We start from the raw sequence: 57,671 nt of genomic DNA, 5'->3' as shown, positions 1-57,671 counted from the left end.
CCAGCTTTTTTATTGACCTTGCTCTGACAACTCTTCAGCAAAAGGCCGGGACAAGCCCGGCCCTTTGCCACTTTGCGGATCACTTAACCGCGTCGGAACACGGCAAGGCTTCGGCCTTCCAGTTCGTAGTCTTCGTCCTGATCGATCTCTTGCCCTCGGATTGAAGGATCCGCCGTCGTCAGTTCGAGGATCCAGCGCCCCTTGTTCAGCGGCGGGATCTTGAAGGGTACTGTTCCTTCAAAGGGATTGAACAGCATCAGCACATCCGACCAGATGCCTGACTGTCCCTCCAGATCGCGACGGCCAAGATGCAGGCCAAGCGTTGTGCCCTCCAGCCATTGCTCCGGCTGCTGGTAGCCCCCGCCAGCGTTGAACCAGTTCACCTCCATTCCATCGCGCCAGCTTTCGCGGCGGAAGATCGGCTGCTTGTGACGAAGCGCAATGATCTGCTTCGTGAACTTGCGAAGGGCCTCGTTCGTGTCCGGCAGGCCTTCCCACTGCAGCCAGGAGATCTCGCTGTCCTGGCAATAGCCGTTGTTATTGCCCATCTGGCTTCGGCCGAATTCGTCACCCGCCAACAGCATCGGCGTGCCGTGCGAAAGCAGGAGCGTGGCGAGGAAGTTGCGCTTCTGACGCTCACGGACAGCGTTGATGCCCTCATCTTCCGTCGGGCCTTCCGCACCGTAGTTGTAGCTGCGGTTGTCATTGTGGCCGTCGTTGTTGTCCTCCCCGTTCGCGTCGTTGTGCTTCTCGTTGTAGGAAACAAGATCGTTGAGCGTGAAACCGTCATGCGCTGCAAGGAAGTTGACGCTCGACCACGGACGGCGGCCCCTGAGGTCGTAGATATCGCCGGAACCAAGCAGACGAGCGGCGAAATCAGGTGCCGTATTCTGGTCACCCTTCCAGTATTCGCGGGTCGTATCGCGATACTTGTCGTTCCATTCTGCCCAGCCGGGTGGGAAGCCACCAACCTGATAGCCGCCCGGACCGATATCCCACGGCTCGCCGATCAACTTGACCTTGGAGAGGATGGGGCACTGGGTGATGGCATCGAAAAACCCACCGCGCTCATCGAACCCTTCGGGCTCACGCCCGAGAATGGTCCCGAGATCGAAGCGGAACCCGTCGACATGCATGTGCTCGACCCAGTAGCGCAGCGAATCCATGATCATCTGCAATACGCGCGGGTGGGAGGTGTTCACCGTGTTTCCGGTGCCGGTATCATTGATATAGTAGCGATGATTGTCCGGCAGGGTGCGGTAATAGGAGAAGTTATCGATGCCCTTGAAGGAGAGCGTCGGACCAAGCTCATTGCCTTCCGCCGTGTGGTTGTAGACCACATCCAGAATGACCTCGATGCCGGCATCGTGGAAGCTTCGCACCATGTCGCGGAAGCCCTGTATGCCTTTCGGGCCGTAGTAACGGGAGGCAGGCGCAAAGAAGCCGATCGAATTGTAGCCCCAGAAGTTCTTCAGGCCCTTGTCGAGAAGGTGCTGATCGTCAGGAAATTCATGGACTGGCAAGAGCTCGACGGAGGTGATGCCAAGGCTCTTGATGTAGTCCACCGTAGCCTTGTGTCCCATGCCCTCATAGGTGCCGCGCAGATCCTGCGGGATGGCCGGGTTGAGCTGCGTAAAGCCCTTCACATGCGTTTCATAAATGATCGCGGACGGCCAGGGGACATTTGGACGGTTGTCGCCTTCCCAGTCGATGGCGTAGGGATCGATCACCCGGCACTTCGGCGTGAACGGCGCACTGTCGCGCTCGTCGAAGGTAAGATCCTTGTCGTCGTGATAGATATCGTAGGCGAAATGGGCGTCCTTCCACTCGTACGTGCCGAAGAGCTCCTTTGCATAGGGGTCGAGCAGAAGCTTGTTCGGGTTGAACCGGTGGCCATTTTCCGGGTCGTAGGGGCCGTGCACACGGTAGCCATAAAGCTGGCCCGGCTTGAGGCCAGGCACATAGCCATGCCAGATCTCATGTGTGTTCTCGGGCAGGGTCAACCGTGCGATTTCGGTTTTGCCGGTGGGATCGAACAGGCAGAGCTCCACGCGCTCCGCATGCGCTGAAAACAGCGCAAAGTTCGTTCCCTGACCGTCAAACGTGGCACCCCGTTCCAGCCAAGTGCCAGATTCGATCGTAAAATTATGTGACTTCGTGTCCATACCGCACCCTGCTGTTGCTTTGCACAATCAAAAGCGCGAGATGGTTTTTCGTTCCCGTTTGCCCTGCGAAATCTGGGCGGCATTATGGCTTCGGTGTCGTCGTCATGCCTTGGTTATTGCTTTGGGAGTCTCCGCCCGTGCCCGATTGAGGGGTAGGATCCCGCTCGGCAGGTGCGGTCCCCTGCCCTTTTGTTGTTACGGGATCCGTATCGCTGCGCGTGTTTTGCTGATCAGAATCGCATCCGGCCAGCAAAGCAAGAAGCGCTATGGCACCAATCGTCCGTTTCATTGTGCTCGCTCCTCTTGATGACGGCCTTGCGTCTTCGTTCGGTCCATGGAGACGATCTTGTCGACCGCTGCGATATCCGCCTCAGCGGCACCGGGGATAGGATCGGCAGCGATTGCTTCCAGGACCTCAGGCGAAATCGCGCCTTTTCGGATGACATATTCAAGAGCTTCACGCGTATCGCGCTCCGCCTTGAGTTGAGCGTAAAGCGCAAGGATGAGACGGTCCCGAATGTCCTTGCCCGGGGAAATTCCACCCAGTGCGGCATGTCCTGCCATTGTGCGTCCTCCAGAGAGTGTGTTGCAGAGTAACTCAGCTGTTTACGGCATTGTTCCCAAATCCCTGCAGGGCACTATCTCGCTCCGATGCAGTCACTTCTCAATCGAAGGAGCCACGAATGACCGCTTTGACACCGGAAGAACTCGAAGGACGCGTGAATGCACATCGAGAGCTGATGATAGACCTCGTTGCAGCGCTCATGGGCGGAGACCGCGCCATTGACCGCTTCATCGCCAGTATCCGCGATGACGCGAGCTATAAAAATCACGAGGAAGATCCGGGCGTCATCCCGACCGAAGGCCTGGTGCTCGAGGCAGGAATGGCACGCGAGATCCGGTCCATTGTAGAGGCAGCACGGGCCCGCCATATGGCTGCAAATTCTTAAGAGACTGTCATTTTTCAGACAGAGTTTCGGCCCATTCTTCACACCTGTGGCAATTCTGTGGAACCTGAAAACGGAAGGAGCGTTTTGAGGACACACAGTCAGGGAGAAGTCGTCATGTCACGCGAATGGGTTGAAGCCGCCAGTTTCGTTTTCGCAGTCGCAGCTTGCTACATGTTCATCGTGCCGGTTTGAGCGGCCTGAACGTCCTGTGCTGCGTCGGATCATTCTTGTTTCGACGCGAAATAGGCGCTGACATTCTCGATGTCTGCGTCGGTCAGATTGTTCGCCACTGGAAGCATGAGGTGCCCAAAAACAGTTCCTCCACGGTGCTCCTGACGGAACAGGCGTAGCTGATTGGTCAGATAAGGCACACTCTGGCCTGAAAGCTTGGGGTAACTCGGGTTACCATCCGCCCGCTCGTGGCAGGTGAGACACGCCGGAATGCGATCTGCCGCTCGCCCCTTTTCAGCAAGTTCGCGGCCCTTATCGATATCAGCTCCTCGAGGATTGGCGTCATGGTTTGCGACGCTACCACGCTGCATGCTGGCATAGTCTCTGGCGAGAGACGCCAATTGTTCTTTCGACAAACCGGCAATCGCCGTTTGCATCACGCCGCTCAGACGTCGACCATCCGCATAGGCAAACAGGCTTTCCCGCAAATAGGTTTCCGATTGACCAGCGAGGCTTGGAATCAGGCTTTTACCGTTCAGTCGCTCTGGCGCGTGGCAGGACTGGCAGTCCAGCACGGCATTGCTGCCGCCAGTCACATCCAGCCCGGCCAACTGGCGATAATCCTCCGCCGACATCTGCGGAACCTGCTCGAGAAACGCCACCATCGACCACACCTCGTCTTCCCGATGCGGGGCTGGCCACGCAGGCATGCCGGTGAAACGCACGCCGTCTTGAACGATGTGAAACAGCTCAGCTTTCGTCCACTCAGGTACCTTTTCTTTCAGGTCGGGAGGTTCGGGCAGCATGTTGCGGGACACAGCGGAGCGCTCCTCAGCCGGAGACCCATGGCAGAAGGCGCAGCCCTGCTCATAATGTCCGGCGGCCAGTTTCAGCATTTCGGGATTATCGAAAGGCGGCGGCTCGGTTTGCAGGGCGGCTGTTCGGACCGAGTTGCGCATCACCCAGTGGAGAAACCAGTCCGTGACCGCCCAATGCCCGCTGCGTGCTCCAACGCCCATCAGCCCTGACCAGGCAAACCCGAAGCCCAGGATAACCGCGGCCAGAAAAGCAAGAAGGACGTGTTTCCAGCGAACGACCATTAGCGATCTCCCAGGGGGTTTGGTTCAGGTTCACGCAGCGTGCGCCCAAGCAGCGCAACACCACCGGCAAGATAGACGGCCGCTCCAACCATCAGCATGATGACCGCGCCGATCTGCTGGTCCTGACCGGCCGACAGCACGATCCCGAAACAGGTGACTTCACCGGCCCCGTAAAGCGGACGCGGCGACAACGCCAGAAGCGCCCCCAGGAGTGTCATGTGCATGGAGGTGAAAAGCAGGCCCAGAACGCCGCCCAACCGCTTGCTGTCACGTTCGGGGTCGGTGCCGCCAAGACATGCAAGCCACAGGATCAATCCGGCGCTGAGGAAGCATGTCTGTTCGAGAACTCGAGCCAGCATTGATGTTTCGGCCCATTCACGCGCGGCAGGCAAATGCCACCCCCAGACGGTGACCAGTTCCAGCATGGAGGCCGTGACGGGCGTGAGTACGCGACTACGCGATACGAAATCGAGACTGCCTCCCGCCATTCCATAGGCCATGAATGGTGCGGCAGCGGCGACCACCGCCATGTGCACGATCATATGGATGGAAAAGGATGTCTTGTCGCCGAGTGCAAGCAAAAGCCAGGCAAGCGCCACGATCAGCAATCCGGCGACAAGGCACGATCGCTTGACGGTCATGATTGACACTCCGCCAGAAAGATCAGCGGAATTGCGGTATAGATCACGGCCACGAAACTCAAGCCGCAGAGAAGCAGCGTGGCAAACCCCTGAAACAGCTTGCGGTCATCGCGGGTCGGCTCGTCATGGGGCGGATCGCCAGAGCCGAACCCCCATTGTCGCCAGGCGAGATAGCCTGCCAGCACGATGAAGGCGAGCGCGACAAATGTCAGGCCGCCAAGCAACCATCGAAGGTCCAGAAAACCAAGCCCGAGAAATCCGGGTTTGGCGCAGTAGATGGCGGCGGCAACATAACAGACAAGAAAGTGGAGCGCCCACACGGCAGGGGCCGTGAACAACGTCCACAATGTTTCGACTTCGCGCGGAATGAAGCTCTTCATCGCTTCACCTCAGTTCCGGGAAGAGGCCGATGGTGAGATAGGTCACCACGGCGGTAAACACCATGAAGTGCCAATAGAGCACCACATTGCAGAGATCCTGATCGTAGTCTGCCGTCAGGTAGCCGGCATAGCTGCGTGCCAGACAATAGAGTTGCATGATGAGAGCCACCGCGCCGTGCGTCGAGGTCCAGATTGCGAGGATCCAGACGGTGGCGGGGTACACATGCAATGTCGGCTCCATGGCATGCTGGTAAGGCCCCATCAGACCGGCTGCGACACCGGCGATCGTCAGCAGGAAGGAGACAGCAATCGATAGCCGCATCGTGGAGGCGAGATTGCGCGTGTTGGCAAAGCGCGCCAGAAGCATGCAGCCCCAGGCAATCACGAACAGCGCCGCTGCCGCCAGCGGCCATTGCCAGCCTGGACCGACCTGCCCTCCCGTGAAATCATCATGGATCGTCCAATAGAAGAAATAGCCGAAGATCAGGCTCGCAAATGCGGTGCCATCACCCACCATGGTGATGAACATTGCCCACCAGCCGACGGATGCGGGGCCGGATACATAGAGCGGAAAGCGTTCCCCAAGTCCTGCATCGCGCATCTCTGCTTCCGGGATCTGCGCCGTCCCCGTCCACAGCCAGTAGAGAATGGCAATCAATGTGCCGATGGCGCAGATGATCGTGGTCCACCACCATTCGTAGGTGAGTGCAATGAAGACACCGCCTAGCAGGAACGCGGCGATCATCGTGACATAGGATGACCCTCCGACGCGCAAAACCTGCTGTGGCGCACCATCCAGCACTGATGTCACCAGCGTTTCGCGATGGCCCGTCTCTGCGTCTGGCAGATAGTAGCGGCCATCCTCGATGTTCTTTCGCAGATCAGGCTGATCCCACAGCGGATACCTGCTTTTAATGATGGGAATTGAGCGAATGCCCCAGCTTTCCTCATGCTGGTTCAACCACTCCATCGTGCCCGCATTCCATGGATTGGGCTTGGCTGGCGCCTGTCTGGTCTTTGGCCGTACAACATCGGCCACCACGATCAGGAAGCCGGCCGCAAAGACGAAGGCGCCGACGGTGGAGATGAGGTTGAACCAGTCCCATCCCATCTCGGCGGGATAGGTGAACACTCGCCGGGGCATGCCGCGCAAGCCGGCGAAATGCATGGGGAAGAAGGCGACGTTGAAGCCCACGAACATCAGCCAGAAGGCGATCTTGCCCCAGGCATCCGAGAGCTTCTTGCCGTTGAAGAAGGGGTAGAAATAATAGATGCCCGCCGTGACCGGAAACAGCATGCCACCGATGAGCACATAGTGCAGGTGAGCAACGATGAAATAGGTATCGTGTGCCTGCCAGTCGAAAGGCACCAGCGCCACCATGACGCCGGTCAGGCCGCCGATGATAAAGATGGCAAGGCCCCCTGCCCCGAACAGCATTGGTACCGAAAAGATGACCCGGCCCGCCAGCATGGTGGCAATGAACACGAAGATCTGCACGCCGGTGGGGATGACAACCGCTTCCGATGCGGCTGAAAAGAAGGCCAGCGAAATTTGCGGGAGGCCGGTGGTGAACATGTGGTGGACCCAGAGCCCGAAGCTCAGGAAGCCGGTGCCCACCGCCGCCAGAACGATCCAGGAATAGCCGACGATGGGTCGCTGCGAGAAGGTCGGCACGATCATCGCCATCAGCGCGATGGCTGGCAGGAAGATGATGTAGACTTCCGGGTGGCCGAAAATCCAGAAAAGGTGCTGCCACAAGAGCGGATCACCACCGCGCTCCGCATCGAAGAAGGGCCAGTCGAACATGCGCTGCATCTCGAACAGCAGGTCGCCCGCAATCAGTGGCGGAAAGGCAAACAGGATCATGCCTGCCACGATAAGCAGGTACCAGGCAAAGAGCGGCATCATGTTGACGCGCATGCCGGGAGCGCGGCACTTCATGATGCCGACGATGAGTTCCACGGCAGCAGCGATTGATGCCACTTCGATGAAGGATAACCCAAGTAGCCAGATATCGGCACCAATGCCCGTCTGCTCCTTGTCGGTTGCAAGCGGCGGATACATGAACCAGCCGCTATTGGGTGCAGCACCGAAGAAGATCGAGCCACAAACGAAAACACCACCGATCGCAAAGCTCCAGAAGCCGAAGGCGGATAGCCGAGGAAACGGAAGCTCGCGCGCGCCAAGCATCGACGGCAAAAGAAAGATCGCGACGGCTTCGAAAATCGGCACCGCAAACAGGAACATCATCACCGTGCCATGCAGGGTGAAGGCCTGATTGAAAAAATTGGCGCTGAGAAAGGTATTATCTGGAACGGCAAGCTGAAGCCGGATCAAGAGCGCGAGAACGCCTGCAAACAGCATGAATATGAAGGCCGTACAGCCGTACCACAGGCCGATTTCGCTATTGTTGACCGATGTCCAGTAGCGCCAGCCCGAGGGGGTTTTCCACACGTCGCGCAGGCGCTTATCCTGCGCCTCGCGTTGATCCTGCGGAAGGAGGGGGCCAAGCTTGCCGGTCATTTCAGTCCTTTCAGGTAAAGGCTGATCGCCTCGACTTCCGCCTGTGGCAGCATGTTGTAAGAGGGCATATTGACGCCCGGCTTGATGAGATCAGGGGTCTTGATGAAGCGGATCAGGTGACCGGTCGTATTGGGTAAGGTTCCGGCGGCAAGCGTTGGCCGTGTCCCGAAACCGGTCAGATTGGGTCCGATAGCACCTTGCGCTTGCGTGCCATCAATCGCATGGCAGGCCCCGCACCCGTTCTTGAGGAACGCGTCAAGCCCCCCGGCATCGGGTGTTTGGGCCGCTGAAACCGGCGTTGGGCTCGCCTTGGGCTGCAGCCAGTCCTCGAACGCTTGCTTTTCCAGAACCTCGACGGTGAAGGCCATCAGCGCATGAGCCGTGCCACAGAACTCAGCACAGACGCCACGATAGCTGCCGGTCTTCGTGGCTTCGAGCTGAAGATTGTTCATTCGTCCCGGAATGGCATCCATCTTTCCGCCAAGCGAGGGAATCCAGAAGGAATGGATGACGTCCTTTGCCTTGAGGACGAACAGCACGCGCTCATCGACCGGCATGAACACTTCATTGGCGCTCTCGCGCAGCACCTGCCCTTTGTCATCGAGGTAACGGACTCGCCACCAATATTGCTCGGCGGTGATTTCAATGCGGCGCAAACCTTCGCCCTCGCCCGCAAACCAGGGCCGCATGGCAGGCATCAACCAGACTGCATAGGCAATCAGGCCCGCCAGCACCACAACGGGAAAGGCAACGCCACCAAAGACGATGATGCCGCCTGCGCGGCGTTCGGTCAGCGGTTGCGTCTTGAAGCGACCGGCAAACAGAAAGGCACCCATGACGCAGAGCCAGATGAGGCCACCGCCTGCAACCATGACCCAGAACAGGGTCGCGACCGCTTCCGCTTCCCGACCAGCAGGATCGAGCGCCGATTGAACGCCGCTGCACGAACTCAGGGCAAGAAGACAAATTGCAAGAGAAACAAGACGGAGGTGATGGATCACCTCTCGTGATCGGTTGGCCGCCCCTGCCAATCGCTCAACATTCATACTGCCCCGGCTCAATCAGAGAAAGTTTGATCATCCCTGATGACCGCACCAATGCCCGTAAACGTTGGCCTGCCAACTTTGTTCCCGACATCGGATCCGTTTTTTAACAGGAACCTAAATTACACTTTGCGGGTTTGATCACCGCAAGAAGGCAGAAAGATCTTCGCCACCACAGATGGTCATGGGAGAACGACGATGGAAAATCTGGTGAAACGCTTGAGAAAGTTCTGGAGCAAAAGCGGCAAGGTGGACAGGCCAACAGGTGCTGATCGCCCGCACTTGCATGTTGTCTCACCGGAAAGCGTGAGCCTGCCTTTCCCACGCAGGCCGCGCGATCAAATCAGCGTACCGGCTTCCATCAATGGTCGTGACCTTTCGACCGGACGTCCTTGACACAAGTTCAATCACTGACAAAGGATTATATAAATATGACTGACATTGGTTCCGCACGTATTCTTATTCTCGCAACCGACGGCTATGAGCGCTCTGAACTGCGCGTGCCTCTGGAAGAGCTGCGCAGGCATGGTGCAGATGTAAAGATCGCCTCGCTGAAGCCCGGCGAAATCAAGAGCTGGGACGAGAAGGATTGGGGCGACACCGTACCGGTTGATATCACGGTCGATCAGGTCAAGCACGATGACTATGACGCGCTGGTCATCCCGGGCGGGCAGATCAACCCGGATATCCTCCGCACGGAAGAAAAGGCGGTCGACATCGTCCGCAACTTCATCAAGACCGGCAAGGTGGTTGCGGCTATCTGCCATGGCCCATGGCTGCTGGTAGAGGCCGATGCTCTGCGCGGCCGCAAGGCGACCTCTTACCATTCGATCAAGACCGACGTGAAAAACGCGGGCGCGTCCTGGGAAGACAAGGAAGTCGTGACCGATAACGGCATCATCACATCCCGTTCCCCGAAAGATCTTCAGGCCTTCGTGGCAAAGATCGTAGAAGAGGTCCAGGAAGGTCGCCACAAGCGTCAGGCTGCCTGAGCATCTCAACGTCTAGCAAAAAGGCCGCTTCCGTAGCGGCCTTTTTCGTATCAATCATCAAGCTCAGTCGATCATCCGGCGTTCGACAGCTTCAGGAAAGCGCGCAGCCACTGTTCCTCGGCGCGCAGGCCGCGCACTTTTGCGTCGGCGGCCAGAGGTTTCTCCATAAGGCGCTGGAGCGGCGAAATGTCTTCCGCGAGCGCAAGAACCGTCGGGTGGATATAGCTGTTTCGGCATACGGCAGGCGTGTTCTGCAGCCTTTCGGAAGCGGCATGAGTCAGCATCTTGATGCGAACCTTCTCACCCTGTTTTACGGCGCGGGTTGCTGCGGTGAAGGCTGCGAGAGAGCCGCCCCACGTCCGAAAGGTCTTGGCTGAAACGGTCAGGCCCGCGCAGGACGCCAGATAGGAATTCAGGCGACCGGAATCCACAGGGTGGGCCACGCCCTCTTCATCCAGCCAGGAAAAAAGCTGCCGGCCCGGCAAATCGGCGATCTGCTCGAACAGGCGCTGCAGCTTCGGATGACGGATGGTATGGCGCACGCGCTTGCCACCCTTGGCGGTAAACTTCAGCAGTACTCCATCTTCGCTGAAGCTCATATGCCGCTTCAGAAGCGTCGTCGCCCCGTAGGTCTTGTTCTGCTTGGCGTAGGCCCGGTTGCCGATGCGAAGGTGCGTGACATCCAGAAGCGAGACCAGAGCCGCGAGCACAGCCTCTTGCCGATCAAGTCCATTCAGGAGATCGCGCTCGATCCGGCGCCGGATCCGCGGCAGTGCATCGGCGAAGGAACCGAGCTGGTCGTATTTCAGCTCACTGCGAAAGGTCTGCCACGCAGAGTGATAACGGTATTGCTTCCGCCCGCGCGCATCCAGCCCGGTTGCCTGAAGATGGCCGTTCGGGTCCAGGCAGATCCAGACATTTTCATAGGCTGGCGGAAGACCGAGCGCCGAGATACGCTGTTTTTCGGGTCCTTCGCAGAGAAGCGATCCGTCGGGCATCCGGTAGCAGAAGCCCTTGCCCCTGCGCAGGCGCCGTATCCCCGGCTCCGCATCGCTGACATAGACGAGGCCGATCGTATCCAGAAGTGGTTTTGCGGGTTCAAGCGTGCTTGTGACATCCATGTGCGCCAAACGCCGGATGTATTGCTTCGTTCCTCTACAGGAAATGTGTAATTTTGAAATTCCGGTTAGGGATGACGACAGTGCCCGAAATCAGGCGTCTTCCTTTTGCGCCTCTGTCGGGCAACGCTCGAAAACACGGCGCGGACCGGAGAGTGTCCAGCGGAATCCGTGTTCCGAATAATCAACTTCCACATGCCCGCTGAATGCCGCCGCCGCATGCCGTTTGATGATCGTCGTTCCGAAACCGGTCGTTGCGGGCTCCTGCACAGGCGGACCATTTTGCTCCACCCAGTCGATGATGATGCGTGGCTCCCCCTCCTCGGCCTCGTCAACCCTCCAGCTCAGCGAAACCCGCCCTTCCGGCGCTGACAAGGCACCGTACTTGACCGAGTTGGTCGCCAGTTCGTGAAGGATCAGACCGAGGTTCTGCACGGCTTCGGCGCGCAGAACAAAATCCGGACCGGCAACATCCACCCTGCTTTGAGCTTCGGCGAAGGATTCAAGATGCTGTGCTACGACGCGCATCAGTGGGACGCCTGCCCATTGCTCCTGCGCCAGCATCTCGATGGATCGGCCAAGACCCTGCAACCGTTCGCCAATGGCGCTTTGAAATGCGTTGATATTCGTTTCCTTGCGCGCCAACTGGCGCATCATGGCCTGGATTAGGGTCATGATGTTCTTCGTCCGGTGCACCAGCTCTCGCATGACCAGATGCGCGCGATCTTCAGCCTCGCTACGATCGAACGAGGCATTGGACAGTGCAATGGCAACCTGGTTGGCCTCAGCTATGCGCGTCTCTACCGGAGATACGATTTCACCCCGGCCAATCCGCTCTGCCATTTCCGCGATTTGCCGGATGGGCGTCCGCAACTGGCGCCCGAGCAGATAGGCGATCAGTAAACCAACGGTCAGGAAGGTGGCGCTGCCGATGACGAAGTAGCGCCATGTCGAAACGATGGTCGCCTGAGCCGTGCTGATCGGACCCCAGACAACGATCTTCCAGTCCCAGGGCGAAAGCTTGGCATAGCCGTACATCAGTCGGTCGCTGCCGTTCACATCCTCTATGGTTCCGCTATTGCCGGTCATCAGGGCTTGCGTGGCAAAGGATATCGGCGGCGGATCTCCGGCGGCTGCATTTGTGGCAGTCACCACATGGCCCCGCCTGTCCAGAACGCCGACAGACCACCCCTTCGGCAAACCCTCGGTAGACATCAACCGCTGCAGGTCCTCCGCATTCTGGGTGAGGATGAGCGCTGCGGCCCCTGAGACACGCGCAGGCCCGTCGAGCGGCAGAATGACGTTGAAGACCCAGCGCTTGCTGGTATTGCCAAAAAAGATGTTTGACACCTGGATACGGTCCGTCTGCCTTGCAAGCGTAAAGGTCTCCTGGTCGGATAACAGGGGCAAAGGTGTTCCATAGTCGACGCGGGTATTGAGAAGCTGCAGGCCTTTCTCATCGGCAACCAGAACGTAGCGGGAGCTTCCCCGAAGACTCATCTGCGTTCTGTTATGAAAGCCGCCAAGGTCGTTCGTATCGAGTTCCGGGGATGTGGAGATCAGCTTGAGAGTCGTGATTGCATCCCGCAACTCCTGATCGATGGCGCGCGCAATGGTGCGGGCATCGTCCTGCGTATCAGCGTTGAGAATGGCGCGTTGCTGCGCTTCCAGCCGCAGAATGAGGAAGATCACGAAGGCAATCAACGGCAGGGCAATGACAGCCGCCAATGCAACCAGATAGGCTCCAATCGGAGCAGTTGGCAGAAGTCCCGAAAACCTCTTCATGTGGAGAGGTTACGTCCTGAAGCCTTGGCTGAACATCACCATCATGGCGATCATCGTCTCTATCCCCCCGCAGTGGTGCTTCCGGCGACCTATTCGATACTTCTATCCGAGATCGCTCACGGAACCAAGAGAGGTTCACCGTACAGGATACAATGTGACAACGTATTGGTTCAAATACGTCACAACTCTCACCTGTAAAACGAAAACGCCGCCGCTCTGGTAAAAGAGCGGCGGCGGTTTGTTTGACTGTCCGGCAGACTATTCTTCGTCCTGGAACACTTCCTCGCGCTTCTTGCGCACACTCGGCAGCAGCACGACGACCAGAACACCCAGGGCTATCACCAGCAGTGTCGCGCTGATTGGTCGCGTCAGGAAGGTGGTCGGATCACCGCGCGACAGGATCATGGCGCGACGCAGGTTTTCCTCCAGAAGCGGCCCCAGCACGAAGCCGAGCAGAAGAGGCGCCGGTTCGCACCGCAACTTGACGAGGACGTAGCCGATGAAGCCGAAGAAGGCGACTGCATAGAGATCGAACACGTTCGAGTTGACGCTGTAGACCCCGATGGAGCAGAAGGCCATGATGATGGGGAAGAGCACGTAGTACGGGATCGTCAGAAGCTTCACCCAAAGCCCGATGAGCGGCAGGTTGAGCACGACCAGCATCAGATTGCCGATCCACATGGAAGCAATGATACCCCAGAACAGGGCCGGTTGCTCGGTCGCGACGTTCGGACCGGGAACGATGCCCTGGATGATCATCGCACCGACCATCAGCGCCATGACCGGGTTTGCCGGAATGCCAAGCGTCAGAAGCGGAATGAACGAAGTCTGGGCACCGGCATTGTTGGCCGATTCCGGACCCGCGACGCCCGCGATCGCGCCATGGCCGAATTCCTCCGGCTTCTTCGAAACACGCTTTTCAACCGTATAGGATGCAAAGGCGGCCAGGATCGCACCGCCACCGGGCAGAATACCCAGAGCAGAACCGATGGCCGTTCCGCGCAGCACCGGCGCAAACATTTCCTTGAAGTCCGCCTTCGTCGGCAGAAGGCCGCTGACCTTCGACATCAGGACGGTTCTGTTCTTCTCGCCTTCAAGATTGCGCAGGATTTCCGCGATCCCGAAGACGCCGACAGCGACAGCGACGAAGTTGAGACCGTCCGAGTATTCGCGAATGCCTAGCGTGAAGCGCGGCGTGCCGGAGTAGATATCGGTGCCCACAAGCCCGAGCAGCAGGCCGAGAACCACCATGGCGAGCGCCTTGATGATGGAGCCGGATGCAAGCGCGATGGACGAGACGAGACCGACCACCATCAGCGAGAAATATTCCGCAGCACCAAACTGCAGGGCGATTTTCGTCAGCGGCGGAGCGAAGATGGCAACCAGGAAAGTGGAGACCGTACCGGCGAAGAAGGAGCCGAGCGCGGCGATGGCCAGGGCCGCCCCTGCCCGCCCCTTGCGCGCCATCTGGTAACCGTCGATGGCGGTCACGGCGGAAGAGCTTTCGCCCGGCATGTTGATGAGGATGGCCGTAGTCGAGCCACCATATTGCGCACCGTAGTAAATGCCGGCGAGCATGATGAGCGAGGAAACCGGCTCCAGCTGGAACGTGATGGGCAGCAGCATGGCGATGGTCGCGGTCGCACCAATCCCCGGCAGGACGCCGATCAGGGTTCCGAGAAGAACACCGATCAGGCAGAAGAACAGGTTTGCCAGCGACGTTGCGGTGGAGAAACCAAGTGCAAGATTACTGAAAAGATCCATCGGCTATCTCCTAGAAGCCAAGCCAGGGGCCGAATGTGCGGAATGGAAGGCCGAGGCCGTATTCGAACACCAGGACCGAAAACACTGTCAAACCGGCCGAGAGCAGGATCGCCAGAATGGGCGTCATTCTGGATGAGGCGAAACTTGCAATGAAGGCCGTGAGGAACAGCGACGGCACGAAACCGAGCCCGCGAATGGTCAGGCCGAAGAAGATCGCGGACGGCAGGATGAAGAAAAGCCCTCGCCATGCAATCGGGCCGATGCCCTCATGTTCGACGCGGAACGCCTGAAACAGAATAATGCCACCCAGCAGCACGAGCGCGCAGGCCAGCAGGAACGGAAAATAACCCGGCCCCATGCGAAACGCCGTGCCCAGTTCCAGATCCAGCGACTCGAAGCCGAAAAACAGCCCTATGGCGACAAACAGCGCGCCACAGGCGGCGTTTGTCTTGTCAAATTCAACAGATTTCATGATGCCTCCCCAGAACGCCGGGCATCCTTCCGGACACATTGACGACGCTCTAACCCTTTGAAGCTCCCCGCATTGTGCTCGCCGGGATATCGATCCCTTATTCGGAGACAGATGCGTCAGACGTGGCAGGCGACAGGCAAGCGTCATGATCCGCATGACACACAGTTCGAGCCAGCCGCGAGAAGAGAAGTGCCGCACACCTGTTCCCAGAGCGTGCGGCAATCAAGTCGATGTCAGTCCGCGTACTGGCCTGCAGCCTTGATCACCGGCTGCCAGCGAGTGATTTCACCCTCGAGCTTGGCTTTCAGGGCAGCGGGCGTGGCATCCGCTTCAGGGGACGGCACGGTTCCAAGTTCAGCGAAGCGGGCAACGACATTCGGATCCTTCAGCGCCACCTTCAGCGCCTTGGACAGACGCTCGTTGACAGCGGCAGGCGTTCCCTTCGGCGTGTAGACACCATGCCAGATGCCGACTTCAAAGCCAGCCAATCCTGCTTCGACGGCCGTCGGTACATCCTTCAGGACGTCAAGACGCTTGGGCGACGTCACGGCATAGGCCTTGATCGTACCGCCCTGGATCTGCTTCGTCGTATTGGTCGTCTGGTCGCACATGATGTCGACCTGACCGCCCAGAAGGTCGGTCATCGCAGGGCCCGTACCCTTGTAAGGCACAGTGACCAGAGGGGTCTGGATCGCGCTCATGAACATCATGCCGCACAGGTGGGATGCGGCACCGATACCGGCATTGGCTACTGTCACCTTGTCCTTGTTGGCCTTGGCGAACTCGATGAGACCCTTGAGATCCTTTGCTGCCATGTCCTTGCGGGTCACGATGGTCATCGGAACGTCAGTGACGAGACCAACATATTCGAAGTCCTTCAGCGTATCATAGGGCAGCTTGCGATAGAGGGTCGCGCTGGTTGCCATACCTATGTGGTGAAGGAGCAGCGTGTAACCATCTGCATCCGCCTTCGCCACGCGGCCGGCACCGAGTGTTCCGCCAGCGCCGCCGACGTTTTCGATGATGATCTGCTGACCGAGATCCTTCGACATGGATTCTGCAACGAGGCGTGCAACCGTATCGGTCGGGCCACCTGCAGAGAACGGCACGATCATGGTAATCGACCGCTCAGGGTAACCGGCAGCCTGTGCAACGGACGAGAAAGCAACGGCGGCAAATGCAGTTGCGCAAGCGAGAGCCTTAAAAAGCTTCATGGTCATCCTCCTCATGACAATCGACGGTGTCGCGGCTCCTCCCGCAACGACCGGATGGCGACTATGTGGCTGAGGATCGTGGGCGCGAGCAACCGCTTCCTGCCACCGAATGGTCACAAGTGTGACTGTCCCTGCGTGATCATGGGTGGATTCCGCCCCAAGCCCATCACCCCATGTGTGGATTTCCACCCATCACGCCGTCAATTGGTCCGTCAGATCTCTTCGCCCAGTTCCGCAAGCCCGTCCGGAGACAGAAGTTTCTTGTCGAGACCATACTTCTGCATTTTCTCGTAAAGCGTCTTTCGGCTGATTCCCAGCTGCTCGTAGACGGGTTTGAGGGCGCCGCCATTGGCCGAGATTGCTGCGGCAATGATGTTCCGTTCGAACGCCGCAACACGGTCGGCCAGGCGACCGCTCTCCGGCTTGACCAGCGCGCCGCCATCGCCGGGTCGCATGTCCAGGCCAAGAACGAGACGATCGGCTGCATTGCGCAATTCACGGACATTTCCCGGCCAGTCCCGTTGCGCAACGGACATGACCACTTCCTGCGGCACATCCATGTCTTCCCGGCCATAGCGAGCCGCCGCCTCGCGAACGAGCTGCAGAAACAGAAGCGGGATGTCCGCCCGGCGTTGTGCCAGAGAGGGGACCCGCAGGGTCACCACGTTCAAACGATAAAGGAGATCGGCGCGGAAGCGGCCCGCGGCAACCTCTGCCTCCAGATCCACCTTGCTCGTTGCAATGAAACGCACATCGAGTCCTACCGGCTCATTGGAGCCCAGCCGGGTGATGACCCTTTCCTGCAGGACGCGCAGGAACTTCGCCTGGAGATCGATGGGCATGGACCCGATTTCATCGAGCAGGATCGTGCCGCCCCGCCCGTGCTCGAACTTGCCGTAGCGAGGTCTGAGCGCGCCGGGAAACGCGCCTGCCTCATGCCCGAAAAGTTCGCTCTCGATCAAGGTTTCCGGCAGCGACGCGCAATTGATGGCAATGAAGGGACGGTTGGCGCGGGCGCTGACATCGTGCAAGGCGCGCGCCACCACCTCTTTGCCGACCCCTGTCTCGCCAATGATCAGCGTATCGGCATCCGCGGCACCGATGGCGCGGATCTGGTAGCGAAGATCGACCATGACCTGCGTACGCCCCGGCAGCCGAGTCTCGATATCGTCGCGCTTGCCCGCGACCGCGCGAAGCCGCCGATTTTCCAGCACCAGGTTGCGGCGGTCCTGAGCACGGCGCAACACGCCAGCCAGATGCGACGTAGTGAACGGCTTCTCGATGAAATCATAGGCGCCCTCGCGCATGGCCTTGACGGCCAATTGCACATCGCCATGACCGGTGACCAGAATGACGGGGATTTCGGCATCCAGTTCACGGACACGCTGCATCAGGGTCATGCCGTCCATGCCGGGCATGCGAATGTCGCTGACGATCACGCCCTCGAAGGAGTAGCCGATGAGTTCCAGAACCTGTTCGGCACTCGCAAGGGTCTGGACCTGAAAGCCGGAAAGCTCCAGCGCCTGGGCTGTGGAACGGCGAAGCTCCTCCTCGTCATCCGCCAGTAATACACGCTGCATGCTCACTCCGCCGCTAGGCCCACCTGCCCGGTTGCCGCCATGAGCGAGATCGTGAAGACCGCCCCGCCATCCGGGTGGTTCGCGACGCTCAGGCTGCCACCGAAATCCTTGATGATGTTATAGGATATGGACAGGCCGAGTCCCAAGCCCTTGCCAACACCTTTGGTGGTGAAAAACGGATCGAAAATGCGCTCGCTGATCGCCGCCGCGACACCCGCGCCATGGTCGCGTACGCGAATATGCACCATCTCATCCACATCGACCGTCAGTTCGATACGCCTGTCGTCGAGACCTTCGACCGCATCCGCTGCATTGGTGATGATATTGACCAGAACCTGCTGCAGGCGAATGGACCCGGCGAGTACGGGCGGGATATCGCGGGGAAGCGACATATCGATCTCCGCCTGCGCGCTCTTCAGGCGGGTCGAGACGATCTCCAGCGTATCGCGGATGACGTCATCCAGCGCCACGCCGCTCAGTTTCTCGTTCGGTTTGCGCGCAAAATTGCGCAGGTGACGCGAGATGGAGGCCATTCGGTCGATGAGCGCCGAAATACGCCGGATATTGTCGCGCGCTTCTTCGAGCCTGCCACGCTCGATCAGGACATCCGCACTGTCGGAATAGGTCTTGGCTGCCGCGAGCGGCTGGTTGAATTCGTGGGAAAGTGCGGCCGACATCTGGCCAAGACCCGCAAGCTTTCCGGCCTGGATCAGGTCTGCCTGTGTCTGGCGCAATTGAAGTTCCGTTGCGCGGCGTTCGGCGATCTCTTCCTCGATGCGGGTGTTGACCCGCGCGAGATCCGCTGTGCGCTCCTCGACCCGGCGCTCCAGTTCCACTTGGGCGGCCTCCTGCAGATGCAGCCGCTCGTCCAGCCGTGCGCGGCGCTGCATCAGGATTGCAACACCGAGGCCCACCAGACACAGGACCAGCAGAACGGCAATCACGACGGTCTGCGCCTGCGCCCGCGCCGAGGCCGTGTCCGTAAGCACATTCACGGTCCAGTCCGCATCCGGCATGCTTTGAGACAGCACCAGGTAATCGCGCGTTCCACCTGCTTCGGCAACGCTCATGATCCGGTGGCCATCCTCGACGCGTTCGGTGAAGGGAAGCGGTTTGAGCACGGCATCGGAGTAGCGACGCGAGGCGGAGGTCCGGTCAATTCTCTCTTGCGTCAGCGGCAGGATCGAATGATAGAGCCAGTGCGGGCTGCCCGTCATGAAAATGATGCCTTCGGGATCGGACACGAAGATGCGTGCATCCCCTCCTTCCCATGAGGCTTCCAGCACATCGATATCGACCTTGAAGACGATCACGCCCCGAACGATGCCGCCAATCTCGATGGGCGAAGAAAAATAATAGCCGCGTTTGGCCGATGTGGTGCCCAGCGCATAGAAGCGGGCCTGCTTGCCCTTGGCCGCCTCCTGGAAATAGGGACGGTAGCTGAAATTCTGGCCAATAAAGCTGGTGGGCAGGTCGAAGTTACTGGCGGCGATCGTCTCGCCGTCCATTGTCAGCATATAGATGTCGGAGGATTTCAGAAGCGCATTGATGTTGGCGAGATAGAGATTGGTGGAATGACGGCGGATCAGGTTGTCCGGCTGGAGAATCAGGGCCTCGATGTCAGGCTGATCTGCAATCAGCGCCGGTAGTGCCTCATAACGCTTGAGGTGCCCCTCGAGCGCCGACACGGCCAGCCTCAAGGTGGTACCGCCCTGCGTCGCTGCTTCGGCGAGATAGCGCGCCTTGATGATGTCGCCGCCGTGGATGGCGAAAACGACACCGATCAGGATAAAGCCGACCAATGCCGACAGATATCGCTTCCCCAACCCTTATCCTCCTGGTCCTCACCCTAAAGGGTGGCTGAAATCTCGGGCAGATACAAGTTGCTTCGGAAACGGGATCAATGGGCGCAGCAGGCGGTTTGGTGAGCGTAAGCCTGAAACGCAGGAGATAAGAATGGCCAATGCAAGTTCGAAACATATCGGCGCAAGTTCACACGGAAAGCAATCTGGCGCCGGCGCCATGACCGATCTCGACAAGGATAAGGTCAACGACAACATGATCCTCTCGAACCGCGACAAGGCTCAGCATTCCCGCGAACGTGGGCTCGACAGCAAGGCGATCCAGACCGAGCAATATCAGGATCACGATTCCAACAAGCTTTCCTGAGTAACAGGAAAAAGGCCGCACCTTCACGAACACTTCGGATTTCGTGAAGATGCGTCCGGTTGCATTCCTCGTTGATAAGCGTACACTCATATTACCGTCGATTGATTGAACGGGCATCGGCGGCTGGAAGACCGTGGCCCATGCGCCCGGTGACTTTCGCCCTCCTCATGGAGGCGAGATATGAATTTTGACAAATCCACACTCGAACCACGCGACCTGGAGTTTCTCCAGTCGATCTTTGATGGCATCAGACAAACAAAAGGCATAGAAATCCGGTCAAGCGATGCAAGCCACATCGCAGCACAGATCATCGAACTGTACCAGGCCGGTGTGCGTGATCCGGATGAGTTGACCCAGCGTTTCAAGGCGCGATGAAGTCATCGCTTCGCGATGAGGTCGCGTTCCTCACGCATGAGATAGAGGCGGGTCACGCCGTCCAGATAGCTCTCTATCCAGTCAGCCATGGCTTTCTCCTGTTCGATAATCTTACCCAATACATCGACAGCCTTGCCGTCGCCGATCTCGTCGGCGGCTGCATAGAGTACGCGATACGTGGCGATTTCCGTATGCTCGAAGCTGTAGATGCTGGTGCAGATACGCACGATCTCGTCACTGGCAAGCAGGCCGGTGAGACCTTGCGCGGTCGCCGACAGTTTGCTGGCGACATCCTTCAGCACTGACTGCGGACCGGGTGCACGCTCCATCAACTCCCGCAAAGATTGGGCCTGGTCTTCGGTTTCACCAAGATGCTCCTGCAACCGCTCGCGCAGGTCCGGATAGTTCTCGATGCGGCCGATCTGGCTGCGCAGCATGGTCGCGCCCTGAACTTCCATGGCATGCGCATCACGAAGCCAGACGGCGAAATGATCTCGAGCATGGGTCATTTCATTCTCCTTTTTCCCGAACCCGCCAACCAGCATTCGGCCGGAACCATTTCCACTGATGTGGGTTGGTGTCAGCAGAAACCAAGAGGAAAAGTGGATGTCTGATCCCCGCGATCCCAGCGAGCAGCCTCCGATGCCGGCGCCCACATGGGTGCCCGAACCACCCATCGAGGAGCCGGAACCCGACCGTCTACCGGACGAGGAGCCGGTTCCGAACCCGGATGAGACGCGCGATCCCCCCATGCAGGTTCGCTAAAGAAAAGCCCTTCGCCATCCACCATCGGCCGCCACGGAACCCGCGCGCGGCCGATGCGTTGTTGCGGCACGGATAGCGAAGGGGTGAAGACCGTGGACTACAGATCATCGGCAGAAACGGATACATCGGCAACAGGCAGCATCGTTCAGCCTGGCCGCAATGCCTGGCGCAGTTCAAGATGCGACAAGGCGGCATTCCTGATCGACGGTGCGGAATACTATCGCAGGCTCGAGCAGGTTCTCTACAAGGCTCGTCATTCGATCTTCATCGTCGGTTGGGACTTCAACCCCCATATCCGCCTTCAGCCCGAGGTTCCTGGCAGTCCGACGCTTGGCCAGATCCTTCGCCAGCGTGTGGATTCCCAGCCGGATCTCATCGTCCGCATTCTGGTCTGGGGCATGGGACCGGTCTATTCCGGCAAGAGCCTGAAGATATTCCGCAAGACGGGCTGGAACGACCATCCCCGCATCATTATGGAATTCGACTTCCGCCACCCAATCCGCGCCAGCCACCATCAGAAGATGGTCTGCGTCGACGATACGGTTGCCTTCCTCGGCGGCATAGACCTGACCGCCCGCCGCTGGGACGATCGCAATCATTCCATTCCGAACAAGCTGCGCTGCTCGCCGGATGGAACCTGCTACGGCCCTGTTCACGATGCGCAGTCGATCGTATCCGGCGATGCCGCAAGGCTGGTGGGCGATGCATGCCGCAAGCGCTGGAAATGGGCGACGAAGCAGGAACTGGCGCCTGGCCAGCCAAGTTCTGACGATCTCTGGCCGACGGACCTGGCACCGGTCTTGACCGATTGCCCCGTCGCCCTTGCTCTCACCGAACCGCTGAAGTGGAACGGTCGCCGCGGACGTCGCGAAGCCATCCAGTTGACGCATGATGCCCTGCGCGCCGCGCGGAGCCACATCTACCTGGAATCGCAATATCTCGCCTCCTTTGCCGTTGCGCGCACGATCATGGATCGGCTTGCGGAGGCGGATGGACCGGAAATCATCATTCTCGTGACCCAGGAATCGCACGGCTTTCTGGAAAAGCTTATGATGGGTCATAATCGGACCCGTCTCATCCGGCGCATGAAACGTCATGACCGCTATAATCGCCTGCGCGTCTATTACTCGGTGACACAGGATGAAGAAGGCAAGGAGACGGAAATTATCGTCCATGCCAAGCTCGTCATCATCGATGACCGTTTCATCCGCATTGGATCATCCAACCTCAATAACCGATCCGAAGGTCTGGATACGGAATCCGATCTGGCGTTCGAACCCGAGAAGGCAGAAGATCGAAAGGCTGTACTCGATCTTCGTCATGATCTCCTCGCTGAACATCTCGGCTCGACGCCGGAAGCCGTTGCCAGCCTTGTCGAGGAAACTGGCTCGTTGATCCGCACGATCGAACGGCTGAACAATCAGCGTCGGGGCTTGCGTCATTTCAACGTCGATGTGCTGCACGGAGAGACGGATTCGCTGATCGGCACCTCGCTGATCGATCCGCGCCGACCCTTCTGGCCATTCCGCCAGTTGAAGGTCGGCACGCGCTGGGCATTGTCACGCCTGATGCGCAGCTTCACCTGACGGCTCGGAACGACCCGGACCTTCCCGGCGCGCCAGAATCTCTGTCAACAGAAACAGCGGCGCGCCGATGAGAAGCGGCACGAAGTAGTAGAGAACGCGGAAAGCAACCAGAGACCCGATGGATGCGCCGGCAGGCAGCACCATCAGCATGGTCGCCTCCAGAACCCCCAACCCTCCCGGGACATGGCTGAGCATGGCGGCAATCGTTGCTGTTACATAGGCACTTGCCACTTGCAGATAGCCCGCATCGGTGAAGGCGGTCAGCAGTTGATGCAGAGCAGCAGCCACGAAGCCGAAATTGACCGTTCCCACAGCAATTTGCGCGATACACATGGACGTGGTCGGCATTTCCATGCGGAAGGAGCGGAATTTCAGGGGTGGGCGACCCCAGATCGAGCAAATGACATAGGCAACCGGATAGGCAAGAAATGCCAGCCCCAGCAGTTTTCGCGGACCGGGATCAAGCTGCAGGATCGTCTCTCCGGTCGGGGGCATCAAGATCAGCGCAATGGCCGCCAACATGCTGAGGCCCAGCAGAACGGTCGCACCGCAGAACAGAATGACTTTCGCAACCTCATCCCCGCTCAGTCCCCAACGCGTGTAGAACCGATACCGGACGGCGCCGCTTGAAAGAGCGGCTCCCCCTACATTGTGGCCAATGGACAGGGCACAGAAAGATGCGAGCGCCGCCCTTGGATAGGCCTGCCCCTTTCCGACATAGCGCAAGCCAAGATAATCGAAGAGCGAGAGGCAGATGTAGGATGCAATGACGCAGAGGAAGCCGGTTATGATCCGGTAGGACGGAATTTGCGATAGTGAGGATGTAATGTCCTCCAGACTGTAGCGACTGAGACTGCGATACACCAGAACGAGCGCCACACAGATGATCAGCAGAATGAGTATACGAAGAAGATGCCGTCTCACGATGTCTCCTCGTCCTTCCGTTTCGTCGCAAAGGACCGCAGTTGCAGGGTTTGAGGGAACGAAACGCAGCCTCAAGGGGTTCCCCGCGTCATGATCGAACCTGACATCAATACGGCGCCTCGGAGCAGCCGGACCATTCGAATTCTCTCATATAACGTTCACAGCTGCGTGGGCACCGACCGAAAGCTCGATCCAGGTCGCGTCGCGGACGTGATCGCGTCGTTGAAGCCGGATATCATCGGCCTGCAGGAACTGGATGTTCGCCGGCGTCGAAGCGGCGGCATCGACCAGGCGGAAGTCATCGCCAATCGGCTGAAGATGGATTTTCATTTTCACCCGGCTCTCAGCGTCGAGGAGGAGCTCTACGGAGATGCGCTTCTGACCGCGCTGCCGGTGCGGCTGGTCCGGGCGGGCGGCCTGCAATCCTATGGAGAACCCCGCGGAGCAATATGGTCTGAGGTCGAGGTGGGCGCAGTGAAGGTCAACGTCTTCAACACCCATCTTGGCCTGTTGCGACGCGATCGCCTGCGGCAGACGGAAGAACTGACAGGCTCGGACTGGATCGGTCACCCCGACTGCGTGGATAAACCCCTCATCGTGATGGGCGACTTCAACTCCATTCCGTCATCCGCAGCCTATCGCAATTTGCTGAAACCTCTGCAGGATCCCAAGCAGCAGACGGGACGACGCCCCGATCCGACATTTCCCTCGCGCTTTCCGCTGTTGAGACTGGACCATATCTTTACCGCAAATGGTCCGCGCATCCTGTCCGCTGAAGCCGTCAGGAACGAGGCCACCCGGATCGCATCCGACCATCTGCCCTTGCTGGCAGTTGTGGAAGTTTCTGCTCAATCTTTGATTAATCTTGCAGGATACGGAACAATGATGCCGCCGAGCCGTTTTTAAGCTGTCGCACAGGCGAGAGCCAGAGCGGCAGCGTCATAGAACCTCCCCCCTTGGGCGTCCCCTCGTTTTTCGAGGAGGCGCCCTTTCTTTGACATAGCGCAATACGTGCGACCATTCGCGCCTGCGACCAAACTTCCTATTGCTAAACGTCAAGCGACAGCCACATAGCTCTCATTAACAGGATTTCGGGGGACGAGGTCCACAATGAGGGCGAGACAATGTTCGAGCACTTTGACGCAACGCTTCTGGCGCGAATCCAGTTTGCGTTTACCGTATCCTTCCACATCATCTTTCCAGCCTTCTCCATCGGGCTTGCGAGCTATCTGGCCGTTCTGGAAGGGCTGTATCTGTGGACGAAGAAGCCGGTCTATCTGGAACTTTTCGATTTCTGGAAAACGATTTTCGCGCTGGCCTTCGGTATGGGCGTGGTATCCGGCATTGTCATGTCCTACCAGTTCGGCACAAACTGGAGCGTCTTTTCGGATAAGGCAGGGCCGGTGATCGGGCCGCTGATGGGTTATGAAGTGCTTTCCGCCTTCTTCCTGGAGGCGGGTTTCCTCGGTGTCATGCTGTTCGGGCGAAAGCGTGTCGGTCCCGGCCTGCATTTTTTCGCAACCCTGATGGTGGCCTTCGGGACGCTAATGTCAGCAACCTGGATCCTGTCGGTGAACTCGTGGATGCAGACCCCCGCTGGCTTTGCCATGAATGACAAGGGGCAGTTCGTGCCGACCGACTGGTGGGCGATTATCTTCAACCCGTCCTTCCCCTACCGCTTCACGCATATGGTTCTGGCTGCCTATCTCACCACGGCCCTGGTCGTTGGTGCCGTCGGTGCCTGGCATCTGCTGCGTCGCACCGCTCCCTTGCGCGCGGGCACCATGTTCTCCATGGCCATGGGTATGATTGCCGTCGTCGCGCCAATCCAGATCTTCGCCGGGGACATGCACGGCCTGAACACGCTGGAACATCAGCCCACCAAGGTCATGGCCATGGAAGGCCATTTCGAGAGCCATCCGGATGGAGCGCCGCTCATTTTGTTCGGCATCCCCGATCAGGAAAACCAACGGATCGATTATGCCGTGCAGATCCCCAAGCTTTCGAGCCTGATCCTGAAGCATGATCTGAATGCCCCGCTGAACGGTCTGGACACCGTTGCGCGTGACAAGCAGCCGCCGGTCGCAGTCGTGTTCTGGTCATTCCGGGTCATGATTGCGCTGGGCTTTGCCATGCTGGGTCTCGGTCTCTTCAGCCTCTATTGCCGTTTCCGCGGCACGCTGTACCAGAACGCATGGCTGCATCGTTTTGCGCTCGTCATGGGTCCGGCGGGTTTCGTTGCTGTTCTCGCTGGATGGATTACCACCGAAGTCGGTCGCCAGCCCTACACAGTTTACGGCCATCTGCTGACGGCGGATTCGATCTCGCCGATCTCCGCACCTGCTGTCGGCGCCTCGCTCGTCGCCTTCGTCATCGTCTATTTCCTCGTCTTCGGTGCCGGCACCTTCTACATCCTGCGCCTCATGGGCCGCCTGCCGCGTGACCCGGAACCGCATCTGGGCCAGGGCCCGATCCGCAGCGCGGGCATTACGCCTGCCCCGGCACTTGCCGAAAACCATGCCAAACACGGAGGTGCCCATCATGGAGCTTGATCTTCCCTTCATCTGGGCAGCCATCATTGCCTTTGCCGTTCTCGCCTATGTGGTGCTGGATGGTTTCGATCTCGGTGTCGGCATCCTGTTTCCATTCTTTCCGGAAAAGCATGACCGAGATGTCATGATGAATTCCGTCGCGCCCGTGTGGGACGGTAATGAGACATGGCTTGTTCTGGGCGGCGGCGGACTTCTCGCAGTCTTCCCGCTTGCCTATGCCACAATTCTACCAGCCCTTTACGCGCCGCTGATCGCCATGCTTCTGGCCCTGATCTTCCGCGGTGTGGCCTTCGAATATCGCTGGCGCACAAAACGGGCCGAATGGCTGTGGAACTGGGCCTTTGCTGGTGGTTCCACTGTCGCAGCCTTCACGCAAGGCGTGGCGCTTGGCGCTCTGGTACAGGGCATTCCGGTTGCCAATCGCGCCTATTCCGGCGGCTGGTGGGACTGGTTGACGCCCTTCTCCATCATGACGGGCTTTGCGCTCCTGATCGGTTACGCACTGCTTGGAGCAACATGGCTGGTGATGCGAACGACGGGAGAACTTGCAGAACGGGCGCGCTGGTTTTCATTCGTCACGGCCTTCGGCACCGTGGCCGCCATGGGCATTGTCAGCCTGTGGACGCCATTTCTGAAACCTGAATATCTCGACCGGTGGTTTCTCTATCCCGGCGCCCTGTTCACGGTCATCGTTCCGCTTCTGGTCGGCGCTGGATTATACGGCATTGTCACGGGCCTGCAGCACAAGAAGGACACCCGCCCGTTCCTTTGCGCGCTGGGCCTCTTCGTGCTGGCCTATATTGGTATCGGCATCAGCTTCTACCCCTATATCGTGCCGACCTCCGTCACCATCTGGGATGCGGCAGCCCCGGACGAAAGCCTGAAATTCCTGCTGGTAGGAGCCGCCGTGCTCGTCCCGGCCATCCTGATCTACACGTCCTATGCCTATTGGGTCTTCCGCGGGAAGATCGATCCGGAGGAAGGCTACCACTGATGGCAGGGACGAAAGTCAGGCAAATTCTCTGGTTCGTCGGTCTGTGGATGGCAGGCGTTCTGGCCGTCGGCATCGTCGGCCTCATCATCAAGCTCTGGCTCGGCGCATAAGGTTTAAAGCCGCCGGGTCAGCGCAATCACATAGCGCGCTTCTACCTTGCCCGGATTGAAGAACACGCACGGCTGCGGCGATCCCAGTTCCAGGCAATCCCCCTGGCGAAGGTGATGGACCACCTCACCCTCGGCGAATTCCAGTTCACCGCCGGTTACCCAGATCTGCTGCCGTTGAAAGGCGAAGGCGGAGGCCGGATAGGGAATGCGAACGCCTGCCGGAAGAGTAACCTCCAGCAATTCCAGACCGTTGCCGGTTGCCGGAGAGATAGCGCGACGCGTATAGCCGGTTTCCGGATCTTTCCAGATGGCCTGTCCGTCGGCACGTATCAGTCTTTCGCTTGCCTGCTCGGCCAGCGCCAGAAGTCGCGACAGAGGCAGGCCGAAAGCGCCAGATAGCCGCCCGAGAACCGTGGCCGTGGGGCTTGCTTCGCAACGCTCGATCTTGCTGATCATGGCTTTCGACACCCCGGAACGCTCCGCCAGCTCGCTCAGCGACCAGCCACGGTCCTCCCGCTCCAGCCGGATACGTTCTGCAATCGCCGCCGCTGTCTGCTGTTCATGCAGATCCATCTTGCAATCCTCAAATTTCGTCTCCTATAGTAGACGAAATGAAATCTATAAGAAACACTCGGCCGACCGTAAACGGCACCAGAGGGAACCATGGCAGATCGAACGAAACAGGAAATTCGCTTCAACGCGTTCGATATGAACTGTGTCGGGCATATCCAGCAAGGTCTTTGGGCGCATCCGCGCGATCAGTCGCATCGCTTCAACGAGATCTCCTACTGGATGGACTATGCCCGACGGCTGGAGGAAGGGCTGTTCGACGGGATCTTCCTGGCCGATGTGGTGGGCGTCAACGATGTCTACGGTGGCAATGCCGATGCTGCCCTCAAAGGGGCCGCGCAGGTGCCGGTCAACGATCCGCTTCTCTTGGTGCCTGCCATGGCTGCGGTGACGAAGCATCTGGCCTTCGGGGTGACTGCAAACCTCACCTATGACGCGCCCTTCCTGTTTGCCCGCCGCATGTCCACGCTCGATCACCTCACGGGCGGGCGGATCGGCTGGAACATCGTGACCGGCTATCTCGATAGCGCCGCGAAAGCCATCGGGCTGGACCAGCAGGCCGCCCATGACGACCGTTACGATCTGGCGGATGAATATATGCAGGTGGTCTATCGCCTGTGGGAAGAAAGCTGGGCGGATAATGCCGTGCGCTTCGACCGTGAGAACCACCTATACGCCGATCCGGCAAAGGTTCGTGCCATCCGGCATGAGGGGAAGCAGTACCGTCTTAACGCCATGCATCTTTCCAGCCCCTCGCCGCAGCGCACGCCGGTGCTCTATCAGGCGGGCTCTTCCACGCGCGGACGACAGTTCGCCGCGACCCATGCGGAATGCGTGTTCGTCAACGGCCAGAAGATGGAAGGCGTTCGCGCCATCGTCGATGACATCAGGGCAAAAGCCGTTGAACTCGGCCGCTCCGCCGGAGACATCAAGGTCTTCATGGGGGCCACCATCGTCACCGGCAGAACAGCGAAGGAAGCGCAAGAGAAATTCGAGGAGTATCGTCGCTATGTGAGTTCGGAAGCGGCTCTCGTTCATGCCAGCGCCTCGCTAGGCATCGATTTCTCCAAATACGATCTCGACGAGCCCATCGAAACGGGCAAGAGCAACGCCATTGTCTCGAACGTTGAAGCGGTCAGCCGCAGCGCCGGACCGCAATGGACCAAGCGCAAGCTGCTGGAGCAGATGGTGCTGGGAAGCCGCCAACCGCCCATGGTCGGCTCTGCGGAAGAGATTGCCGATCAGCTGATGGCGTGGAGCCAACAGGCAGGCATTGATGGCTTCAACCTGTCGCGCACCGTGGTGCCGGAGTGCTTCGACGACATCATAGCCTATGTCATCCCGATCCTGCAGGAGCGTGGTGTCTACAAGACCGGATATCGCGAAGGCACGCTGCGCGAAAAGCTGTTCGGAAACGCTCGGCTACCCGAAAGCCACACGGCAGCCTCCTTCCGTCAAAGAGATTGAAACGCAGATGGCGCAGGAAAATCGCTGGCGCTTCCTTGGATGGGTATGTCTTGCGGTCGTCCTGTCCCTGTCGAGCTGGTTTTCGGCAACGGCCATTGCACCGGAGATGAGCGCAGCTCTCGCCTTCCCGCAAGGCTCCTCGGCGTGGCTGACCAATGGCGTACAGATCGGCTTCGTGACTGGCGCGCTTCTGTCCAGCCTCGTCAATTTGCCGGATATCGTGCGGATGAACCGTCTGGCCGCCGCATCCGCCGCACTGGCGGGGCTGGCTAATGCCGCATTGCTGCTGGAACCGGGCTTTGCTGGCGCGATAGTCTGCCGGTTCCTCACCGGATTTGCGCTTGCTGGGGTCTATCCGCCCGCCATGAAACTGGCTGCAACATGGTTTCAGCAGGGCCGAGGTCTTGCATTAGGGTTCGTGATCGCAGCGCTAACAGCAGGCTCCTCCCTGCCGCATCTGTTTCGTGGCCTCACATCGGGGTTGAACTGGCAGCTGGTGGTCCTTTTCTCCTCGCTGTCGGCCTGCGTGGCCACCGCGATCTTCCTTTTCAGGATAGAAGAAGGCCCATACCCCTTTGCCCGGGCCATCTTTGACCCGCGCCAGATTGGCCAGATCATCCGCAATCGCGACTTGATGCTCGTGAACGCCGGTTATCTCGGCCATATGTGGGAGCTTTATGCCCTGTGGGCCTGGCTACTGGCTTTTCTCAAGGCGGCACCGGCAGGTTTTTCCACTGGTCCGGCGGGTGCCGGATCACTGGCAACCTTTGCAGCTCTGTCTGTAGGCGTCATCGGCTGCATTGCAGGCGGGCTTCTATCCGACAGGTTCGGGCGTGCCAGAACGACGGCCGGCTTTATGCTGGCTTCTGGCGCTTGTGCGCTTCTGGTCGGCTTCCTGTTCAACGGCCCCTTCTGGCTGCTGATGATCGTCGTGCTGATCTGGGGGATAACAGTCATCGGCGACAGTGCCCAGTTTTCGGCAGCGGCCACGGAAGTATCCGAGCGGCACCTTGTCGGCACCGCCCTGTCCTTCCAGATGGGTATCGGCTTTGCCCTGACCGTAGTCAGTATCTGGCTGATGCCAAAGCTCGCTTCGCTCCTTGGAAGCTGGCAATGGTGTTTTGCCTTCCTTGCGCCAGGCCCCTTCCTCGGAGCCTGGGCGATGTTGAAGATCAAACCCCGCGGTTAGGGATTCGCTTCTCCAGCTGCCGGAATGAGAAAACAAGAATGCCGGTCAGGATGAGATAGATGGCGGCCAGCAGCAAAAGCGGCTCGTAGGTCAGGAACGTATCCTGCCGCACCTTGGAAATCACGGCGTAGACATCCACCACCGTCACGGTTGCCACCAGCGGCGTCGACTTCAGCTGGATCACGGTTTCGCCCGTCAGCGTCGGCAGCGTCCGCTGGATCGCGCGCGGGAGCCAGATGCGGCGGAACATGGTGAAACGCCCCATGCCATAGGCCTTGGCAGCTTCCAGCTCCCCTTTCGGCACGCCTGCAAAGGCGCCACGCATGACCTCGCCTTCATAGGCCGCAAAGGAGATGGTCAAGGCGGCGAAACCGTAGGGCCATGCCTGTCGCAGATAAGGCCAGAGGAAGGACTGACGAATTTCCGGATACTGCGCAAACAGCGAACCGAGGCCGTAATACAATAGCCAGAGCTGAAGCAGAAGCGGCGTACCACGGATCAGCGTACAGAACCCTCGCGCAAGCCAGGCCAGCGGCTTTGGTCCCGTTACTTGCACGAGCCCCAGAGGCACGGCGAGGATGAACCCGGCAATCGCTGTCGAAAACAGCATGACGATGGTTTCCCAGATGCCCCAGAGCAGACGCGTCTGGTATTTGGGAATCCAGTCCCAGCGCATGAACCAGGCCATGGAAAGCAGGATGATCGCAAAAAGGACCATCAGGAAGATGCGATGCGGCTCGAAAAGGCTGCGCGCCTTGGGAGCCTGATAAGCGGGGATAGCGGTTACCTCGCTCATGCGGCACCTTCCGGTCTCGCGAAACCGCGACGCGCCCGCTTTTCAATGATCCCGATGATGAGGTTGGAAACCAGGGTTACCATGAGATAGAGCGCACCCGCCGCAAGGAAGAAGGTGAGGAAGGCCTTGGTCGTGCCAGCCGCCTGCCGCGTCACGAGCGTCAATTCGGCAAAACCGACGACCGCCAGCAGCGCCGTATCCTTCGTAGCAATCAGCCAGAGGTTCGAAAGGCCCGGAATGGCATAGGGCAACATGGCCGGAAAGGTGATGCGACGAAGCGAAAGCAGAGGCGACATGCCATAGGCACGCGCCGCCTCCAGCTGACCCGGAGGCACCGCAAGAATCGCACCGCGCAGGACTTCGGTGGAATAGGCGCCCTGTACCACGCCAATCACGAAAATCCCCGCCGTCAGCCCGCTGATGTCGACCGCGGGAAGCCCGAGAAGTTGCATCAGCTGGTTCACCGCATCGGTGCCGGCATAATACAGGATCAGGATCAGCACGAGTTCAGGCACGCCGCGCACAACGGTCGTGTAAACCTCGAGAAGGTCGCGCAGAATGGGGCCGCCCCAGAGCTTTCCCGCCGCGCCGCCGATACCGATCAGAAGCCCGAGCAGATAGCCACCGATGGCCACCTGCAGGGACATCAAAAGGCCCATGAGCAGCACGCCACCCCAGCCGGGGGAAGATAAGGACAAAAGGCTCAAGTCAAAACTTGTTGCGCCCATGGGAGAAGACTTTCAGGGCTAGATTATTGAAACAGTACGTTTCAATCCAGAATAAGCAAACAGCCGGGTTCCTTCAACTGAAAGAACCCGGCCACAAAGAAGATCTGCTTACTTGCCGTAGATGTTGAAGTCGAAATACTTCTTCGAAATCGTGTCGTAGGTGCCGTTCGTACGGATGGCCTTGATGGCTGCGTTGAACTTGTCCTTCATGGCCGTATCTTCCTTGCGAAGACCAACGCCGACACCCGAGCCAAGGATAGCCGGATCGTCCTTGACGTTACCCTTCAGCTCGCAGCAGGCCTTGCCGGCATCTGTCTTCAGGAAGGCGTCGAGCGTGATCAGGTCGGCCTGGATCGCATCGAGGCGACCGGCTGCGAGGTCCGCATTGGCCTCGTCCTGCGTCTGGTATTCCTTGATCTCGGAAACTGCCTTGCCGAAATACTTCTGGGCATATTCGGCATGGATGGTCGAAACCTGAACGCCGATGATCTTGCCCTTGAGGCCTTCAGCCGTCGGCTCGAACTTCACGCCCTTCGGACCGATGACGGCGGTCGGCGTGTTGTAATATTTATCGGAGAAATCGATCATCTTCTTGCGCTCGTCGGTGATCGACATCGAGCTCATGATGGCGTCGATCTTCTTCGAGGTGAGCGCAGGAATGAGGCCATCGAAGGCGAGCGGCGTCAGAACACACTTCAGCTTGGCTTCGGCGCACAGCGCATCCATGATTTCAATTTCCCAGCCAACCCACTTGCCGCTGGCATCCGGCGAGCTGAATGGCGGGTACGGACCGGAATCGACGCCAACCTTGACCTCCTGCGCGGAGGCCGAGGCAAAGGCTGCCGCTGTCATGCAGAGCGCGAGGGCAGTGGTGCGAACGAAGTTTTTCATGATTTCCCCTTTCGAGATTTTTCTGGTTTTGCTTTTACGCATGTCCGGACGGAAAACCGCAATGACACTTTTCCTGGAAATGCTTACTCAGTGAATGGAGCTGATGAACTTCTTCAGCCGCTCCGATTGAGGGTTTTCGAAGATAGCCTCTGGCGGGCCTTGCTCCTCGATAACGCCGCCATGCAGATAGATGACGTGACTTGCCACCTGTCGCGCAAACTTCATTTCGTGGGTTACCAGGATCATCGTGCGGTTCTCCCTGGCGAGATCGCCGATCACGGAAAGCACCTCGCCAACCAGCTCAGGATCGAGCGCCGAGGTCGGCTCGTCAAACAGCATCACCAGCGGCTGGATGGCCAGCGCACGGGCAATGGCAGCACGCTGTTGCTGGCCGCCGGACAGAAATGCCGGATAGGCATCGCGCTTTTCGTAAAGTCCCACGCGACGAAGCAGGGTCTCTGCAACGGCAATCGCCTGATCCTTCGGCTGACCGAGTACATGCACCGGGACCTCGATGACGTTCTGCAGGACTGTCATATGCTGCCAGAGGTTGAAGCTCTGGAACACCATGCCGAGCTTGGTACGGATGCGCTGGATCTGGCGGCGATTGGCCGGCATCAGCCCGCCATGACCGTCCTGCTTCATCTCGATCGTTTCGCCGTGGATGGTCACGCTGCCGGCTGTCGGCAGCTCCAGCATGTTGATGCATCTGAGAAAGGTCGATTTGCCTGATCCGCTCCCACCGATCAGGGCAATCACATCCCCTTGGCTGGCAGAGAGGGAAACCCCCTTCAAAACCTCCAGCGGGCCGAAACGCTTGTACAGATCGCGAACTTCAATGGCTTGCGCCTTGTCCGTCATGTTACCTTCACCGTCGGCATTTATCTGCCGATCAACCTTGTCCATTTTCCCCCAGCATTTCTTCTTGTGAGGCAGTGCTGGCGCTGCAAATAAGCACTGACTTTTGCACTTGTTCGAAAATTACTCAAGCACTTAAAAGTCTCGCTCCCGGCTCGCAAGCGAGTATCCAGAACTTTGCTGGGTGTGTTCCCCGTATCCGGGACGCAACAGTTTGCATGGGTGCATTGCCGTGGCAGGAGGATCGGGTTAAACGGCCTCACATCGATTTCAACGGAGGGTTTTCCGTGCGCTATGCATCCATAACCGATCGTCTTGCGGATCTCGGCTCAGGCCGCTGGGCTCTGCACGCCACGGCCAGACGCATGAAGGCGGAGGGGCAGCCCATCATTGAGCTCACCATTGGTGAACCCGATCTGCCGCCGCACGAAGATCTGCTCGCCGAATGCTCGCGAGCCATGTATGCAGGCCGCACCCGCTATTCGAACGGACGCGGCGAGCCTGCCGTTCTGAAAGCCCTGATCGCGAAATATTCGAAGCGGCGACCCGGTGTCAGCGAAAAGAACTTCCTCTGCTTTCCGGGCACACAATCGGCACTTTACGCGGTCATGATGGGACTGGCAGAAGCTGGTGATGGAGTTCTGGTCGGCGACCCGCTCTATGCGACCTATGAAGGCGTAATCGCCTCGACGGGTGCGCATCTCATCCCCGTTCCCCTGCGGCCTGAGCACCGCTTCCACATGCAGGCTGAGGATCTGGAGCGTGCAGTCACGCCGGAAGCCCGCGTCCTTCTTCTCAATACGCCGCACAACCCGACCGGTGCCGTCCTCACCGGACAGGAAATCGCGGCCATAGGCGCAATCTGCAAGAAGCACGACCTCTGGATCGTGTGCGACGAGGTTTATGAACAGCTGATTTTCGGCGATGCTTTTGCCTCTCCTTTCGATATGCCGGAGTTGGCAGAGCGTACCATCGTCGTCTCTTCGATTTCCAAATCCCACGCGGCGCCGGGCTTCCGCAGCGGCTGGGCAGCGGGACCGGAAGAGTTCTGCGAGAAACTTCTGCCCGTGTCGGAAACCATGCTGTTTGGCGTGCAGCCCTTCATCTCTGACATGACTGCACTGGCGCTCTCCCGCCCCTTCGAGACGGCAGGCATCATGCGCGACAATTACAGCCGCCGTGCCGAGATCGTTCAGAAGACGCTGGCCGGCAGCAACCTCCTGAAGCCCATGATGCCGGAAGGCGGCATGTTTGTGGTGGTGGATGTTACCGCCACCGGTCTTGGAGGCGCCGACTATGCCTGGGAGCTGTTGCGCAAGGAGCAGGTGGCAGTCATGCCAGGCTCTTCCTTCGGCCATCAGGCGGCAGGGTTCATCCGGATTTCACTCACCGTTCCGGATGATGTGCTGGAGGAAGCGGTCCGCCGCATGGCAAACCTTGCCGGGCGGCTGGCCGCCATGCCCGCCGAAGAACGGGCGCATCTGGGCGCCTGACCACCTGTGCCCTTCGTTACGGCTCAGGCGGAATTGATGTGACCGGAACATCCCTCTGTTGCGGTCATTTTTTTCGCTCGCCTTGCATATTGGGTAACCCTGACGGATTTGAGGTCCGTCAGCGGCAAGCTTGGTGATTTAGAATTAACACTTAGCCCCCGATAACAGGCGCAGCAGAAGCCTCTGCCCGGACCGCGTAATGGCAAGTATCGAGACGAAAACATCGCAGATAGACCCGGATACGGGTTACCCGCCCTTCACATTTGGCGGCCAATTGAGAATGATGGCTGGCGCATTCTGGTCGTCTCAAGTCAGAAACAAGGTGCTTTTGCTGATCGTTGGACTTCTGACGATCATTCTGACCACTGTCTATGCGCAATACCGTCTGAATTACTGGAACACGCCGTTCTACAATGCGCTTGAGCAACGTGATCTCGACGGTTTTTTCGAGCAATTGAAGGTCTTCTTCATCATCGCCGGTTCTTTGCTTGTGCTGAACGTCATCCAGGCCTGGCTGAACCAGATGACGGCACTGTTCATGCGCGAAGGATTGACGCGAGACCTCGTCGATCAGTGGATGCATCCGCGAAGGGCCCTGAGACTGGCAAGCCTCGGCAAGATCGGGGTCAACCCGGATCAGCGGCTTCATGAGGATGCGCGCAATCTCGCGGAACTGACGACGACGCTTGCCATCGGGCTGGTCAACGCCACCATCCTTCTGGCCAGTTTCATCGGTGTCCTCTGGGTGCTTTCGGCCGATTTCGCCTTCACCTTCAACGGTCGGCAGATCGCCATTCCAGGCTATATGGTCTGGGCAGCTCTACTCTATGCGGGCTCTGCGTCGATGCTCAGCAACTATGTTGGCCGCAAGCTGCCGACACTGAACACGCAGCGCTACTCCCAGGAAGCCGAGCTGCGCTTCACCATGATGCGGACCAACGAAAACATGCTGGCGATTACGCTGACCAATGGCGAAGACAGCGAGCGGCGGCGGATCCAGCAGGCCATCAGCGAAGTTCTCGCCATCATCCGGCGGCTGGCCTTCGCCTATACCAATCTGACATGGGTTTCTGCCGGGTTCGGCTGGCTCACCACCATCGCACCGATCCTGATTGCGGCACCGGTCTATTTCAGTGGCGGCCTTTCCTTTGGCGGTCTGATGATGGCGGTCGGTGCGTTCAACCAGGTCAACACGGCGCTGCGCTGGTATATCGATAACTTCCGTCCGATTGCCGACTGGAAAGCCGCTCTCTATCGCGTTTCGGTGTTTCGAAGGGCGTTGATCGATCTCGACAACGAGCATGCAGAACCGGAAACATTGACTGTTGAAGAGGATGAGGCGGAGCAACTGACCCTGAAGGATCTGCTCCTGTCGCCAAGACCCAACAGCTCCGGTGGTGACCGTGGGCTGCGGCTCGACGGAGAATATGTGATCTTGCCCGGTGAACGGATCATGGTGAACGGCGATCCGCGAGCCAACCGCCGCCTCTTGTTCCAGGCGATTGCCGGGCTGTGGCCCTGGGGCAAGGGAACGATCCGCCTGCCGAAATCCGGCTCGATGCTCCTGGTCCCGCAGAAGGGGTTCTTCCCGGACGCAACTCTGGAGGAAGTTCTCACCTACCCGATGCCGGTCGCCACCTACACGCCGGACGCGATGGGCAATGCACTTGAAGCAGTCGGCCTCCACCGATTGACGGAAAAGTTGTCGGCTCGCGAAAGATGGGAGCGTGTCCTGCAGGAAGATGATCAGATGCGCCTTCGCATCGCAAATGCTCTGCTGGTCAAGCCGCGATGGATTGTTCTTGATGATGCGTTCGAGGCACTGGAAACGGAAACCCAGTCCGAACTCCTTGCAATCCTGAATACAATGTCGGAGGCGGCAATCATCTATGTCGGACGGTCAGAGACATTTCTGCCAAGTTCAACACGACTGATACATCTTCAGCCCTACTAGAACTGCATGCAAAATGACGCAAAACCGGCACAATTGATAAATGCGTTATGTGTTTCATAAGGTTTCAACTGATAAACTAGCACCCATAGATTGAGTTGAGGGCGTTATGCCGGGCAAGCAACATGGACACGGGCGGTCACGTCTGCGCAGGGAACTGATCGAAGAGTTCCGGCTGGGCGATTCGAGCCCTGATCTGTTTTCCCGCTCCCTGTGCGACTTCATTGCGAACTTCTGCAGTGCTCCGATCGCCTACATTTCCTTGATCGATGACAAGACGCAGATCATCCAGGCAAGCGTCGGCGCAGACCTGAAAAAGATGCCGCGCGAGGACAGCATCTGCAATCTGACAGTCGAAGGAGGCAGCCCTCTCGTCATCCTCGACACCGAGACCGATGACAGGGTGAAGGATCTTCCGATCGTGACGGGTGATCCCTCTATACGCTTTTATGCCGGCGCTCCGTTGAAAACCTTCAGCGGCGAGACGATGGGCGCGCTCTGTATTGCCGACACCCGGGCGAGAACGGAATTTTCAACGTCGGATTATGAGCGTCTGCAACAGGCTGCGCGCCTGTTGATGAACCACTATGAAGAGCGCCGCGAGGGTTTTCCGGGCCAGACCGCTGCAAGCTTCATCAATGCGACCGAACTCTCCATGATCTCCGTGGATCGTCAGGGCCGTATCCAGTTCGTCAACAACAGTCTGCTCAAATTGTTGGGCTATGAGCGTGGGCAGTTGATCGGCAGAGACGTCGAAATCATTATTCCCATGCGGTTTCGTGCCTCCCATCATCAGAGTTTTGAACAACTGTCCGACAAGAAAGGTCCACTTCTTGATGGCAAGACGGTGGAGGTGTTCGCACGGCGGAGCGACGGAAGCGAGATTCCGATCGAAATTACGCTTTCGGCATGGAACGATGCAGCCGGCATGGGGATCGGCGCCATTATCAACGACATTTCGGAACGGAGGGAACGCGACAAGCGTCTCCTGCGCCTTGCGAACCAGGATCCAGTCACCGGTTTCAATACCCGTCACCGCTTCGAGGAACTGATCGATCAGCATTGCCAGACACATGTTGCAGGTACACTTTTACTGATCGAACTGGACGGCCTGAAGGAAACGGGAGACCGGCTCGGCCAGGACATCTTTGATACGCTGCTCCAGAATATCGCCGTGCGCCTGCCGCGCGTTCTGGCCAAGGAAAGCGTTATTGCAAGGCTTGGCGAGGAACAGATTGGTCTGCTCGTTCAATCGGCTCAGACCTTTGAAGAAGCGCACGTTCTGGCCCAGGCAGTCATGGAGGAGATGGTTCTCCCCTTTGATCTGGGGTCCATGAAGCTGAAGCTCGGAGCCGCGCTCGGTTATGCCTTGCGCCAGGATACGGCAAATGCCCGTGAGTGGATGGCGAATGCGGATTTCGCATTGGCGCATGCGCGAAAGACAGGCGGCAACAGCGCCATCGCCTATGAGGGCCATGTTGAGCAGACATCGCAGCAGCGCCGTGTGGCTCGAGACGAGCTGCTGGAAGCGCTGCGCAAGCAGCAATTCGTGTTGCACTACCAGCCGCAGGTACTCCTGGAAACCGGCGAACTCTCAGGCATCGAAGCGCTGATCCGCTGGCAGCATCCCGAAAAAGGTCTGTTGATGCCCGGGCACTTCTTGCCAGCCCTGGAGCAGAGCGCCCTCAGTCTCGATGTTGGCGCGTGGGTCATGAACGAAGCGATCCGTCAACTGGGTACCTGGGTCGCCAAGGGATTGCCACCGATCAAGATGGGCATGAACCTGTTTCCGTCGCAAATGCGCGGAAGCGATCTTCCGGCACAGGTCAGCCGTCTTTCGCGTGAGCATGGCGTGGATCCTCGCTGGCTGGAGCTGGAAATCACGGAAACCGCCACGCTGGAGGATGAAGGCAGAGCCTACGAACTGATCAGTGAGTTGCGTGAACTGGGCATCGGCATCGCGTTCGACGATTTCGGCACCGGCTATGCCTCGCTCGGCTCTCTCCAGCGCTATCCGATCACAACGCTGAAGATCGACCGTGGCTTTGTGCGCGATCTTTTGACACGCCAGAGAGATTCGGCAATCACACGCGCGCTCATCATGCTGAGCCACGATCTGGGTCTGAAGACGATTGCGGAAGGCGTCGAAACGCTGGATCAGCAGATTGCCCTGCGCTTGATGGGCTGCGATTACGGCCAGGGCTATCTCTACGGAAAAGCCCTTCCCGCGGCAGATATCGAGGCCATGCTTGCCTCACGCGCCAAGCCGCCAGCCAAGCAGGCCCGCCGAAAGACCTGACAGCCCCCCCCCAGACGGAAAACTTCAGTCCAGCAGGGCGCGAAGCTGCACGGCAAGTTCGCGCGCCGTATAGGGCTTTTTCAGCCAACTTTCGTCAGCCGCAAGTTCTTTGCCAGCCACCTCGGGCTCGGCATAGCCCGATGTAAAGAGAATGCGGATGTCGGGCCATCGCTCACGCACATGTTCCGCCAGCTGATCTCCCGACATTCCGGGCATCGAAATATCGGTGAAGACGAGAGCGATATCGTCGTGCTTTTCCAGTACGTCGAGTGCTTCGACACCGTTTGATGCTTCATGGACCTTGTAGCCCATGCTTTCGAGCCGGGCCACGGCAACGCGACGAACACGCGGATCATCCTCGACCGCCAGAATGACCTCATCACCGCCCGGATAGTCCATGACTGGCGCGGATATGTCTTCCGCATGGCCGGTTGCAACGGCTCCTTGCACGGCAGGCAAAAACAACCGGATGCTGGTTCCCTGACCCGGCTCGCTGTAGATCTGGATATGTCCGCCAGACTGCCGGACGAAACCGTAGACCATGCTGAGACCAAGCCCTGTACCAGCCCCCATGGTCTTGGTCGTAAAGAATGGCTCAAAGGCGCGCTGTTTGACTTCATCCGTCATGCCCATCCCGGTATCGGTGACCGACACCAGTACATAATCGCCCGCCCGAAGCTGCGGGTACATTTGCGCATAGTCAAAATCCAGATGGCTGCGGCTCACCTCGATGGTCAGCAGTCCGCCACCCGGCATGGCGTCACGGGCATTGAGAGTGAGGTTCAAAAGCGCGTTCTGAAGCTGTGGTCCGTCAACCAGCGCCTCGTTTTCCCCGGCCCGGATAACCGTGCGCAATTCCACTTGGTCCCCGATGGTGCGGCGGATCAGTTCCGAGAAGCTGGAAATCATCTGCCCCAGATCGGTCAGGCGCGGATTGAGCGGCTGGCGGCGGCCGAATGCAAGCAGTTGTCCTGTCAACTTTGCCCCGTCATCGGTCGCGCCCTGCGCTTCTCGCAGCAGAACCTGCGCCTTGGGATCGCGCACCCGCATTTCCAGCATTTCCAGATTGCCGCTGATGATGGTGAGCAGGTTGTTGAAGTCATGCGCCAGACCACCCGTCAGCTGGCCGATGGCCTCCATCTTCTGGGATTGCCGCAGTTCCTCCTCGATCTTGTGCCTGCTCGTGAGGTCGCGGATGAAGCCGGTAAAGATGCGCTTGCCACTGGAAATCGCCTCACCGACCGCCAGTTCCATCGGGAAGGTAGATCCGTCCTTGCGCAGCCCCTTCACCACCCGACCCAGGCCGATGATGCGGCGCTGTCCGGTCCGCAGATAGTTGCGGATATAATTGTCATGATTGTCGCGGTCGGGCGTCGGCATCAACATGCGCACGTTGCGGCCTTCGACCTCATGCGCTTCGTAACCGAAAAGATCTTCCGCGGTCGTGCTGAAGGAGGTGATGGTACCCACCTCGTCGATGACCACCATGGCTTCCGGCACGGTCTGGAGGATCGAGCGGAAATGCGCTTCTCGCGCCGCGAGGTTTTCCTGGATCGTGGCGGCTGCGCGAAAATCCTCGTTGAACTGCAGGAAGAGATCCGTGCCGTCCTCATCGCGTCCGAACGGTATCCAGCGGCTGAGCACCGAAATCGTATGGCCGTCCTTGTGACGATATTCGAGATTGGATTTCCACGATCCGTCCGCTCGGATCGAAGACGCGATATCCTCAAGCGAAACACCGGGCTTCGGTGATAGAAGCTCGGTGACATGCAGGCCGATGACCTCGTCGCGTGTCCATCCGAAGAGCGCAGCACTTCCCGTGCTCCAGTCGCTGATCACGCCTTGCGCGGTATGAACGATGAGATTGACCGGATCGAGCAGCGACAACAAACCCGCACTGTTAACCGCGCCGGTGTCGGGGGTTCGAAACTCTGCCATGCTTGACTGTCAACCTTTCGTCCAATCAGTGGGGCCATACCGCCTGCCGGGTTTTGACGGCACGATCCCCCAAGTCCTCATAACTATCGCCATCACCGCACAGCGCAAGAAGTTTTCCCGGCTTGGTGACGTCGAAAGCATGGCGACCGTTCGGCGTGATGATGCCGCGCTGGATAAGCTTGGTGACGGTACGTGATACCGTTTCGATGGTCAGCCCGAGATAATCGGCCATGTCCTGACGGCTCATGGCCAGTTCAACGGTCCTTGGCATCTGGGTCTGCCCGGACTGGCGCTGACCGAGCATCATCAGGAAGCTGCAGAGACGTTCCTCGGCACTCTTTCGCGAGAGAAGCACCATCTGGTCCTGAGCTGCCGCCATCTCATCGCACATCAGCGCAAAAAGCTGCGGACGAAGCTCTGGCGAATTCTCGATCGCATCCTGAAACGCCTTTCGTGTCAGGCGACGAACCTTGACCGGCGTGACCGCTTCCGCGCTGTAGAGGTAGACATTCTTGAGCGACAGACCCACCATGTCGCCAGCGTACAGGAAGCCGGTAATGACGCGGCGCCCGTCGGCAATGATCTTGAAGATACGCAATACGCCTTCCGTGATTTCGAAAATGTGCTGCGCGCGGTCGCCTTCCCAGAACAGGCCTTCGCCCACATCCAGCGTCTCGCGCGGGGAAGTAGAAAACAGCTCTTCCATCGTTGCCAGTTGCGGCTTCATGGTTGCCATGGCCGCAATCGTCGCCTGTGTGGTGGAAGCTGTCGAAAACATGATCTATCCCTCTGTCTTGATGACCTCAATATGTCGGGCGGCGGTGACAGAAGGATGCCTGTCATGTTACGGTTGGTGAAATCGTGTAACAGTTTGTAACAGCATAAAATACCAGTCAGGTCAGCGGGATGGCGATGGTGGAGAAGCGTGCGGAACGGATTCTCATCGTGGATGATGATCCGCGTATCCGTCAGATGGTAACGCGCTATTTCGAAGACGAAGGCTTCGTGGTCCATGGCGCCGCAGACGGCAACGGCATGCGCAAGGCGCTTGCCGACCACACTATCGATCTCATTCTGCTCGATCTGGTGCTACCGCAGAGCGAGGACGGGCTGGCGCTGGCGCGGGAAGTCAGGGCAGGCTCCGATGTGCCGATCGTGATGCTGACAGGCCGCGATGACGTACTGGACCGGATCATCGGACTTGAGGTCGGCGCCGATGACTATATTCCCAAGCCCTTCCATCTTCGCGAAGTGCTTGCGCGGGTACGAAGCATCCTGCGAAGGCGCAAACCGGCGGAACCTGCACAGAGCCACGCGGACCCAGGCCAGACACTTGAATTTGACGGATGGCGGCTGGAAATCCACCGCCGACGCCTTCTCAATCCGGACCAGCAGGAAATCGAGCTGACGACCGGTGAGTTTGACATGCTGACCGTCATGATCCGCAATGCAGGCCGCGTGCTGACGCGTGAAATGCTGATGGATCAGACGCGCGGTCGGCAATTCGATGCCTATGATCGGGCTATCGACGCCCAGATTGCGCGCTTACGCAAGAAGATCGAGCCCAACCCGGCGCAGCCCACCTTCATTCGTTCGGTTCGTGGCGTCGGTTACATCTTCACCGGTGAGAACAACGGCTGAGACCGATGGCCGTTCAGGCTGCGGCAGTCTCCCGCAACACACTGCCGGTCTTGTAGGCCAGCGCGACAAGACCATCATGCATTGCCCGGCGAACGCCCTCTTCGTCGACGACGGTCGCAATCACCTGCACCGGGACGTCCAAAACCGGTCCTTCTTCGGTCTGCATCACCCGGGTCATGCACAGAGCCTTCAGATAACCTCGTCCATTGGCACAAACGATCAGCCGCTCGTTACGGTCAGGCTGGTCATGACCTTTGATAATGGTTTCGCAAAACTGTCGCCATTGCGACAGATCCGTTGCAATCCGGCCAGCCGTGGCAAGCGGAAACGCGCGATCGATTTCCGGGATCGTCATGTCGGCAACTTGATAGGCAAGATCCATGATCATTCCTTCGAGGGGCATTACCCCCTTCGTCTCGACGCGCGACCCATCACCGGCGCGCTTGTCCTTGATCATGAGATAGCCTGCGACAATCAGATATGCTTTGCGCAGAATCAACTGCGACAAATTTGCAGGTCAAAAAATCTGAAGGATCGGGGAAGGCAGGAGACGCCCGGTCTCAACATCGGCGATCCCGAGATCCGTCTGGTGCGGACCTGCGTTACACGCGAGCGTCGCACCAAAGCAGGCTTTAAAGACCAGATAAGGCGGTTGCCAGTCGACAATTCCATCCATGGCCTGCCGGACTGCGGAAAACTGCGCGGCAACCTCGCCGAGATGGGCCTGCGACACAAGTCCGCCCAGCGGAAGCGGAAGCAACGCCTGCACGATGCCGTCTGAAACAACCGCCAGGCCACCACCGGCGTCGATGACAGCATTGGCCGCAACCGCCATATCGACAGGATTGCGCCCGAAAACCGTCAGATTGTGACTATCGTGAGAGACGGTGGATGCAAAGGCGCCCCGCCAATCCCCCCAGCCGGTGAGGAAGCCCGTTCGTACGATCGGCTCGGCCAATCCATGACGATGGATGACCGAGATCAGCGTCGTTCCCTCGGGCGGGACAACGTGAGCATCAACCACGTCGGCGATCGCTTCTCCCCACTGCGTGAAGCGCGGACGATCGATCGTGGCAATTTTCACCTGCCGCGCATCGGGACTGTCGACTGCAACTCGGAAATCATCCGGCGACAGGTGGCAAAGCTTGACAGTCCCCTGCAGAATTTCGCTCGATGCCTCGAGAGCGGGCTGAAGCAGCGCACCTCCGGCCGCCACTTCGCGCCCGGAAACGAAAACACGACGCGCTTCGAAGCTCTCAAGGTCCTCGAACAGCACGAGATCGGCACGGCGACCCGGCGCAATCACGCCGAGATCCTGCCGTTCGAGCCGGCGTGCAGCATTGATTGTCGCAGCCTGCAGCGCCCATTCCGGTCTCATGCCATAGCGGACCAGCCGTCGGACGACATCGTCCAGTCCACCGCCCTTGTGAAGGTCATCGGGAAAGACGTCGTCGGTACACAGCGTCACCGTTTGCGGCAAATGCCCCAGCCGATTGAGCGCGGCAACGAATTCCGGCAGCAGATGATCGTGGCTTCCCCGTAGCTCGATCGTCAAACCGGCGCGCAGCTTTTCCAGGAGGTCATCGGCGGAAACGAGTTCGTGGTCGGACGAAACGCCTGCCGTGACGAATGCCTGAAGATCGGGTCCGGACAGCCCACGCGCATGGCCGCAGACAAGCTTGCGCGTCGTAAGGCCAGCCTGGATGATGCCCTCCATACGGGCATCGCCTTCGATGATGCCGCGCATGTTCATCATTTCGGCGATACCGGCAATCTCCTGCCGGGCGAGCAGATCCTCCAGCACGGTCGCGTCGAAATCGGCACCTGCCCGCTCCAGTCCCGGCGCGGATGGCACGGACGATGGCGCAAGCAGCATGACACGAAGCGGAAGATCGATCACCGCATCGGCCGCCCAGTTCACACCGGCTATTCCCACGACATTACCGAACTCATGCGGGTCCCAGACCACTGTGGTCACGCCCCGTGGCACGACGGCCTGGGCATAGGCAGCGGGTGTCACCATCGAGCTTTCGATATGCATATGCGTGTCGATCAGGCCCGGAGCAATGAAGGTTCCAGTGGCATTGACAACGGAAGCGGCGTTTTCGAACCGACCCGGTTCATGGACACTTGCGATCAGGGGACCGACAAGCCCGACATCGCCTAGCCGTCTCTCGCCGGTAATGACGTCGAGAACCGTACCGCCTTTCAGGAGACAGTCGAAGGGCACCTCTCCACGCGCAGCCTGCACCGCCCTGCGACGCAGTTCCGGCAGGTTGAGATCCATCAGTTCAAAGGGGCGGGTCATCGGCTGGCTTCGACTTTCAGAACTTGCAAGATGAGATCGCGCGCGGCATCGACATCGATGTCTTGCGCAAAAAAGGCATTGAAGGGTGACCGGCCGGTGCGGGACTCGATCACGGTCCTGCCACGGGTGTGGGTGCCGGAAAGCTCTACGTCAAGGCGAGCCGCTCGCCAGGACACGAGCTCCGGCCGCGTGAAGGCAACGGCTGCAACGGCATCGTAAAGCGACATGGCGCTACGCCCGCGGCTGATGGCGATATTGATGAAGCCTTCCAGAAGGTCGGCAAGCAGTCTCGCATTCTTGCCTCTTGCATGGCGGATGGGAAGAACGTCGGAGGGACCGGCCAGCACCTTTCGGCAAAGGTCAAGATCCACCATCCGGACCGGCACATTCTGGGCAAGCAGGATGGCAAGCGCCTCAGGATCGGCCAGTGCGTTGAATTCTGCAGAAGCGGTATGGTTGCCGGTTGTCAGTCCTCCGCCCATCCAGACAAGCTCGCCGATGCGACACGCCAGTTCGGGTCGGGCAAGAACGAGTGCAGCCAGATTGGTCAGTGGACCAAGCGCGAGAATGCGTCGGTCTTCGCCCGATTGAAGATAGCCGGACAAGGCATCGAAAGCGGAGGACGTGTCATCGAGGGTCAACTCCATCGGCAGATGCAGCCCCGTTGACGGCATGCCTCCGGTTCCGAGAATGCTCTGTGCCGTTTCAAGAACGCTCAGAACAGGCAGTGCCCGACCGCGATGAATGGGAAAGCGCCAGTCAAAAACATAAGCGGCGCCAGCGGCATTCTTTTCCACCTGCGCAAGCGGTGCGTTGCCGAAAACCAGCGACACGCCATCGATGACCTCCGTGCTGTGACAAACGACCAGCAAGGCAACGATGTCGTCGAAACCCATGTCGGTGTCGATCCACACGCCCATCAAGCCGCTCCCGGCAGGGATGGGCGTGGCTGCGACCCAAAAAGGCCGCGCACGATGACACGGAAAAGACCTGATGCCGTGTGCATCGCGCGCGACGACCGGGCAAACTCCGCCGCTTCCGGAGTAGGACCGGCAATGAGGAACAGGTCGCGAACCTGACCAGCTTTGAATCGGGGGATGCTGAATGCTAGAAACGTACTACAAATCACAACCAAGGCCAAAATACGACCGTGCCGGCCGGAAGTGACAGATCCGCTCATGATGTCACCTCGAAATGTCGTGCCTTGCCGGAGGATGCCCGGATGAGAAGTTCCATGGCAACGCGATCGGGACTTGCCTTCACGGTTCCGCTTTGTGTTCGCTCGGCCTGCTCCGGCCGTTCGATCGACTTTACAAGCGCTTCAACCACGATACGTCCGATTTCGGCCATGTCGGCCCGCATCGTCGTCAGACCCGGCGTGATGGCCGACGACCAGATCAGGTCGTCGAAGCCCGTGACGCTGACGCGGTCCGGAACACTCAAACCCGCACCCTGAAGTTCGGTCAGCACTCGCAGCGCGGTCAGGTCGGACAGTGTTGCGACGGCAGTTACGCCACGCGCAACGTAACTAGCGAGCCCAAGAGAGCCAACGGCTCCGTCCTGCTCGGCAAGATCCTCCGTGAAGATCAATTCGACCCGCGCCTGTTCACCCAATCCCTGCTTCAGTCCCTCGATCCGATCCGCCTGCACAATCGAGCGCGAGCTCATCGCGACGATCAGCACATGCCGGTGACCGAGTTCCGCGAGATAGGCGCCCATCTTCACACCGCCGTCATGATGATCGGCAGAGACGGTATTGCCGGGCGTGGATGGGGAATCGATCATGGCGAGCGGCCGTCCGATATCGGTTACCCGGGTTCCACGTCTGGGAATCACCAGCATGCCGTCCACGCCGCGCTCGAGGAGCCGATTGATCGCTTCCGACTGTCCTTCCGTGCTGCCGCGTGCATCGCCGATCAGGACGCCGTAGCCGCAGGTCGATGCGGCCTGCTCGATAGCCTGAGCGATCTGCGGAAACAGCGGATTGGAAATGTCCGGAAGAACCAGCCCCAATACGCCGCTGCGACCTGTCCTGAGCGCCCGCCCGGCGCTGCTGGGCACATAACCGATCTCACGGGCCCTGTCGCGAATGCGTTGCGCAAGGTCCGGCGAAATCCTTCCCTTGCCCGACAACGCATTCGACACCGTCGCCACGGAGACGTTGAACGTTTCGGCCAGCAGAGTGAGTTTGGGCTTGGGCTTCATACCGCACCGGATTAGGTTAATCGTTTAATCGGATAATAAGGATTGCTAAAACTGTCTAGCCCCTCGTGACAGAGGCTTCCATTCTTCCTAAAGCCGTCAGGGTGCTGGACGCAATCGGCTTCTCAACCACAGTCGGTTCAAAACACTTGCTTAGAACGGGATTCGATCTGATTGGACCAATTCTGTTGGCCAAAACCGGTTCGTTCCACGAGGAGAAGGGCGCGTGGCGTAGCCTTAAGCTACGCCCAAGCCCTTCGACAAAGTGGACGGCCGGTTTCGGCCAACCCTCCCGCCGGATTGCCTTGCAATCCGGCAAGCATTTGAAGTGCCGGACACGCTTGTCGCTTTGCCTCGGCAAAGCGGCGTGGCCGGTGGGCGACATGTATTTTCGCCACTATCGGCGGCTTTCGCCTCGGACGTATATCCAGATATGCCCTTCGGCAAAATCCTTGATCCTGACGAAAATCCATTGTCGCAGAATGATTCAATCAGGTCGAACCCCGCTCTAAGGCGGTGGTCGGGTTGCGGACTATGAAAAACGGCGGATGATTAAGAATGTTCGGTTCGGTTTTCCATGAATGGCAAGCTTTTTGCAGGATTATTCCTTGCCGGGACGTGGCTTCCTCTGGCAGGAATTTGCGAAGATCAAGACGTGCCGGACACTCGTTGCACCGAGAAACGAGAGAAATGCCCGCAGGAGACCTGAAATGAGCGCACTGCATCCTTTGCAAAACGATAGCCGCCGGGGCGCGCCTGCCCGGATGGAGCCGCTTGCAAAATTGCCGGTCTTCCTGGACCTGACCGACAGACGGGTTGTCTTGGCGGGCGGCTCAGAGGGTGCAGCCTGGAAGGCCGAGCTTCTGGTAGCCTGCGGCGCTTTCGTCGATCTCTATTGTCTAGCCGATGAGCTTTCAGACACGTTTCGACAACTGCTGGCGAACGACGCAGCGTCGCAGCAGCCTCGGTTGACCCATCATGACAGGCCATGGTCGATCACCTCCTTCGAGGGAGCAGCGATCGCGCTTGGCGACTGCGAAACGGATGAGGACGCGAAGGCGTTCTACTGCGCGGCCAAGGCGGCGCGTGTTCCGGTCAACGTCATCGATAAGCCTGCCTTCTGCGAGTTCCAGTTCGGCTCCATCGTCAACCGCTCTCCGGTCATCATCGGCATTTCGACTGATGGTGCGGCGCCCATTCTGGGTCAGGCGATCCGTCGCCGCATCGAGACCCTGCTTCCGCCGACGCTGAAAAGCTGGGCGGAAATCGCGCAGTCCATCCGCGGCGTGATCAACGAGCGGCTGAACCCTGGAACCGAGCGCCGCACCTTCTGGGAACGCTTCGTAGACCGTGTCTTCCGTGAAAAACCTGCTGAAAATATAGGCGATACGCTCGTTCGTGAAGCGGAGGCTATTGCACGTGCAAGCGAAACAGAGACCGGCACTGGCAAGGTGACCCTGGTTGGCGCAGGCCCTGGCGATGCGGAGCTTCTGACATTGAAGGCGGTGCGCGCACTTCAATCGGCGGATGTCATCCTGTTCGACGATCTCGTGTCATCTGATGTGCTGGAACTGGCAAGGCGCGAAGCAAAGCGCATGCTGGTCGGCAAACGCGGTGGCCGTGAAAGCTGCAAGCAGGAAGACATCAACGCCACGATGGTTGCCCTCGCCAAATCCGGCAAGCGCGTCGTGCGCCTGAAATCCGGTGACCCGATGATCTTCGGGCGTGCGGGCGAAGAAATCGAAAGCCTGGAACGGGAAAACATTCCGGTCGAGATCGTTCCCGGCATCACCTCCGCCACGGCCATGGCGGCGCGTCTCGGCGTGTCCCTGACGCATCGCGATCATGCGCAGTCTGTGCGTTTCGTGACCGGTCATTCGCGGAAAGGCGAATTGCCCACAGATCTCGACTGGTCAAAGCTGGCGGACCCGTCCGTGACCACGATTTTCTATATGGGCGGACGTACAGCAAAAGCCATCACGGATAAACTGACAGGCTTCGGCATGAGCCCGTCGACACCAGCCGTCATCCTTAGTTCGATTGCGCGTGACGACGAACAGCGCTGGGTGGGAATGCTGTCCGATATGCCACAGGCCATGGGCGAAATCGGCTATCACAACCCGGTCCTGATCGGCATCGGCGATGCATTCATCAAGGCGAAGCGCGCCGATGGTGAAAGGTCAGAGACCGACACCATTGCAACGTTTGGAACCATCACAGGGTAGCGCTGCCTGTCGACAGCTCTCCCTAGAATGACTTCGGCCTTACGCGTCGCAGTGCATCCGTCACATCCTGAACAAGCGGTAGCTCATCCAGGTCTTCCAGCGTAACCGACAGGCGGGTACGCCAGTTCGGATGGCTGGTGCTGGTGCCCGGAATATTGGTCGGTTGCGGCTCCTTCGTCAGGTCAGCGAGACGGACGGAGAAGAGCAGGCTCGGGCTTTGCGCCAGAAGCGTATGCAGATCGATGATGAACCGGTCCAGCTCTTGCGAATCTAGCTTCAACTCCTGCGGATCCGGCGCCTTGAAACCTGCGCTTTCCAAAAGTTCGCATATCTCGAGCCGTTCCTGCTTGCGCAGGTCCAGATCCTTCTGCGCCAGTGCCGCCGGTACCAGATCATGATCGATCCGGGCCTGAACATCCGCGCCCTTCCACCAGCCTTCGAGTGTCTGGTGGTCATGGGTCGATACACAGGCGAGCGCGAGTTCAGGATAGTCTTCCGCTGGAATGAAACCGTCGTCATCCTTTTCGTAGGAAAAGATCCGGTAAGACAGGATATTGGCGTCCTGCAAATCCTCCTTCAGACCCTCGGGAAGATTTCCAAGATCCTCTCCGATGACGATGGACCGGTGCGCATGAGAGGCTTCCTGCAAAACCTTGATGAGATCTGCCTTTGGATAATCTACATAGGCCCCGTCCGCAGGTGTTCCATCAAAGGGGACCAGAAACAACCGGCTGAGCGCAGCCGCGTGATCGATGCGGATCGCCCCCGCATAGCGCATGGCTGAATCGATCATGGACCGATAGGGTGAAAGCTCGCCATCCGCGATCCGGTTGGGCAGATAGGCAGCCAGTCGCCAGTCCTGCCCTGTGATAGCCCAAGGGTCAGGCGGCCCCCCAACACTCGCGGAGGCGACATAAACGTCCCGCTCGCTCCAGGTTGCGGATCCATCAAGGGCTTCGCCGACTGCAAGATCAAGATAAAGGCCAATCCGAAGGCCTGCGTGACGGGCAGCCTGAGCCGCCTCCTCCAGCTGCAAATGCGCGATCCATTGCAGCCAGATGTAAAACTCCGTTTCCGACAGGCGAGACTGAGCAAACTCGCGAACCGCTGCGTTTTGCGGATCCTGAAGTTCCTCCGGCCAGTTGCGCCAGCCTGCTGAACCACCAGTGCGAACCTGCTCCGCGGAAATCACCTCGAAAAGCGCATGGAGGCGCAGGCTTTCACCACCCGCCAGCTCGAACTGCTCGAATTTTGATGCATCGAGCAGGCTGGTCTTTATGTTACCCCCGCGCCAGTCCTGCCAATAGCGACGCAGGACTGTCATCTTGAGGTCCGCAACCTTCCTGTAGTCCACAAGGTCAGCGGATCTCAGAGCGGCGATGGCATCTATATCCTCCTCAGATCCCGTCCATTCTTCAAGTCTGTCCACGGCAATATAAAGCGGATTGAGCCAGCGTTTGTTGGACGGCTCATAGGGACTGCAGCGGGCGGGATCTGCAAGGAACGGAGCATGGAGCGGGTTGAGGCCGACGAAATCGGCTCCCCAATCACCTGCCATAGCGCAAAGCTCTGACAGATCGGCAAAATCACCGATCCCCCAATTTCTGGGGGACTGCAGCTCGTAGAGCTGAACGGAAATGCCCCAGACCGGAGCATCCCTCAAGAAATCGGGCAGAAAGCACCCGCTTCCGTCCAGTTTTTCGGCTTCGATATCCACATTCAGCGCTGCGAGTAGCTTGCGCTTCGTCTCGTCGCTGACGGGCACCTCGGTCCCATCCGGCTCAGGCCGTGTGGGCGCAATACCATGACTTTGCGCCAGGGCATCAAGCGCTGGATCACTAGGTGCTGTCTTAGTGCGCGATTGCTTCTCGTCAGGCATCCGACACACTCCATACGACCGACCAGGGACCAGCCTTGCCGCCGGAAACGGCGCCGAACTGGAAGATCATGTCACCTTCCGGTTCGAACGAAACATCCTCGTCCGCAAGATTGGCCATCAGCGTCAATTGTCTGGCGCCAAAATCCCAGCGAACAAGGACCGCTGACCCATGGTTCTCGTAGGCGGCTGGGGCCGTGCTTCCGCTCGCCAGAAGTGGCACCACGATCCGATGACGGACATTGAGGATATTGCGATAGAAAGCCGTGATCTCGCGGGACACGGAAGAAGAGAGCTCCGTCCAATCGAGCTTCGCCATCTCGAAAGTGTCGCGGGCTGTCGGATCCGGCAGATCGTCTGCGTCGAAGCCGGGCAAGCGGGAGAGCTCTTCCCGTCTGCCTTTGCGCACCTTCTCGTTCAGCTCTTCGTTGAAGTCGCAGAAGAACGGAAACGGTTGTTTCGCGCCGAACTCTTCCCCCATGAACAGCATAGGCAGTTGCGGCGACAGGAGATAGCAAACGGCCAGAGCCTTCATTCTGTCAAGCGGTTGCGAGGCAATCATCCGGTCACCCAGCGCCCGATTGCCGATCTGGTCATGGTTCTGCATGAACGAAATGAAGGCGGTCGGCGGAAGGTGAGCGCTGGGCTTGCCCCTCGCCTCGCCCCGATATTCCATCATCTCACCCTGGTAGACGAAGCCCTCCGCCAGCGCTTTGCCAAGTTTTGCGGGATCATCCGCGAAGTCCTTGTAATAGCCGAAGGTCTCGCCGGTTCCGGCAATATGCAGAACGTGATGGATATCGTCATTCCACTGTGCGGTGAAATACATCGGCCGACCATCCGCATCCCGTTCCAGCAGATCGCTGTCATTGTTCTCGTTTTCGACCACGAGATGGACGTGGCGGTCGCCAGCCTCAGCCCTGACACGTCGCGCGAGAGCCTTGAGAAGATGCTCTTCACTGTCGTCCTTGATGGCATGGACCGCATCGAGCCGCAGCCCGTCGAAACGGAAATCCCGGACCCAATAGATGGCGTTCTCGATCATGAAGCTGCGTACAGCCTCGCTGTGCTCGGCATCGAAATTGATGCCATTGCCCCATGGCGTCTTGTGGTGATCGGTGAAAATGGGCGCGTAGGCGGGCAGGTAATTCCCGTCCGGCCCGAAGTGATTGTAGACGACATCGAGAAAGACGCAGAGCCCGCGCTCGTGCGCGGCGTCGATCAGCGCCATCAGATCGTCTGGCCGACCATAGCTGCTCTCAGGGGCATAGGGCATGACGCCATCATAACCCCAGCCATAACTCCCTGGAAAATCGGCAATCGGCATGATCTGCAGCGCGGTAATGCCAAGGCCTGCCAGATGGTCAAGCTTGTCGATGGCTGCCTTGAATGTACCTTCAGCCGTGAAAGCGCCGATATGCATTTCGTAGAAGACCAGTTCTTCGACCGGTCGCCCTTTCCACGAGCGGGCACGCCAGCGATAGGCCGAGTGGTCGATGACTTCACTCACGCCATGAACGTCATCCGGCTGAAAGCGCGATCCGGGATCCGGCACTTGCAGGCCATCCGGCAGGAGGAAAGCGTACCGCGTGCCAGCGCCCGCGCCCACCACGGTGCAGGAGAACCATCCATCCTTGACCGGCTCCATTTCGACAGGAGCATCGCCTTCGATAACGAGCTGCACGGTTTGCGATTGCGGCGACCAGAAGCGAAACTCGGTTTCGGTGGAACGGAGGATCGGACCGAATGTGAACTCTGTCAAAGCTATGACCTTTTGCGCGAGGGGAAGCCACGCGTTAACTCCCCTTGGGCGCAAAAGGTTTCCGCAGCGAGGACGGGATCAGGCAGTTTTCAGTTTGACTTCAAAAGACTGCCCGCCGAGCTTGGTCGTAAAGTGTGACGGCTTCTCGATCACAGGCGCACCGCTTAGCGTTCCTGTGGTCAGAACCTGCCCCCTTTTCAGGTGCCCGCCCATCGGCAGGCCCTCGTTGGCCGAGCGGACCACGCTTTTCAGAACGTCGCCGTCGGGATGAACCGCAGCGCCATCGAACAACACCCGCTCTTCATTCTCCAGACGCAGATGGCCAAGATCGGCACCTTCGTCGAGAAGCGCGCGATCCAGCTCAGGACCGACCAGATAGCCGACATTGCTCATGCAGTCCGCCAGTAGCAGGCCGAGCGAACTGCCCGCCCCGCCCACATAACGGGTGCGCACCAGTTCGACACCGATATGCACGCTTTCGATCGCCTCCAGCACCTCGCCGCGGCTATAGCCCTCGGATCGAACCGGCAAATCTTGCCCCAGCACCAGCGCCAGCTCGATCTCGACCTTGATCTCGCTCTCGAAGCCTGACTCCGGCTGACGGGACACGAACAGCAGAGGCGCACCGATCAGAACGCCCTCGCGGATCGAAAACTTGTAGCCGCCGAGCTCGATCCCCAGGGCCGAGGTCACCGCACTTTGTACGGCATAAAACGCGCCAGCCTCCGGTTCGCTCAAACCATCCTTCTCGATCACTGAGCCGGAGCGCATGGCGTCTACGAGGCGATCAACAAGCATGGAATGCGGCATGGTCTGCGTCTGGTTCATCACTATCCTCCCGAAACGTCCCATTGCTCGTCGCATGTCCACCCTCATCGGGCAATGCAAAAGACGCGCCCTCCGGTACGGTCGAATGAAGAAAAAAGGCCGCAGAAGACGATACTTCTGCGGCCCGCTCAGTCGAGGTTGGAAGGGTTCAGCGCTCGGCAGCAGACTGATGCTCGGAGCTATCGAGAATACGGCTCAGCGTCAGCGCAGCGAAGGTGCAGATGGCACCGGAGATCAGATATCCACCGATGAAGATGATGCCGAATTTCGATGCGAGACCGAGCGCCACAAGCGGGGCGAACCCGGCGCCAACCAGCCATGCCAGGTCGGATGTCAGGGCCGAGCCCGTGTAACGGTAGCGCAGGGAGAACCGCGAGGAAACGGCGCCGGACGCCTGACCAAAGGACAGCCCGAGGATCGCAAAGCCGAGGATGATGAAGGCATCCTGCCCCTTGCCGCCTGCTTCCAGCAGGAAGGGAGCCGAGAAGCTGAAGATCGCGATGAGCACGGCACCGATCATCAACTGGCGGCGACGACCGATACGGTCCGCAATGGCGCCCGAGATAACCACAGAACCGATGCCGACGAAGGCTCCCAGGATCTGCACGAAGAGGAATTCGCCTGCGGACTGTCCACCGCGCAGGAAAACCCAGGTGAGCGGGAAGATGGTGACCAGGTGGAACATGGCAAAGCTTGCCAGCGGCGCAAATGCTCCCAGCAGGACATCACGGCCATGAACACGCAGCGTTTCCAGAACCGGGCTCGGGCTCAATTCGTGGTTTTCGAACAGCTCGCCGAATTCGCGGCTGGCAACGATACGCAGGCGGGCAAAAAGCGCGACCACGTTGATGGCGAAGGCGACGAAGAACGGATAGCGCCAGCCCCAGGACAGGAAGTCCGCATCCGACAGGCTGGTGTAGAAATAGCCGAAAAGGGCGCTTGCCAGCGCAAAGCCGATAGGCGCACCGAGCTGTGGCACCATGGCCCACCAGCCGCGTTCGGATTTCGGCGCATTCAGGGCGAGCAGGGAAGCCATGCCATCCCAGGCACCGCCAAGCGCAAAGCCCTGACCAAGCCGGAAGAGAGCCAGCAAAGCCACGGCCCAGACGCCGATCGATTCATAACCCGGAAGGAAGGCCATGGAGGCCGTCGACCCACCGAGAATGAAAAGCGCTATGGTCAGCTTCATGCCCCGTCCATAGGTGCGGTCAACCCACATGAAGACGAGCGAACCAATGGGACGCGCGAGGAAGGCCAGGGAAAAGACGGCAAAGGAATAAAGCGTTGCCGTGACCGGATCGGCGGCGAAGGAAAAGATGAGACGCGGGAAAACGAGAACGGATGCGAGGCCGTACACGAAGAAATCGAAGAATTCCGACATGCGGCCAATGATCACACCGATGGCAATGCTGCCGGGCGACAGCGGCTTGTCATCGTGCATCTGGCGAGCGTCCCGCTCGAAATGGGCTGATGTCGGATGACTGGCTACGGACATGAATGCACTCCTCTTATGCGGCGAATAGTCGCCTCCCCGTCAGTGAGGATGATACATATTTGCCGCATATCAAGTGCGGTCTTGCCGTAAACCGAAAATTTGTGCGTTGAGTGCGCTTTCCTCGCGCAACTTCAGGACTATTTCTCCGCTTTCACACAGAGAATTGAGTTCTGAACTATCCTCTGCACGGTAAGTTGAGGGTATTGCGCATTGAACCACAGGTGTTTATTGCGCCGCACTAAATTGTTTTTGCACTGCGACGAAAGACCTCATAGGGAGCTTCGCCTCAGTGCGTTAGTCGCAAGTAGACAAAACGCAAATTTCGAAATTGAAAGATGCCACGGTTGATGAAGCTCATTCGCCGGCTTAGTGCCCTCGCCCTACCTCTCGCCCTGTCGGGCTGTGACCTCGTCGTGATGTCACCGTCCGGCGATATCGCCACGCAACAGCGCGATCTCATCATCGTTTCGGTGGTGCTGATGCTGCTGATCATCATTCCGGTGATCTGCCTGACGTTTTACTTCGCGTGGCATTATCGCCGCTCGAACATCAACGCCAAGTATGATCCGGAATGGCACCATTCCACGCGTCTGGAAGTGGTGATCTGGGCAGCACCGCTTGCCATCATCATTGCACTCGGTGCCGTTACCTGGGTCAGCACGCACAGGCTCGACCCCTATCGTCCGCTGGATCGCATCGACGCCAACCGTCCGGTGACCCCGGAAACCAAGCCGATCACGATCGAGGTCGTAGCACTCGACTGGAAGTGGCTCTTCCTCTATCCGGAACAGGGTATCGCGACCGTCAACGAGATTGCCGCGCCGATCGATACGCCGATCGAGTTCAAGATCACCGGCTCGACGGTCATGAACTCCTTCTACATTCCCGCTCTTGCAGGCCAGATCTATGCCATGCCCGGCATGCAGACCAAGCTTCATGCGGTCATGAACAAGGAAGGCGTCTACGAAGGCTTCTCCGCCAACTATAGTGGCGACGGTTTCTCCGGCATGCGCTTCAAGTTCCACGGCATGTCGAACGACAATTTCGGACAATGGGTCGCACGTGTGAAGGGACAGGGATCCGCCCTGAACCGTGATGCGTATCTGAAGCTGGAACGCCCGAGCAGCCGCGTTCCCGTGACCTACTTTGCATCGGTTGAGAACGGCCTCTACGACGCCATCCTCAATCTCTGCGTCAAGCCCGGCCAGATGTGCGCCAATGAAATGATGCACATCGACATGATGGGTGGCGCTGGCAAGGACAGCCACGAGAACCGCAAGCGTCTCGAATACGATACCCGTTGGGCCGCAGATGCAGGCCCGGGCGCGACACATCCGGCGACCGGCCATGGTGCCAAGGAGCCGACGCAGGCTGAAGGCGTGAATGCGCCGGCTGGAGCCCCCGCAGGCCATGAGGGCCATGGCGTGGCCCCGGACCAGCTCAATACGAACCCGAAGCCTTGATCAGGCTGGATAGGTAATTGGAAACTGCCATGTTTACGAACACGAACCTGATGGAATTCATTTTCGGACGGTTGTCATGGGACTCGCTCGCTTTCACGCATGAGCCGATCCTCCTGGTAACCTTCATCGCCGTCATCCTCGGCGGAGCCGCCGTCGTCGGCGCGATCACCTATTTCCGTCTCTGGGGCTATCTCTGGAACGACTGGTTCACGAGCGTCGATCACAAGAAGATCGGCATCATGTACGTCATCCTGTCACTCGTCATGCTGATGCGTGGTTTTGCGGACGCGCTGATGATGCGCACGCAACAGGCTATC

General features: G+C 58.9%; 49 protein-coding genes (1 of these 49 only partly in view). 18 read left to right on the top strand and 31 right to left on the bottom strand.

The window, feature by feature from the left end:
- Window positions 1-83: 83 nt before the first annotated feature.
- Window positions 84-2,165 carry a glycogen debranching protein GlgX gene (glgX, locus tag G6N80_RS13605; RefSeq protein WP_165134509.1) on the bottom strand — a complete coding sequence of 694 codons (2,082 nt, stop codon included), beginning with the start codon at window positions 2,163-2,165 and terminating at the stop codon, window positions 84-86.
- Window positions 2,166-2,450: 285 nt separating this feature from the next.
- Window positions 2,451-2,729, bottom strand: a complete 279-nt coding sequence (locus tag G6N80_RS13600) for a hypothetical protein (protein ID WP_165134506.1) — start codon at window positions 2,727-2,729, stop codon at window positions 2,451-2,453.
- A gap of 119 nt (window positions 2,730-2,848) precedes the next feature.
- On the opposite strand from G6N80_RS13600, the gene G6N80_RS13595 reads away from it, so the two are divergent.
- Window positions 2,849-3,115, top strand: a complete 267-nt coding sequence (locus tag G6N80_RS13595; RefSeq protein ID WP_062555861.1) for a hypothetical protein — start codon at window positions 2,849-2,851, stop codon at window positions 3,113-3,115.
- Window positions 3,116-3,336: 221 nt separating this feature from the next.
- Here G6N80_RS13595 and G6N80_RS13590 read toward each other — a convergent pair whose 3' ends face one another.
- The 5 genes from G6N80_RS13590 to coxB are packed head-to-tail and all read right to left on the bottom strand — an operon-like array spanning window position 3,337 to window position 8,932.
- Window positions 3,337-4,386 carry a c-type cytochrome gene (locus tag G6N80_RS13590; RefSeq protein ID WP_165134503.1) on the bottom strand — a complete coding sequence of 350 codons (1,050 nt, stop codon included), beginning with the start codon at window positions 4,384-4,386 and terminating at the stop codon, window positions 3,337-3,339.
- Entirely contained in the window at window positions 4,386-5,027 is a 642-nt protein-coding gene (locus tag G6N80_RS13585; protein ID WP_165134500.1) for a cytochrome c oxidase assembly protein, read from the bottom strand. Before G6N80_RS13585 ends, G6N80_RS13590 begins: the two co-directional genes overlap by 1 nt.
- Window positions 5,024-5,407: a hypothetical protein gene (locus G6N80_RS13580; protein WP_062555864.1), complete on the bottom strand. Its 384-nt coding sequence runs from the start codon at window positions 5,405-5,407 to the stop codon at window positions 5,024-5,026. Before G6N80_RS13580 ends, G6N80_RS13585 begins: the two co-directional genes overlap by 4 nt.
- A gap of 4 nt (window positions 5,408-5,411) precedes the next feature.
- Window positions 5,412-7,931, bottom strand: coding sequence for a cytochrome c oxidase subunit I (gene ctaD / locus G6N80_RS13575; protein ID WP_165134497.1), 2,520 nt, complete (start codon window positions 7,929-7,931; stop codon window positions 5,412-5,414).
- Window positions 7,928-8,932, bottom strand: coding sequence for a cytochrome c oxidase subunit II (gene coxB, locus G6N80_RS13570; RefSeq protein WP_246251486.1), 1,005 nt, complete (start codon window positions 8,930-8,932; stop codon window positions 7,928-7,930). The genes ctaD and coxB overlap by 4 nt, the downstream gene beginning before the upstream one ends.
- A 473-nt stretch (window positions 8,933-9,405) precedes the next feature.
- Here coxB and G6N80_RS13565 point away from each other — a divergent pair, with 473 nt between their 5' ends.
- On the top strand, window positions 9,406-9,966 hold the full coding sequence (locus G6N80_RS13565) for a type 1 glutamine amidotransferase domain-containing protein (protein ID WP_062555867.1): 561 nt from the start codon (window positions 9,406-9,408) through the stop codon (window positions 9,964-9,966).
- A 71-nt stretch (window positions 9,967-10,037) separates the two neighbouring features.
- Here the strand turns inward: G6N80_RS13565 and G6N80_RS13560 are convergent, their stop codons facing one another.
- The 7 genes from G6N80_RS13560 to G6N80_RS13530 all read right to left on the bottom strand — a co-directional run bounded on the left by G6N80_RS13560 (window position 10,038) and on the right by G6N80_RS13530 (window position 19,725).
- The gene (locus tag G6N80_RS13560) at window positions 10,038-11,087 is read right to left on the bottom strand and encodes a DNA topoisomerase IB (RefSeq protein WP_062555868.1); all 1,050 of its coding nucleotides are present in this window, start codon (window positions 11,085-11,087) and stop codon (window positions 10,038-10,040) included.
- A 90-nt stretch (window positions 11,088-11,177) separates the two neighbouring features.
- Window positions 11,178-12,869 carry a sensor histidine kinase gene (locus tag G6N80_RS13555; protein ID WP_062555869.1) on the bottom strand — a complete coding sequence of 564 codons (1,692 nt, stop codon included), beginning with the start codon at window positions 12,867-12,869 and terminating at the stop codon, window positions 11,178-11,180.
- 258 nt (window positions 12,870-13,127) lie between these two features.
- The gene (locus tag G6N80_RS13550; RefSeq protein ID WP_062555870.1) at window positions 13,128-14,633 is read right to left on the bottom strand and encodes a tripartite tricarboxylate transporter permease; all 1,506 of its coding nucleotides are present in this window, start codon (window positions 14,631-14,633) and stop codon (window positions 13,128-13,130) included.
- Between the two features lie 10 nt (window positions 14,634-14,643).
- Window positions 14,644-15,105: a tripartite tricarboxylate transporter TctB family protein gene (locus tag G6N80_RS13545; protein ID WP_062555871.1), complete on the bottom strand. Its 462-nt coding sequence runs from the start codon at window positions 15,103-15,105 to the stop codon at window positions 14,644-14,646.
- 233 nt (window positions 15,106-15,338) lie between these two features.
- Window positions 15,339-16,319, bottom strand: a complete 981-nt coding sequence (locus tag G6N80_RS13540) for a tripartite tricarboxylate transporter substrate-binding protein (protein WP_062555872.1) — start codon at window positions 16,317-16,319, stop codon at window positions 15,339-15,341.
- Between the two features lie 212 nt (window positions 16,320-16,531).
- Window positions 16,532-17,899, bottom strand: coding sequence for a sigma-54-dependent transcriptional regulator (locus G6N80_RS13535; protein WP_210300805.1), 1,368 nt, complete (start codon window positions 17,897-17,899; stop codon window positions 16,532-16,534).
- A gap of 2 nt (window positions 17,900-17,901) precedes the next feature.
- Window positions 17,902-19,725, bottom strand: a complete 1,824-nt coding sequence (locus tag G6N80_RS13530; protein WP_425503924.1) for a sensor histidine kinase — start codon at window positions 19,723-19,725, stop codon at window positions 17,902-17,904.
- Window positions 19,726-19,855: 130 nt separating this feature from the next.
- Here G6N80_RS13530 and G6N80_RS13525 point away from each other — a divergent pair, with 130 nt between their 5' ends.
- On the top strand, window positions 19,856-20,068 hold the full coding sequence (locus G6N80_RS13525) for a hypothetical protein (protein ID WP_062555874.1): 213 nt from the start codon (window positions 19,856-19,858) through the stop codon (window positions 20,066-20,068).
- 180 nt (window positions 20,069-20,248) lie between these two features.
- Window positions 20,249-20,443 carry a hypothetical protein gene (locus G6N80_RS13520; protein ID WP_062555875.1) on the top strand — a complete coding sequence of 65 codons (195 nt, stop codon included), beginning with the start codon at window positions 20,249-20,251 and terminating at the stop codon, window positions 20,441-20,443.
- 2 nt (window positions 20,444-20,445) lie between these two features.
- Here the strand turns inward: G6N80_RS13520 and G6N80_RS13515 are convergent, their stop codons facing one another.
- Window positions 20,446-20,952 carry a ferritin-like domain-containing protein gene (locus G6N80_RS13515; RefSeq protein WP_062555987.1) on the bottom strand — a complete coding sequence of 169 codons (507 nt, stop codon included), beginning with the start codon at window positions 20,950-20,952 and terminating at the stop codon, window positions 20,446-20,448.
- 97 nt (window positions 20,953-21,049) lie between these two features.
- Between G6N80_RS13515 and G6N80_RS13510 the strand changes: the two genes are divergently transcribed.
- Together G6N80_RS13510 and G6N80_RS13505 are read left to right on the top strand one after the other, a co-directional pair.
- Window positions 21,050-21,208: a hypothetical protein gene (locus G6N80_RS13510; protein WP_165134491.1), complete on the top strand. Its 159-nt coding sequence runs from the start codon at window positions 21,050-21,052 to the stop codon at window positions 21,206-21,208.
- A gap of 92 nt (window positions 21,209-21,300) precedes the next feature.
- Window positions 21,301-22,794, top strand: a complete 1,494-nt coding sequence (locus tag G6N80_RS13505; protein WP_246251485.1) for a phospholipase D-like domain-containing protein — start codon at window positions 21,301-21,303, stop codon at window positions 22,792-22,794.
- Here the strand turns inward: G6N80_RS13505 and G6N80_RS13500 are convergent.
- Complete coding sequence (locus G6N80_RS13500; protein WP_244484787.1) at window positions 22,768-23,718, bottom strand: putative bifunctional lysylphosphatidylglycerol flippase/synthetase; 951 nt, start codon at window positions 23,716-23,718, stop codon at window positions 22,768-22,770. The genes G6N80_RS13505 and G6N80_RS13500 overlap by 27 nt on opposite strands.
- 90 nt (window positions 23,719-23,808) lie before the next feature.
- Here G6N80_RS13500 and G6N80_RS13495 point away from each other — a divergent pair, with 90 nt between their 5' ends.
- The 3 genes from G6N80_RS13495 (at window position 23,809) to cydB (ending at window position 27,264) form a co-directional block, all read left to right on the top strand.
- Window positions 23,809-24,624, top strand: a complete 816-nt coding sequence (locus G6N80_RS13495; protein ID WP_062555877.1) for an endonuclease/exonuclease/phosphatase family protein — start codon at window positions 23,809-23,811, stop codon at window positions 24,622-24,624.
- A 218-nt stretch (window positions 24,625-24,842) separates the two neighbouring features.
- Window positions 24,843-26,270 (top strand): cytochrome ubiquinol oxidase subunit I, encoded by a 1,428-nt coding sequence (locus G6N80_RS13490; protein WP_165134485.1) that lies wholly within the window; start codon window positions 24,843-24,845, stop codon window positions 26,268-26,270.
- Entirely contained in the window at window positions 26,260-27,264 is a 1,005-nt protein-coding gene (gene cydB / locus G6N80_RS13485) for a cytochrome d ubiquinol oxidase subunit II (protein WP_165134482.1), read from the top strand. The genes G6N80_RS13490 and cydB overlap by 11 nt, the downstream gene beginning before the upstream one ends.
- Before the next feature lie 113 nt (window positions 27,265-27,377).
- Here cydB and G6N80_RS13480 read toward each other — a convergent pair whose 3' ends face one another.
- Entirely contained in the window at window positions 27,378-27,947 is a 570-nt protein-coding gene (locus tag G6N80_RS13480) for a helix-turn-helix domain-containing protein (RefSeq protein ID WP_165134479.1), read from the bottom strand.
- Between the two features lie 90 nt (window positions 27,948-28,037).
- On the opposite strand from G6N80_RS13480, the gene G6N80_RS13475 reads away from it, so the two are divergent.
- Both G6N80_RS13475 and G6N80_RS13470 read left to right on the top strand, forming a co-directional pair.
- Window positions 28,038-29,411: an LLM class flavin-dependent oxidoreductase gene (locus G6N80_RS13475; protein WP_165134476.1), complete on the top strand. Its 1,374-nt coding sequence runs from the start codon at window positions 28,038-28,040 to the stop codon at window positions 29,409-29,411.
- Window positions 29,305-30,600 (top strand): MFS transporter, encoded by a 1,296-nt coding sequence (locus tag G6N80_RS13470; RefSeq protein ID WP_246251484.1) that lies wholly within the window; start codon window positions 29,305-29,307, stop codon window positions 30,598-30,600. Before G6N80_RS13475 ends, G6N80_RS13470 begins: the two co-directional genes overlap by 107 nt.
- Here the strand turns inward: G6N80_RS13470 and G6N80_RS13465 are convergent.
- The 4 genes from G6N80_RS13465 to G6N80_RS13450 all read right to left on the bottom strand — a co-directional run bounded on the left by G6N80_RS13465 (window position 30,584) and on the right by G6N80_RS13450 (window position 33,876).
- Window positions 30,584-31,396, bottom strand: a complete 813-nt coding sequence (locus G6N80_RS13465; RefSeq protein WP_062555883.1) for an ABC transporter permease — start codon at window positions 31,394-31,396, stop codon at window positions 30,584-30,586. The two genes, G6N80_RS13470 and G6N80_RS13465, sit on opposite strands and share 17 nt — an antisense overlap.
- Window positions 31,393-32,124, bottom strand: coding sequence for an ABC transporter permease (locus G6N80_RS13460; protein WP_062555884.1), 732 nt, complete (start codon window positions 32,122-32,124; stop codon window positions 31,393-31,395). The genes G6N80_RS13465 and G6N80_RS13460 overlap by 4 nt, the downstream gene beginning before the upstream one ends.
- 108 nt (window positions 32,125-32,232) lie before the next feature.
- Entirely contained in the window at window positions 32,233-33,015 is a 783-nt protein-coding gene (locus G6N80_RS13455) for a transporter substrate-binding domain-containing protein (protein WP_062555885.1), read from the bottom strand.
- A gap of 87 nt (window positions 33,016-33,102) precedes the next feature.
- A complete protein-coding gene (locus tag G6N80_RS13450) occupies window positions 33,103-33,876 on the bottom strand; it encodes an ABC transporter ATP-binding protein (protein ID WP_165137067.1) in 774 nt (257 codons plus the stop codon).
- A 284-nt stretch (window positions 33,877-34,160) separates the two neighbouring features.
- Here G6N80_RS13450 and G6N80_RS13445 point away from each other — a divergent pair, with 284 nt between their 5' ends.
- The 3 genes from G6N80_RS13445 to G6N80_RS13435 all read left to right on the top strand — a co-directional run bounded on the left by G6N80_RS13445 (window position 34,161) and on the right by G6N80_RS13435 (window position 39,616).
- Complete coding sequence (locus G6N80_RS13445; protein ID WP_165134470.1) at window positions 34,161-35,366, top strand: pyridoxal phosphate-dependent aminotransferase; 1,206 nt, start codon at window positions 34,161-34,163, stop codon at window positions 35,364-35,366.
- Window positions 35,367-35,565: 199 nt separating this feature from the next.
- On the top strand, window positions 35,566-37,320 hold the full coding sequence (locus G6N80_RS13440; RefSeq protein ID WP_062555886.1) for an ABC transporter ATP-binding protein/permease: 1,755 nt from the start codon (window positions 35,566-35,568) through the stop codon (window positions 37,318-37,320).
- A gap of 106 nt (window positions 37,321-37,426) precedes the next feature.
- Window positions 37,427-39,616, top strand: a complete 2,190-nt coding sequence (locus G6N80_RS13435; RefSeq protein ID WP_062555887.1) for a sensor domain-containing phosphodiesterase — start codon at window positions 37,427-37,429, stop codon at window positions 39,614-39,616.
- A 24-nt stretch (window positions 39,617-39,640) separates the two neighbouring features.
- Here the strand turns inward: G6N80_RS13435 and G6N80_RS13430 are convergent, their stop codons facing one another.
- Window positions 39,641-41,554 carry a hybrid sensor histidine kinase/response regulator gene (locus G6N80_RS13430; RefSeq protein WP_165134467.1) on the bottom strand — a complete coding sequence of 638 codons (1,914 nt, stop codon included), beginning with the start codon at window positions 41,552-41,554 and terminating at the stop codon, window positions 39,641-39,643.
- Window positions 41,555-41,579: 25 nt separating this feature from the next.
- Window positions 41,580-42,332, bottom strand: coding sequence for a Crp/Fnr family transcriptional regulator (locus G6N80_RS13425; protein WP_062555889.1), 753 nt, complete (start codon window positions 42,330-42,332; stop codon window positions 41,580-41,582).
- A gap of 128 nt (window positions 42,333-42,460) precedes the next feature.
- Between G6N80_RS13425 and G6N80_RS13420 the strand changes: the two genes are divergently transcribed.
- On the top strand, window positions 42,461-43,195 hold the full coding sequence (locus G6N80_RS13420; protein WP_062555890.1) for a response regulator: 735 nt from the start codon (window positions 42,461-42,463) through the stop codon (window positions 43,193-43,195).
- A gap of 13 nt (window positions 43,196-43,208) precedes the next feature.
- Here the strand turns inward: G6N80_RS13420 and G6N80_RS13415 are convergent, their stop codons facing one another.
- From G6N80_RS13415 to G6N80_RS13400, 4 genes are all read right to left on the bottom strand, one after another.
- Entirely contained in the window at window positions 43,209-43,652 is a 444-nt protein-coding gene (locus G6N80_RS13415) for a hypothetical protein (protein WP_165134464.1), read from the bottom strand.
- 60 nt (window positions 43,653-43,712) lie between these two features.
- The gene (locus tag G6N80_RS13410) at window positions 43,713-45,503 is read right to left on the bottom strand and encodes an adenine deaminase (protein ID WP_165134461.1); all 1,791 of its coding nucleotides are present in this window, start codon (window positions 45,501-45,503) and stop codon (window positions 43,713-43,715) included.
- Window positions 45,500-46,423: a nucleoside hydrolase gene (locus tag G6N80_RS13405; protein ID WP_165134458.1), complete on the bottom strand. Its 924-nt coding sequence runs from the start codon at window positions 46,421-46,423 to the stop codon at window positions 45,500-45,502. Before G6N80_RS13405 ends, G6N80_RS13410 begins: the two co-directional genes overlap by 4 nt.
- Before the next feature lie 256 nt (window positions 46,424-46,679).
- Window positions 46,680-47,708, bottom strand: a complete 1,029-nt coding sequence (locus G6N80_RS13400) for a LacI family DNA-binding transcriptional regulator (RefSeq protein WP_062555894.1) — start codon at window positions 47,706-47,708, stop codon at window positions 46,680-46,682.
- A gap of 707 nt (window positions 47,709-48,415) precedes the next feature.
- On the opposite strand from G6N80_RS13400, the gene cysG reads away from it, so the two are divergent.
- A complete protein-coding gene (gene cysG, locus G6N80_RS13395; RefSeq protein ID WP_165134455.1) occupies window positions 48,416-49,930 on the top strand; it encodes a siroheme synthase CysG in 1,515 nt (504 codons plus the stop codon).
- Window positions 49,931-49,952: 22 nt separating this feature from the next.
- On the opposite strand, the gene malQ is transcribed toward cysG, so the two are convergent.
- The 4 genes from malQ to G6N80_RS13375 all read right to left on the bottom strand — a co-directional run bounded on the left by malQ (window position 49,953) and on the right by G6N80_RS13375 (window position 55,891).
- Window positions 49,953-51,809, bottom strand: coding sequence for a 4-alpha-glucanotransferase (malQ, locus tag G6N80_RS13390; RefSeq protein ID WP_165134452.1), 1,857 nt, complete (start codon window positions 51,807-51,809; stop codon window positions 49,953-49,955).
- On the bottom strand, window positions 51,802-53,568 hold the full coding sequence (gene treZ, locus G6N80_RS13385; protein ID WP_062555896.1) for a malto-oligosyltrehalose trehalohydrolase: 1,767 nt from the start codon (window positions 53,566-53,568) through the stop codon (window positions 51,802-51,804). The genes malQ and treZ overlap by 8 nt, the downstream gene beginning before the upstream one ends.
- Window positions 53,569-53,646: 78 nt before the next feature.
- Window positions 53,647-54,396, bottom strand: a complete 750-nt coding sequence (locus G6N80_RS13380; RefSeq protein WP_165134449.1) for a hypothetical protein — start codon at window positions 54,394-54,396, stop codon at window positions 53,647-53,649.
- Between the two features lie 148 nt (window positions 54,397-54,544).
- Window positions 54,545-55,891, bottom strand: coding sequence for an MFS transporter (locus G6N80_RS13375; RefSeq protein ID WP_062555898.1), 1,347 nt, complete (start codon window positions 55,889-55,891; stop codon window positions 54,545-54,547).
- A 335-nt stretch (window positions 55,892-56,226) separates the two neighbouring features.
- On the opposite strand from G6N80_RS13375, the gene cyoA reads away from it, so the two are divergent.
- Window positions 56,227-57,354 carry a ubiquinol oxidase subunit II gene (cyoA, locus tag G6N80_RS13370; RefSeq protein ID WP_165134446.1) on the top strand — a complete coding sequence of 376 codons (1,128 nt, stop codon included), beginning with the start codon at window positions 56,227-56,229 and terminating at the stop codon, window positions 57,352-57,354.
- A 29-nt stretch (window positions 57,355-57,383) separates the two neighbouring features.
- On the top strand, window positions 57,384-57,671 hold the 5' end (the start) of the coding sequence (gene cyoB / locus G6N80_RS13365) for a cytochrome o ubiquinol oxidase subunit I (protein ID WP_165134443.1). It continues 1,719 nt past the right edge of the window; 288 of the gene's 2,007 nt are visible here — the first part of the coding sequence; it begins with the start codon at window positions 57,384-57,386; its stop codon lies off the right edge, out of view.

Source organism: Rhizobium rhizoryzae (genome assembly GCF_011046895.1).
Classification (GTDB): domain Bacteria; phylum Pseudomonadota; class Alphaproteobacteria; order Rhizobiales; family Rhizobiaceae; genus Neorhizobium; species Neorhizobium rhizoryzae.
This window is presented reverse-complemented; position numbering and strand designations above follow the sequence as displayed.

Bases quoted from the DNA above. Each gene is read 5' to 3' on its own strand.
- G6N80_RS13525 (WP_062555874.1), top strand. From the start codon at position 19,856: ATGGCCAATGCAAGTTCGAAACATATCGGCGCAAGTTCACACGGAAAG.
- G6N80_RS13415 (WP_165134464.1), bottom strand. From the start codon at position 43,652: ATGATCAAGGACAAGCGCGCCGGTGATGGGTCGCGCGTCGAGACGAAG.
- G6N80_RS13545 (WP_062555871.1), bottom strand. From the start codon at position 15,105: ATGAAATCTGTTGAATTTGACAAGACAAACGCCGCCTGTGGCGCGCTG.
- G6N80_RS13480 (WP_165134479.1), bottom strand. From the start codon at position 27,947: ATGGATCTGCATGAACAGCAGACAGCGGCGGCGATTGCAGAACGTATC.
- G6N80_RS13595 (WP_062555861.1), top strand. From the start codon at position 2,849: ATGACCGCTTTGACACCGGAAGAACTCGAAGGACGCGTGAATGCACAT.
- G6N80_RS13400 (WP_062555894.1), bottom strand. From the start codon at position 47,708: ATGAAGCCCAAGCCCAAACTCACTCTGCTGGCCGAAACGTTCAACGTC.
- G6N80_RS13520 (WP_062555875.1), top strand. From the start codon at position 20,249: ATGAATTTTGACAAATCCACACTCGAACCACGCGACCTGGAGTTTCTC.
- glgX (WP_165134509.1), bottom strand. From the start codon at position 2,165: ATGGACACGAAGTCACATAATTTTACGATCGAATCTGGCACTTGGCTG.
- cydB (WP_165134482.1), top strand. From the start codon at position 26,260: ATGGAGCTTGATCTTCCCTTCATCTGGGCAGCCATCATTGCCTTTGCC.
- G6N80_RS13420 (WP_062555890.1), top strand. From the start codon at position 42,461: ATGGCGATGGTGGAGAAGCGTGCGGAACGGATTCTCATCGTGGATGAT.
- ctaD (WP_165134497.1), bottom strand. From the start codon at position 7,931: ATGACCGGCAAGCTTGGCCCCCTCCTTCCGCAGGATCAACGCGAGGCG.
- G6N80_RS13560 (WP_062555868.1), bottom strand. From the start codon at position 11,087: ATGGATGTCACAAGCACGCTTGAACCCGCAAAACCACTTCTGGATACG.
- G6N80_RS13405 (WP_165134458.1), bottom strand. From the start codon at position 46,423: ATGGGCGTGTGGATCGACACCGACATGGGTTTCGACGACATCGTTGCC.
- G6N80_RS13580 (WP_062555864.1), bottom strand. From the start codon at position 5,407: ATGAAGAGCTTCATTCCGCGCGAAGTCGAAACATTGTGGACGTTGTTC.
- G6N80_RS13455 (WP_062555885.1), bottom strand. From the start codon at position 33,015: ATGAAAAACTTCGTTCGCACCACTGCCCTCGCGCTCTGCATGACAGCG.
- G6N80_RS13440 (WP_062555886.1), top strand. From the start codon at position 35,566: ATGGCAAGTATCGAGACGAAAACATCGCAGATAGACCCGGATACGGGT.
- cysG (WP_165134455.1), top strand. From the start codon at position 48,416: ATGAGCGCACTGCATCCTTTGCAAAACGATAGCCGCCGGGGCGCGCCT.
- G6N80_RS13490 (WP_165134485.1), top strand. From the start codon at position 24,843: ATGTTCGAGCACTTTGACGCAACGCTTCTGGCGCGAATCCAGTTTGCG.
- G6N80_RS13515 (WP_062555987.1), bottom strand. From the start codon at position 20,952: ATGACCCATGCTCGAGATCATTTCGCCGTCTGGCTTCGTGATGCGCAT.
- G6N80_RS13590 (WP_165134503.1), bottom strand. From the start codon at position 4,386: ATGGTCGTTCGCTGGAAACACGTCCTTCTTGCTTTTCTGGCCGCGGTT.
- G6N80_RS13585 (WP_165134500.1), bottom strand. From the start codon at position 5,027: ATGACCGTCAAGCGATCGTGCCTTGTCGCCGGATTGCTGATCGTGGCG.
- cyoA (WP_165134446.1), top strand. From the start codon at position 56,227: ATGCCACGGTTGATGAAGCTCATTCGCCGGCTTAGTGCCCTCGCCCTA.
- G6N80_RS13565 (WP_062555867.1), top strand. From the start codon at position 9,406: ATGACTGACATTGGTTCCGCACGTATTCTTATTCTCGCAACCGACGGC.
- G6N80_RS13410 (WP_165134461.1), bottom strand. From the start codon at position 45,503: ATGACCCGCCCCTTTGAACTGATGGATCTCAACCTGCCGGAACTGCGT.
- G6N80_RS13555 (WP_062555869.1), bottom strand. From the start codon at position 12,869: ATGAAGAGGTTTTCGGGACTTCTGCCAACTGCTCCGATTGGAGCCTAT.
- G6N80_RS13450 (WP_165137067.1), bottom strand. From the start codon at position 33,876: ATGACGGACAAGGCGCAAGCCATTGAAGTTCGCGATCTGTACAAGCGT.
- G6N80_RS13425 (WP_062555889.1), bottom strand. From the start codon at position 42,332: ATGTTTTCGACAGCTTCCACCACACAGGCGACGATTGCGGCCATGGCA.
- G6N80_RS13600 (WP_165134506.1), bottom strand. From the start codon at position 2,729: ATGGCAGGACATGCCGCACTGGGTGGAATTTCCCCGGGCAAGGACATT.
- G6N80_RS13380 (WP_165134449.1), bottom strand. From the start codon at position 54,396: ATGAACCAGACGCAGACCATGCCGCATTCCATGCTTGTTGATCGCCTC.
- G6N80_RS13435 (WP_062555887.1), top strand. From the start codon at position 37,427: ATGCCGGGCAAGCAACATGGACACGGGCGGTCACGTCTGCGCAGGGAA.
- G6N80_RS13540 (WP_062555872.1), bottom strand. From the start codon at position 16,319: ATGAAGCTTTTTAAGGCTCTCGCTTGCGCAACTGCATTTGCCGCCGTT.
- malQ (WP_165134452.1), bottom strand. From the start codon at position 51,809: ATGCCTGACGAGAAGCAATCGCGCACTAAGACAGCACCTAGTGATCCA.
- G6N80_RS13535 (WP_210300805.1), bottom strand. From the start codon at position 17,899: ATGCAGCGTGTATTACTGGCGGATGACGAGGAGGAGCTTCGCCGTTCC.
- G6N80_RS13375 (WP_062555898.1), bottom strand. From the start codon at position 55,891: ATGTCCGTAGCCAGTCATCCGACATCAGCCCATTTCGAGCGGGACGCT.
- G6N80_RS13510 (WP_165134491.1), top strand. From the start codon at position 21,050: ATGTCTGATCCCCGCGATCCCAGCGAGCAGCCTCCGATGCCGGCGCCC.
- G6N80_RS13430 (WP_165134467.1), bottom strand. From the start codon at position 41,554: ATGGCAGAGTTTCGAACCCCCGACACCGGCGCGGTTAACAGTGCGGGT.
- G6N80_RS13465 (WP_062555883.1), bottom strand. From the start codon at position 31,396: ATGAGCGAGGTAACCGCTATCCCCGCTTATCAGGCTCCCAAGGCGCGC.
- G6N80_RS13495 (WP_062555877.1), top strand. From the start codon at position 23,809: ATGATCGAACCTGACATCAATACGGCGCCTCGGAGCAGCCGGACCATT.
- G6N80_RS13475 (WP_165134476.1), top strand. From the start codon at position 28,038: ATGGCAGATCGAACGAAACAGGAAATTCGCTTCAACGCGTTCGATATG.
- G6N80_RS13460 (WP_062555884.1), bottom strand. From the start codon at position 32,124: ATGGGCGCAACAAGTTTTGACTTGAGCCTTTTGTCCTTATCTTCCCCC.
- G6N80_RS13550 (WP_062555870.1), bottom strand. From the start codon at position 14,633: ATGGATCTTTTCAGTAATCTTGCACTTGGTTTCTCCACCGCAACGTCG.